Annotated in this window: 63 protein-coding genes and 3 tRNA genes (1 of these 66 cut by a window edge); 57 read left to right on the plus strand and 9 right to left on the minus strand. The window is 67.7% G+C overall.

Translation table 11 applies throughout. From position 1 onward, the window contains the following. The first annotated feature begins 114 nt into the window (after positions 1–114). A complete protein-coding gene (locus GTY58_RS25590) occupies positions 115–432 on the plus strand; it encodes a hypothetical protein (protein WP_137865193.1) in 318 nt (105 codons plus the stop codon). Positions 433–457: 25 nt separating this feature from the next. Here the strand turns inward: GTY58_RS25590 and GTY58_RS25595 are convergent, their stop codons facing one another. Then, positions 458–805: a hypothetical protein gene (locus tag GTY58_RS25595; protein WP_137865192.1), complete on the minus strand. Its 348-nt coding sequence runs from the start codon at positions 803–805 to the stop codon at positions 458–460. A gap of 116 nt (positions 806–921) precedes the next feature. Then, a complete protein-coding gene (locus GTY58_RS25600; RefSeq protein WP_010986317.1) occupies positions 922–2103 on the minus strand; it encodes a M20 family metallopeptidase in 1182 nt (393 codons plus the stop codon). 181 nt (positions 2104–2284) lie between these two features. Here GTY58_RS25600 and GTY58_RS25605 point away from each other — a divergent pair, with 181 nt between their 5' ends. After that, positions 2285–2497, plus strand: a complete 213-nt coding sequence (locus GTY58_RS25605; RefSeq protein WP_078234500.1) for a hypothetical protein — start codon at positions 2285–2287, stop codon at positions 2495–2497. 47 nt (positions 2498–2544) lie between these two features. Here the strand turns inward: GTY58_RS25605 and GTY58_RS25610 are convergent, their stop codons facing one another. Continuing rightward, the gene (locus tag GTY58_RS25610) at positions 2545–3201 is read right to left on the minus strand and encodes an SDR family oxidoreductase (RefSeq protein WP_010986318.1); all 657 of its coding nucleotides are present in this window, start codon (positions 3199–3201) and stop codon (positions 2545–2547) included. 241 nt (positions 3202–3442) lie between these two features. Further along, positions 3443–4684, minus strand: coding sequence for an amidohydrolase family protein (locus GTY58_RS25615; protein WP_010986319.1), 1242 nt, complete (start codon positions 4682–4684; stop codon positions 3443–3445). Positions 4685–5056: 372 nt separating this feature from the next. Between GTY58_RS25615 and GTY58_RS25620 the strand changes: the two genes are divergently transcribed. The 8 genes from GTY58_RS25620 to GTY58_RS25655 all read left to right on the plus strand — a co-directional run bounded on the left by GTY58_RS25620 (position 5057) and on the right by GTY58_RS25655 (position 10117). Continuing rightward, a tRNA-Thr gene (locus tag GTY58_RS25620) sits at positions 5057–5129 on the plus strand. A gap of 46 nt (positions 5130–5175) precedes the next feature. Beyond that, a tRNA-Met gene (locus tag GTY58_RS25625) sits at positions 5176–5248 on the plus strand. Between the two features lie 88 nt (positions 5249–5336). Continuing rightward, a complete protein-coding gene (rpmG, locus tag GTY58_RS25630) occupies positions 5337–5501 on the plus strand; it encodes a 50S ribosomal protein L33 (RefSeq protein WP_003948671.1) in 165 nt (54 codons plus the stop codon). A 155-nt stretch (positions 5502–5656) separates the two neighbouring features. Then, the gene (locus GTY58_RS25635; RefSeq protein ID WP_010986320.1) at positions 5657–6109 is read left to right on the plus strand and encodes a MaoC family dehydratase N-terminal domain-containing protein; all 453 of its coding nucleotides are present in this window, start codon (positions 5657–5659) and stop codon (positions 6107–6109) included. 2 nt (positions 6110–6111) lie between these two features. Further along, the gene (locus tag GTY58_RS25640; protein ID WP_010986321.1) at positions 6112–6540 is read left to right on the plus strand and encodes a MaoC family dehydratase; all 429 of its coding nucleotides are present in this window, start codon (positions 6112–6114) and stop codon (positions 6538–6540) included. A 224-nt stretch (positions 6541–6764) separates the two neighbouring features. Next, complete coding sequence (locus GTY58_RS25645; RefSeq protein WP_010986322.1) at positions 6765–7334, plus strand: TetR/AcrR family transcriptional regulator; 570 nt, start codon at positions 6765–6767, stop codon at positions 7332–7334. A gap of 113 nt (positions 7335–7447) precedes the next feature. Then, on the plus strand, positions 7448–8917 hold the full coding sequence (locus GTY58_RS25650; RefSeq protein WP_010986323.1) for a DHA2 family efflux MFS transporter permease subunit: 1470 nt from the start codon (positions 7448–7450) through the stop codon (positions 8915–8917). A 144-nt stretch (positions 8918–9061) separates the two neighbouring features. Continuing rightward, positions 9062–10117, plus strand: a complete 1056-nt coding sequence (locus tag GTY58_RS25655) for a UDP-N-acetylmuramate dehydrogenase (protein WP_037648033.1) — start codon at positions 9062–9064, stop codon at positions 10115–10117. Between the two features lie 197 nt (positions 10118–10314). Here GTY58_RS25655 and GTY58_RS25660 read toward each other — a convergent pair whose 3' ends face one another. Both GTY58_RS25660 and GTY58_RS25665 read right to left on the minus strand, forming a co-directional pair. Next, positions 10315–11343 carry an adenosine deaminase gene (locus GTY58_RS25660; protein WP_010986325.1) on the minus strand — a complete coding sequence of 343 codons (1029 nt, stop codon included), beginning with the start codon at positions 11341–11343 and terminating at the stop codon, positions 10315–10317. A gap of 167 nt (positions 11344–11510) precedes the next feature. Next, positions 11511–12737 (minus strand): pyridoxal phosphate-dependent aminotransferase, encoded by a 1227-nt coding sequence (locus tag GTY58_RS25665; protein WP_010986326.1) that lies wholly within the window; start codon positions 12735–12737, stop codon positions 11511–11513. Positions 12738–12986: 249 nt separating this feature from the next. On the opposite strand from GTY58_RS25665, the gene GTY58_RS25670 reads away from it, so the two are divergent. The 14 genes from GTY58_RS25670 to tuf all read left to right on the plus strand — a co-directional run bounded on the left by GTY58_RS25670 (position 12987) and on the right by tuf (position 30954). Continuing rightward, positions 12987–13059, plus strand: a tRNA-Trp gene (locus tag GTY58_RS25670). A gap of 107 nt (positions 13060–13166) precedes the next feature. Beyond that, the gene (secE, locus tag GTY58_RS25675; protein ID WP_010986327.1) at positions 13167–13454 is read left to right on the plus strand and encodes a preprotein translocase subunit SecE; all 288 of its coding nucleotides are present in this window, start codon (positions 13167–13169) and stop codon (positions 13452–13454) included. A 77-nt stretch (positions 13455–13531) separates the two neighbouring features. Beyond that, positions 13532–14395, plus strand: coding sequence for a transcription termination/antitermination protein NusG (nusG, locus tag GTY58_RS25680; protein ID WP_010986328.1), 864 nt, complete (start codon positions 13532–13534; stop codon positions 14393–14395). Positions 14396–14565: 170 nt separating this feature from the next. Further along, entirely contained in the window at positions 14566–15000 is a 435-nt protein-coding gene (gene rplK / locus GTY58_RS25685) for a 50S ribosomal protein L11 (RefSeq protein ID WP_010986329.1), read from the plus strand. 79 nt (positions 15001–15079) lie between these two features. Then, positions 15080–15805, plus strand: coding sequence for a 50S ribosomal protein L1 (gene rplA, locus GTY58_RS25690; protein WP_010986330.1), 726 nt, complete (start codon positions 15080–15082; stop codon positions 15803–15805). Between the two features lie 631 nt (positions 15806–16436). Continuing rightward, the gene (gene rplJ, locus GTY58_RS25695) at positions 16437–16967 is read left to right on the plus strand and encodes a 50S ribosomal protein L10 (protein ID WP_010986331.1); all 531 of its coding nucleotides are present in this window, start codon (positions 16437–16439) and stop codon (positions 16965–16967) included. Between the two features lie 109 nt (positions 16968–17076). Next, the gene (rplL, locus tag GTY58_RS25700) at positions 17077–17460 is read left to right on the plus strand and encodes a 50S ribosomal protein L7/L12 (protein WP_010986332.1); all 384 of its coding nucleotides are present in this window, start codon (positions 17077–17079) and stop codon (positions 17458–17460) included. A gap of 622 nt (positions 17461–18082) precedes the next feature. Further along, on the plus strand, positions 18083–21568 hold the full coding sequence (rpoB, locus tag GTY58_RS25705; RefSeq protein WP_037647936.1) for a DNA-directed RNA polymerase subunit beta: 3486 nt from the start codon (positions 18083–18085) through the stop codon (positions 21566–21568). A 110-nt stretch (positions 21569–21678) separates the two neighbouring features. Then, the gene (locus GTY58_RS25710; RefSeq protein WP_010986334.1) at positions 21679–25578 is read left to right on the plus strand and encodes a DNA-directed RNA polymerase subunit beta'; all 3900 of its coding nucleotides are present in this window, start codon (positions 21679–21681) and stop codon (positions 25576–25578) included. Between the two features lie 195 nt (positions 25579–25773). Continuing rightward, on the plus strand, positions 25774–26316 hold the full coding sequence (locus tag GTY58_RS25715; protein WP_037647931.1) for a DUF1707 and DUF4190 domain-containing protein: 543 nt from the start codon (positions 25774–25776) through the stop codon (positions 26314–26316). A gap of 287 nt (positions 26317–26603) precedes the next feature. Continuing rightward, positions 26604–26975, plus strand: a complete 372-nt coding sequence (rpsL, locus tag GTY58_RS25720) for a 30S ribosomal protein S12 (protein ID WP_003948652.1) — start codon at positions 26604–26606, stop codon at positions 26973–26975. 2 nt (positions 26976–26977) lie between these two features. After that, positions 26978–27448: a 30S ribosomal protein S7 gene (gene rpsG, locus GTY58_RS25725; protein WP_003992340.1), complete on the plus strand. Its 471-nt coding sequence runs from the start codon at positions 26978–26980 to the stop codon at positions 27446–27448. Between the two features lie 39 nt (positions 27449–27487). Then, positions 27488–29617, plus strand: a complete 2130-nt coding sequence (fusA, locus tag GTY58_RS25730; RefSeq protein ID WP_010986336.1) for an elongation factor G — start codon at positions 27488–27490, stop codon at positions 29615–29617. Positions 29618–29760: 143 nt separating this feature from the next. Continuing rightward, the gene (gene tuf, locus GTY58_RS25735) at positions 29761–30954 is read left to right on the plus strand and encodes an elongation factor Tu (RefSeq protein WP_010986337.1); all 1194 of its coding nucleotides are present in this window, start codon (positions 29761–29763) and stop codon (positions 30952–30954) included. 254 nt (positions 30955–31208) lie between these two features. Here tuf and GTY58_RS25740 read toward each other — a convergent pair whose 3' ends face one another. Next, complete coding sequence (locus tag GTY58_RS25740) at positions 31209–31814, minus strand: alpha/beta hydrolase (RefSeq protein ID WP_010986339.1); 606 nt, start codon at positions 31812–31814, stop codon at positions 31209–31211. A gap of 51 nt (positions 31815–31865) precedes the next feature. Here GTY58_RS25740 and GTY58_RS25745 point away from each other — a divergent pair, with 51 nt between their 5' ends. Continuing rightward, the gene (locus GTY58_RS25745) at positions 31866–32816 is read left to right on the plus strand and encodes a LysR family transcriptional regulator (RefSeq protein WP_010986340.1); all 951 of its coding nucleotides are present in this window, start codon (positions 31866–31868) and stop codon (positions 32814–32816) included. 8 nt (positions 32817–32824) lie between these two features. Here GTY58_RS25745 and GTY58_RS25750 read toward each other — a convergent pair whose 3' ends face one another. Continuing rightward, positions 32825–34939 (minus strand): PIG-L family deacetylase, encoded by a 2115-nt coding sequence (locus GTY58_RS25750; RefSeq protein WP_010986341.1) that lies wholly within the window; start codon positions 34937–34939, stop codon positions 32825–32827. 653 nt (positions 34940–35592) lie between these two features. Here GTY58_RS25750 and rpsJ point away from each other — a divergent pair. From rpsJ to truA, 31 genes are all read left to right on the plus strand, one after another. After that, positions 35593–35901, plus strand: coding sequence for a 30S ribosomal protein S10 (gene rpsJ / locus GTY58_RS25755; protein WP_003948644.1), 309 nt, complete (start codon positions 35593–35595; stop codon positions 35899–35901). A 17-nt stretch (positions 35902–35918) separates the two neighbouring features. Next, positions 35919–36563 carry a 50S ribosomal protein L3 gene (gene rplC, locus GTY58_RS25760; RefSeq protein ID WP_010986342.1) on the plus strand — a complete coding sequence of 215 codons (645 nt, stop codon included), beginning with the start codon at positions 35919–35921 and terminating at the stop codon, positions 36561–36563. 5 nt (positions 36564–36568) lie between these two features. Beyond that, positions 36569–37234 (plus strand): 50S ribosomal protein L4, encoded by a 666-nt coding sequence (gene rplD, locus GTY58_RS25765; protein ID WP_010986343.1) that lies wholly within the window; start codon positions 36569–36571, stop codon positions 37232–37234. Then, complete coding sequence (rplW, locus tag GTY58_RS25770; protein WP_010986344.1) at positions 37234–37650, plus strand: 50S ribosomal protein L23; 417 nt, start codon at positions 37234–37236, stop codon at positions 37648–37650. The genes rplD and rplW overlap by 1 nt, the downstream gene beginning before the upstream one ends. A gap of 39 nt (positions 37651–37689) precedes the next feature. Then, positions 37690–38526, plus strand: coding sequence for a 50S ribosomal protein L2 (rplB, locus tag GTY58_RS25775; RefSeq protein WP_010986345.1), 837 nt, complete (start codon positions 37690–37692; stop codon positions 38524–38526). A gap of 12 nt (positions 38527–38538) precedes the next feature. Continuing rightward, positions 38539–38820, plus strand: a complete 282-nt coding sequence (rpsS, locus tag GTY58_RS25780; protein ID WP_010986346.1) for a 30S ribosomal protein S19 — start codon at positions 38539–38541, stop codon at positions 38818–38820. Between the two features lie 42 nt (positions 38821–38862). Further along, positions 38863–39210, plus strand: coding sequence for a 50S ribosomal protein L22 (rplV, locus tag GTY58_RS25785; RefSeq protein WP_003974262.1), 348 nt, complete (start codon positions 38863–38865; stop codon positions 39208–39210). Then, on the plus strand, positions 39210–40037 hold the full coding sequence (gene rpsC, locus GTY58_RS25790) for a 30S ribosomal protein S3 (RefSeq protein WP_010986347.1): 828 nt from the start codon (positions 39210–39212) through the stop codon (positions 40035–40037). Before rplV ends, rpsC begins: the two co-directional genes overlap by 1 nt. A 6-nt stretch (positions 40038–40043) precedes the next feature. Beyond that, complete coding sequence (gene rplP, locus GTY58_RS25795; RefSeq protein WP_010986348.1) at positions 40044–40463, plus strand: 50S ribosomal protein L16; 420 nt, start codon at positions 40044–40046, stop codon at positions 40461–40463. Then, a complete protein-coding gene (rpmC, locus tag GTY58_RS25800; protein ID WP_003998824.1) occupies positions 40463–40687 on the plus strand; it encodes a 50S ribosomal protein L29 in 225 nt (74 codons plus the stop codon). The genes rplP and rpmC overlap by 1 nt, the downstream gene beginning before the upstream one ends. Then, the gene (gene rpsQ, locus GTY58_RS25805) at positions 40687–40971 is read left to right on the plus strand and encodes a 30S ribosomal protein S17 (RefSeq protein WP_010986349.1); all 285 of its coding nucleotides are present in this window, start codon (positions 40687–40689) and stop codon (positions 40969–40971) included. The genes rpmC and rpsQ overlap by 1 nt, the downstream gene beginning before the upstream one ends. Positions 40972–41074: 103 nt before the next feature. Further along, a complete protein-coding gene (gene rplN / locus GTY58_RS25810) occupies positions 41075–41443 on the plus strand; it encodes a 50S ribosomal protein L14 (RefSeq protein WP_003998823.1) in 369 nt (122 codons plus the stop codon). A gap of 2 nt (positions 41444–41445) precedes the next feature. Continuing rightward, the gene (rplX, locus tag GTY58_RS25815) at positions 41446–41769 is read left to right on the plus strand and encodes a 50S ribosomal protein L24 (RefSeq protein WP_010986350.1); all 324 of its coding nucleotides are present in this window, start codon (positions 41446–41448) and stop codon (positions 41767–41769) included. Continuing rightward, positions 41769–42326 (plus strand): 50S ribosomal protein L5, encoded by a 558-nt coding sequence (gene rplE / locus GTY58_RS25820; protein ID WP_010986351.1) that lies wholly within the window; start codon positions 41769–41771, stop codon positions 42324–42326. Before rplX ends, rplE begins: the two co-directional genes overlap by 1 nt. Positions 42327–42331: 5 nt before the next feature. Next, positions 42332–42517, plus strand: a complete 186-nt coding sequence (locus GTY58_RS25825; protein ID WP_003948630.1) for a type Z 30S ribosomal protein S14 — start codon at positions 42332–42334, stop codon at positions 42515–42517. Between the two features lie 211 nt (positions 42518–42728). Further along, positions 42729–43127 (plus strand): 30S ribosomal protein S8, encoded by a 399-nt coding sequence (gene rpsH / locus GTY58_RS25835; RefSeq protein WP_010986352.1) that lies wholly within the window; start codon positions 42729–42731, stop codon positions 43125–43127. A gap of 24 nt (positions 43128–43151) precedes the next feature. Then, on the plus strand, positions 43152–43691 hold the full coding sequence (rplF, locus tag GTY58_RS25840; RefSeq protein WP_010986353.1) for a 50S ribosomal protein L6: 540 nt from the start codon (positions 43152–43154) through the stop codon (positions 43689–43691). Positions 43692–43694: 3 nt separating this feature from the next. After that, positions 43695–44078 carry a 50S ribosomal protein L18 gene (rplR, locus tag GTY58_RS25845; protein ID WP_010986354.1) on the plus strand — a complete coding sequence of 128 codons (384 nt, stop codon included), beginning with the start codon at positions 43695–43697 and terminating at the stop codon, positions 44076–44078. 41 nt (positions 44079–44119) lie between these two features. Then, on the plus strand, positions 44120–44725 hold the full coding sequence (rpsE, locus tag GTY58_RS25850) for a 30S ribosomal protein S5 (RefSeq protein WP_006376045.1): 606 nt from the start codon (positions 44120–44122) through the stop codon (positions 44723–44725). Between the two features lie 2 nt (positions 44726–44727). Then, the gene (gene rpmD, locus GTY58_RS25855) at positions 44728–44910 is read left to right on the plus strand and encodes a 50S ribosomal protein L30 (RefSeq protein ID WP_005481207.1); all 183 of its coding nucleotides are present in this window, start codon (positions 44728–44730) and stop codon (positions 44908–44910) included. A 2-nt stretch (positions 44911–44912) separates the two neighbouring features. Further along, positions 44913–45368 carry a 50S ribosomal protein L15 gene (rplO, locus tag GTY58_RS25860; RefSeq protein WP_010986355.1) on the plus strand — a complete coding sequence of 152 codons (456 nt, stop codon included), beginning with the start codon at positions 44913–44915 and terminating at the stop codon, positions 45366–45368. 244 nt (positions 45369–45612) lie between these two features. After that, the gene (gene secY / locus GTY58_RS25865) at positions 45613–46929 is read left to right on the plus strand and encodes a preprotein translocase subunit SecY (protein ID WP_010986356.1); all 1317 of its coding nucleotides are present in this window, start codon (positions 45613–45615) and stop codon (positions 46927–46929) included. Next, complete coding sequence (locus tag GTY58_RS25870) at positions 46929–47591, plus strand: adenylate kinase (protein WP_010986357.1); 663 nt, start codon at positions 46929–46931, stop codon at positions 47589–47591. The genes secY and GTY58_RS25870 overlap by 1 nt, the downstream gene beginning before the upstream one ends. 146 nt (positions 47592–47737) lie before the next feature. Then, entirely contained in the window at positions 47738–48574 is an 837-nt protein-coding gene (gene map / locus GTY58_RS25875) for a type I methionyl aminopeptidase (RefSeq protein WP_010986358.1), read from the plus strand. A gap of 167 nt (positions 48575–48741) precedes the next feature. Beyond that, positions 48742–48963 carry a translation initiation factor IF-1 gene (gene infA / locus GTY58_RS25880; protein ID WP_003948620.1) on the plus strand — a complete coding sequence of 74 codons (222 nt, stop codon included), beginning with the start codon at positions 48742–48744 and terminating at the stop codon, positions 48961–48963. Positions 48964–49022: 59 nt separating this feature from the next. Further along, on the plus strand, positions 49023–49136 hold the full coding sequence (rpmJ, locus tag GTY58_RS25885) for a 50S ribosomal protein L36 (RefSeq protein ID WP_003974245.1): 114 nt from the start codon (positions 49023–49025) through the stop codon (positions 49134–49136). A gap of 203 nt (positions 49137–49339) precedes the next feature. Beyond that, positions 49340–49720, plus strand: coding sequence for a 30S ribosomal protein S13 (gene rpsM, locus GTY58_RS25890; protein ID WP_010986359.1), 381 nt, complete (start codon positions 49340–49342; stop codon positions 49718–49720). A 97-nt stretch (positions 49721–49817) separates the two neighbouring features. Beyond that, complete coding sequence (gene rpsK, locus GTY58_RS25895) at positions 49818–50222, plus strand: 30S ribosomal protein S11 (RefSeq protein WP_003956432.1); 405 nt, start codon at positions 49818–49820, stop codon at positions 50220–50222. A gap of 142 nt (positions 50223–50364) precedes the next feature. Next, a complete protein-coding gene (locus tag GTY58_RS25900; protein WP_003966937.1) occupies positions 50365–51387 on the plus strand; it encodes a DNA-directed RNA polymerase subunit alpha in 1023 nt (340 codons plus the stop codon). Between the two features lie 181 nt (positions 51388–51568). Then, positions 51569–52072: a 50S ribosomal protein L17 gene (gene rplQ / locus GTY58_RS25905; RefSeq protein ID WP_010986360.1), complete on the plus strand. Its 504-nt coding sequence runs from the start codon at positions 51569–51571 to the stop codon at positions 52070–52072. An 89-nt stretch (positions 52073–52161) separates the two neighbouring features. Beyond that, positions 52162–53019, plus strand: coding sequence for a tRNA pseudouridine(38-40) synthase TruA (truA, locus tag GTY58_RS25910; RefSeq protein WP_010986361.1), 858 nt, complete (start codon positions 52162–52164; stop codon positions 53017–53019). Between the two features lie 4 nt (positions 53020–53023). On the opposite strand, the gene GTY58_RS25915 is transcribed toward truA, so the two are convergent. Next, entirely contained in the window at positions 53024–53902 is an 879-nt protein-coding gene (locus GTY58_RS25915; protein ID WP_037647923.1) for a hypothetical protein, read from the minus strand. 381 nt (positions 53903–54283) lie between these two features. On the opposite strand from GTY58_RS25915, the gene rplM reads away from it, so the two are divergent. Further along, on the plus strand, positions 54284–54536 hold the 5' portion of the coding sequence (gene rplM, locus GTY58_RS25920; protein ID WP_010986363.1) for a 50S ribosomal protein L13. Its footprint extends 191 nt past the window's final position; only the first 253 of its 444 coding nucleotides appear in the window; it begins with the start codon at positions 54284–54286; its stop codon lies beyond the right edge, outside the window.

The raw sequence follows: 54536 nt of genomic DNA on the forward strand, positions 1-54536 counted from the left end.
GTTGGAAGCAGTTCCCACCAGGGCGAACCCGGGCAATAGGGAGCTGCGAATATCCCAGATTTCGACGAGGGGTGAATGGCACGCCCCCCCCGCAATACCGAATGGAGAATTCCGATGACCAAGCGCTCCTGGAACCGTCGTCTTGTGGTCGTCACGGCTTCCGTGGCGTTGGCCGGTGGCGGCTTGGCGCTGCCGGTGACTGCCATGGCTGCACCGGCAGCCCTACAGCATGGCCTGGTCGCTTTGGACGAAGACCCTGACGGCGTCAATGAAAGCGGCAGTACCGATTCCGGCGTGGACGACACCGGCGACTACGGAAGCGGCAGCACTGATTCTGGCGTCGACGAGACCGGCGGCGACGACGGAGCCGGCAGCACCGACCCGGGCGCCGACGAGACCGACATTGAGTTCCGCACCAAGGCCGGCTTCTAGTCTGGAACTACCGCGCGAGAGTGACCTACACGGGGACGTCCCGGCAGCGGCTCAGGGCCTCGGCGAGTGCGGCTTCCTGGGTGGGGTCGACAGAGAGCCCCCACTTGGTCTTGTCGGCCACCCAGTCGGTGGCGTACCGGCAGCGGTAGCCCTGCGCCGGCGGCTGCCGGCGCAGGGGTCCTGGTCCGCCTTGCTGCGGTCGCCGGCCGCGGATACGGCGAGCAGGGCGCGGGCGTCGCCGGACGACGACGCCAGCGGGACGGCTCGGCAGCCGGCCCCGGCTCTCCGCGCGGCCGGCCCTACGAGGAGTGGTACCGCGACCGTCACGCGGCCCGGCCGCGACCGCGCCCTCCAGGACGATGACGACCGACATGGGTGGGGCGCAGGTACGCGAGGTACGCGAGGTACGCGAGGTACGCGATGGAGGCGATGGAGGCGATGGAGGCGCGGGACGCGAGCGACGCCGGATGCCCGCTGTCCGTCGCAATCTCAGCGGCCCACGAACTCCGCCCGCGCCGCCTCCAACACCCCCGGATCCAGGACCAGGTCAGTGACCACCCGAGCCAGCCCCGCCGCCGCGACCTCGGCGCGGTCGTGGGCGAGAGGGGTCGCCGCGGCCTCCCGCATCGCGTCGGAGTGACTCGGCGTACCGAACTCGGCGATCTGGATGTACGGATGGATGACCGGCAGCAGCTGGGACAGGTTGCCGATGTCGGAGGAACCGGCGGGGCTGTCGGGGCCGGCGGCCGTGATGTCCAGGCCCAGCGCGCGCACCGTGTCCCCGAAGCGTTCGGCGAGCACCGTGTTGTCGCGGCGCTCCCCGTACAGCGGGCCTGTCTCGTGGACCTCCGCCGTGGTCTCGGTGGCGAGCGCCGCGCCCTCGGCCGCCCTGCGGACCCGCTCGACCAGCGCCTCGGCCGACGCCGCCGTACGGTCCCGTACGTACAGATCCACCGCGGCATGGGCCGGGATCACGTTCGGGGCCTGGCCGCCGTCCGAGACGATGCCGTGCAGTCGGGCGGTCGGCGGTACGAACTGACGCATCGCGTCGATCGCGTTGAGGAACAGCTGCGCGGCCGCCAGCGCGCTGCGCCCCTCCCACGGTGACCTCGCGGCATGCGCGCTCACCCCCGTGAAACCGACCCTCAGATGCGCCGCCGCCAACCCGTGCTGCGTGGTCAGCGAGCGGTCGCCCGGGTGGAACATAACCGCGGCGTCGACGCCCGCGAAGACCCCGGCGTCGGCCAGCCTGACCTTGCCCCCGCCGCCCATCTCCTCACCGGGGGTACCGATGACGGCGATCGTGCCCGGGTGGTGAGGCAGGGCGCGTACGGCGGTGATCGCGGCCGCCGCGCCACCGGCCGCGATGAGATTGTGGCCGCAGCCGTGCCCGACTCCGGGCAGCGCGTCGTACTCCGCGAGTACGGCGACGTACGGGCCCGGCTCGCTCCCCTCGTGCGCCGCCACGAACGCCGTATCGAGGCCGCCCGCTCCCGCCCGCACCGCGAAGCCCGCCTCGGCGAGCCAGCCGGTCAGCACCTCCACGGCATGGAACTCCGCGAACTTCAGCTCCGGCCGTGCATGGATGGCACGGCTCACCTCCTCCATCCGGGGGCGCAGCAAGGAGAGTTCGGCGGAGAGAGCTGCCAGCGGGGGCGCGGTGGCGGACATCGGGACTCCCGTCGTACGAGCGCGAGAAAGGCGGCCATGTTGACGTGTCGTCCCGTACGACGAGCCTGCGGCCCCGGCCCGGCGGATGCCCCCGGGTCACCGTGCCTCAGGCAACTCCCGTAGGGGCGCCCGGTCCGCGCCGCAGTCCCCGTGGCCTGGGTTCCTCCGTACGCTGAGCGGCATGTCGTCTCGTCGCAGGAGTTGTCCCGAGTGCCGTCGTGAGATCGCCGTCGTCGCCGGGCGGTTCGCGCGGCACGACCCGCCGGGGGCGCGGGAGAGCAGGGAACTCGTCTCGTGCCCCGGGTCACGCAAGCAGGCCGAACTCGGCGCGGCACAACCGACGTTGGACGGATACGTCATCCCGGACTTCCCGGGACAGATGCCTCTCTTCTGACTTCCCCTGAGGATCTGCTCGCTCCTCTGAGGCTCTGCTGAGGGGAGTCAGTTCCCCGCCACCGCCTTCACCGCCACCGTGATCGGCGTGGAGCCGCTGATCACTTCCAGTGTCAGGCCGGCCGTCGCGGGGGTGTCGACGAGTTCCGCGAGGGTCGCGGCCACGTCGTCGCGCGGGATCGGGCCGCGGCCCGTGTGCGCCTCCAGGCGTACGAGGCCCGTGCCGGCGTCGTTCGTCAGCATCCCCGGGCGCAGGATCGTCCAGTCCAGGGACGGACGGCTGCGTACGTACTCGTCCGCCTCGCCCTTGGCGCGCAGATAGACGTCGAACACCTCGTCGCCCGGGTGCGCCGGGTCCGCGCCCATCGAGGACACGACGACGTGGCGGCGTACGCCCGCCCGTTCCGCCGCGTCGGCGAACAGGATCGCCGCACCCTTGTCCACCGTCTCCTTGCGGGTGACGCCGCTGCCCGGGCCCGCGCCCGCCGCGAACACCGCCGCGTCCGCGCCCTGTAGATGAGCGGCGACCTCCTCGACGGAGGCCGACTCCAGATCGCAGAGCACCGGCTCGGCGCCGGCCGCCCGCAGATCGTCGCCCTGTTCGGCGCGGCGGATGATCCCCGCGACCTCGTCACCGCGCGCGGCGAGCAGCCGCTCCAGCCGCAGCGCGATCTGACCATGACCTCCAGCGATGACAATGCGCATGTTTCCGACCGTACGCCCGGATGGGCGCGTTCGCCGCACAACACGGGCCGAGGCCCAGCTTTCCCGGCCGACACGGCAGTCACGGCTCTCCCGACCTGGCGGCCACGGCCGTCACAACGGCTCTCCCGACCTGGCGGCCACGGCCGTCACAACGGCTCTCCCGACCCGGCGGCCACGGCCCTCACAACCCCTCCCTCTGCCCGGCGGCGAGTGCTGCGGTCACGGCCGTCCCGCGCGGAGTTCACGACGGCTCTCCCCGCCCCTGCCGAGGCAGGTCCAGCGCCACCGCGGCCGCCGAGTTGCAGTACTCCCGCACCGCGCTGGTCCGCGCCACGACCCGCCCCCGGTGTACGACGATCCGGCTGTACGCGAGCGACAGCGCCCCGGCCAGCCGGTCGCCCCGTACGGCGAGCAGTTCGGCCGGGAATCCCGCCTCCACGCGTACTTCGGGCAGGCCGAGAGCGGCCCGGGCTGCGGTGCTCACGGCGTCGTACGCGTCCTCGGGCCGCAGCCCGTAGCGCGAGGCCAGCAGATACGCGGCCTCCAGCGGATCCCCGCGGCCCACCGGGTTCGACACGTCCCTCAGAGCGCCGCTGCCGGCCGCGACCCGCACGCCGGCCGACCGCAGCAGCCGTACGGGCGCCGTACCGGGCCGGTCGGCGCCCCCGCAGCCACCCTGCGGCAGGCACACCACCGTCACCCCGGCCGCGGCGAGTTGGTCCGCGATGCGTGCGGCGACCTCGGCGGGCAGTCGGCGCAGCCCCCCGCAAGGGCCCAGCGTGACCCCGGGACGCAGCCCGCCGGCCATCGCCGCGAGCCGGGCGAGCCGGGCCGGATCGTCACCGTCCGTGTGCAGGTCGACGGGGCAGCCCTGCTCGGCGGCGAGTTCCAGAACCGTCTCCACGTACCCCGTCGGATCCGGGTCGGCGTCCGGACAGCCACCCACCACCGCGGCGCCCATCTTCAGCGCGTCGCGCAGCATCGCGACCCCGTCCGCCCCGGCGGCCCCGGTCAGCACCCGTGGCATCGCCACCGCCGACAACTCGGCGAGCCCGTGCAGTGACCGTCGTGCCTGAAGCACCGCCGTCAGTGCGTCCAGGCCCTGTACGTCACTCACGTGTACGTGGGCGCGCAGAGCCGTCGCCCCGTGTCCGAGTTGCAGCAACGCGGCCTCGGTCGCGCGGCGCTGGACCTCCGGAGCGCCGTACGACACAGGTCCCGCGCCGTCGGCCGACAGGGCCGTGTCCCCGTGGGCGTGCGGCTCGACGGGGGCCGGCAGGAGCAGATAGCCGGCGAGGTCCACGCGCGCGCCGACCGCGTCCGTCGCCAGACTCCCGGCGGTACCGACCGCCTCGATACGCCCGCCGCCCAGCCGCACGTCCACGGTCCGTCCGTCGGTGAGCCGCGCTCCGCACAGCAGGAGGCCGGCCGGGTCGGTCTGTCCCGACGACGAGTGGGGCGGCTGCGGTCGGCTGTCGGGCATCGAGCTCCTGGGTCTCGGGGCGGCTGCGCAGAAGTGGGCAAGATCACGCAGAGTGGGTCGAGCCTAGGGTGGCCGTCCGCCGGTGCCGGGGAGGAGGGCAATAGTCGTACCGGCGTGGTCAGCGCTCGGGCTGGTGTGGTCCACGGTCCTGCTGAGGCGGTTCGAGGCCGCTGTGAACAGAGGGACGGGCGGCAGGGCTGTCGCCTCCTGACGCTTCCTGTAACCCGCCGTGACCCCTGTCGTTCCTGGGCTCGCGAGAGGGCCTTGGAGCGTTCCGAGATCCACGGGAGAACGCCGGAGAACAGGCCTGGGAGGGTGGCGCGAAACGGATTTGGGCGATCGGCAGGCGACCGTGTAATGTCTTCATCGCTCGCCCCAATAGCTCAGTCGGCAGAGCGTCTCCATGGTAAGGAGAAGGTCTACGGTTCGATTCCGTATTGGGGCTCTGGTGTGAGAGGTCCCCGCCGCAAGGCGGGGCCCGATCTCATCAAAGCGGTGTAGCTCAGTCGGTAGAGCAAGCGGCTCATAATCGCTGTGTCACCGGTTCAAGTCCGGTCACCGCTACTGACAGTAGCCGATTGTGGGGTCGGTCCTTCGATCGGCTACTCTTTTATGCGTTCATCGTCCCATCCGTTCGTCAAGGAGCACTCCTGTGGCTGCCACCGACGTCCGCCCGAAGATCACGCTGGCCTGCGTGGAGTGCAAGGAGCGGAACTACATCACCAAGAAGAACCGGCGTAACAACCCGGACCGACTGGAGATGAAGAAGCACTGCCCGCGTTGCAACGCGCACACCGCGCACCGCGAAACGCGATAAATCAGGCTCGTACACGAGGCCGTCCCCTTCGCGGGGGGCGGCCTCGCGTCGTTGTGCGGCGCCCTTGCGGCGCGGTACGGCGTCCCGCCCGGACCGGGGACAGTGGGCCGGTACATCAGCGAAGACGACGAAGACAACCAGGAGGTGCCGAGCCCATGGCGCTCGACCAGTCCTTCGTGGGGCGGTCCTACCCGCCCACCGACCCCTATGAGGTCGGCCGGGAGAAGATCCGCGAGTTCGCGGAGGCCGTCGGGGACCCCAATCCGGTGTACACGGACCCGGAGGCCGCCAAGGCGCTCGGGTACGCCGATGTGATCGCCCCGCCCACCTTTGTGTTCGCCATTACGTTCAAGGCGGCCGGGCAGGTCGTCCAGGACCCCCAGCTGGGCCTCGACTACAGCCGCGTGGTGCACGGTGACCAGAAGTTCGCCTACACCCGGCCGGTCCGCGCCGGTGACCGGCTCACGGTCACCTCGACCATCGAGTCGATCAAGTCCCTCGCGGGCAACGACGTCGTGGACGTCCGGGGCGAGGTCCACGACGAGGCGGGCGAGCACGTCGTGACGGCCATCACCAAGCTGGTGGCCCGCGCGGCCGAGGAGGGCTGACGATGACCGCGAAGATCGCGTACGACGACATCGAGGTCGGAGCCGAACTGCCGGCGCAGACCTTCCCCGTGACGCGCGCCACGCTCGTGCAGTACGCGGGCGCCTCCGGGGACTTCAACCCGATCCACTGGAACGAGAAGTTCGCCAAGGAGGTCGGGCTGCCGGACGTCATCGCGCACGGCATGTTCACCATGGCCGAGGCGATCCGCGTCGTCACCGACTGGACCGGCGACCCGGGCGCGGTCGTCGAGTACGGCGTCCGCTTCACCAAGCCCGTCGTCGTCCCGAACGACGACCAGGGCGCGACCATCGAGGTCACCGGCAAGGTCGCGGCCAAGCTCGACGACAACACGGTCCGCGTCGACCTCACGGCGATGAGCGAGGGCAAGAAGGTGCTGGGCATGTCGCGGGCGGTTGTGCGGCTGGCCTGACGGCAGCACGGGTAAGGGGCGCTCGCAATTGCGGGCGCCCCTTACTCATTCGCGTCATCCACCCCATCCACCCTTCCATCCACCGGCCCAGCGGCCCAGCGGCCCACCGACCCACCCGCTCATCCCTCCACCCGCACCCGTCCGTCCATCCACCCGCACGCCCCTGCTGCTTACGCGCACGAGCCCACTTGACGTAGTTAGTGATTGAGCACTAACTTAGTCGCATGGTCAGGATGAGCGCAGAGGAGAGGCGCGAGAGCGTCATCCGCGCGGCGATGAGTGAGTTCGGCCGGGGCGGCTACTACGGCACGTCCACCGAGGCGATCGCCAAGCGTGTGGGTGTCTCGCAGCCTTATCTCTTCCGGCTCTTCCCGAGCAAGAAGGCGATCTTCCTCGCGGCGGCCGAGCGCTGCATGGAGGACACCCGGCGCACCTTCGAGGAAGCCGCCGAGGGGCTGCGGGGCGAGGAGGCTCTGCACTCCATGGCGAACGCGTACACCAGGGTCATCGCGGAGCGCCCGGAGCAGCTGCTGATGCAGATGCAGACGTACGTCGCCTCGGCGGCCGCCGAGGAGGCCGGGGACCACGAACTCGCTGAGGCGGTGCGGGCGGGCTGGATGCGCCTGTGGGACACCGTCCATCTGCCGCTCGGCGGCGACAAGGACGAGACGACGACCTTCATGGCGTACGGAATGCTCGTCAACTGCCTGGTGGCCATGGGTTTTCCGCCCGAGCACCGAGTCTGGGAAGGGCTCTATCCGTCGGCGCGGATCACGGGCCGGCTGGAGAAGTAGAACTCGGCTGCGGAAGCGGTACAGGGGAGGCGGATGTCGTCGCCTTTTCATGGGCACAAAAGTTAGTCATCAATAACTAACCATCCGGAGTGCATTCACTCTTTGGGGGAGCGATGTCACAGCAGACAGCACGTCGCGGGGGAGCCGCCTGGGCCCTCGTCATCACCAGCGTCGCCGGATTCATGGCGGCCCTCGACAATCTCGTCGTCACCACCGCACTGCCCTCCATCCGTAAGGACCTCGGAGGAGGGCTGGACGACCTGGAGTGGACCGTGAGCGCCTACACGCTCACCTTCGCCGTGCTGCTGATGTTCGGCGCGGCGCTCGGCGACCGGTTCGGCCGCCGTCGGCTCTTCCTCGCCGGGATCACGGTCTTCACCGGCGCCTCCGCAGCCGCGGCCATGGCACCCGGCATCGACTCGCTGATCGCCGCCCGCGCGGTCCAGGGTGTCGGCGCGGCCGTCATGATGCCGCTGACGCTCACCCTGCTGACCGCCGCCGTCCCGGCCGCCAAGCGCGGAATGGCCTACGGGATCTGGGGTGCCGTCAACGGACTCGCGGTCGCCTCCGGGCCCCTCATCGGCGGCAGCCTCACCGAACACGTGTCCTGGCACTGGATCTTCTGGCTGAACGTCCCGCTGGGCCTGGCACTCCTGCCGCTCGCCCGGCTGCGCCTCTCCGAGTCGCACGGCACCGGCGCACCGCTCGACATCCCCGGCACCCTGCTCGCCAGCGGCGGCCTCTTCGGGATCGTGTACGGCCTGGTCCGCGGGCCCGCCGACGGCTGGACCAGCCCGTTCGTCCTGACCGGCCTCTTCGCGGGTGCGGCCCTGCTCACCGCGTTCGTCCTGCACGGCATACGCGCCAAGAACCCGATGCTGCCGATGCGGCTCTTCCGCTCCCGTGCCTTCGCCGGGATCAACGCCGCGAGTCTGCTGATGTTCCTCGGAATGTTCGGCTCGATCTTCCTGCTCAGCCAGTACATGCAGGGCGTCCTCGGCTACTCGCCGACCGAGGCGGGCGTGCGGATGCTGCCCTGGACCGGCATGCCGATGCTCGTCGCGCCGATCGCCGGCTACCTCTCCGACCGGATCGGCGGCCGCCCGGTCGTCGCCGCCGGGCTCTTCCTCCAGGCCGCCGGGCTTGCGTACTACGCCGCCGTGGTCGCCGCCGACGCCACGTACACCGCCCAGCTGCCCGCGCTGATCATCAGCGGCATCGGGATGTCCCTGTACTTCGCCCCGGCCTCCGCCCTGGTCATGTCCAGCGTCCGGACGCAGGAGCAGGGCATCGCCTCCGGCGCCAACAACGCCCTGCGCGAGGTCGGCGGCGCGCTCGGCATCGCCGTGATGTCGTCGATCTTCTCGGCCCAGGGCGGCTACGAGACCCCGCAGCACTTCGTCGACGGCCTCCGGCCCGCGCTGGTGGTGGGCGCCTCCATGGTGGCCCTCGCGGGGATCGCGGCGCTGGCCATCCCGACCCGGCGCAGCGCGCAGGCGGCCGAGGCCACTGCTTCCGCGTCGGACACGGCCGCCGCCTCCGAGCCGGCCGAGAAGGCGGTCCTGGAGACGGCCGGCCACTGAGTCCGGAAAGCGAACCCTCGTCGCGTACGAACAGAGACGCGCCGCGCACAAGCCGCGTACAAAAGAGAAACGGCCCCGCCCGACCGGCGGGGCCGTTTCCCGTGCGTGCCAAAGCGGCCGACCCCGTCTCGTACTCTGGTGCACGTGCAGGAACTCCACGATGCCCCGCTCGCCCCGCTGACCACCTTCCGGCTCGGGGGTCCCGCGACCCGGCTGATCACCGCAACGACTGACGCCGAAGTGATCGCAGCCGTCCGCGAGGCCGACGACTCCGGTACGCCGCTGCTGCTCATCGGTGGCGGATCCAACCTGGTCATCGGCGACAAGGGCTTCGCCGGCACCGCCCTGCGGATCGCCACGACCGGCTTCGGACTCGACGGTACGAAGGTGGAGCTGGCCGCCGGTGAGGTGTGGACCGACGCGGTCGCCCGTACCGTCGAAGCCGGGCTCGCCGGGATCGAGTGCCTCGCCGGAATCCCTGGTTCAGCGGGCGCGACGCCGATCCAGAACGTCGGTGCGTACGGTCAGGAGGTGTCGTCGACGATCACCGAGGTGATCGCCTACGACCGGAAGACCCACGAGACGGTCACGATCCCGAACGCCGAGTGCGCGTTCTCGTACCGCCACAGCCGCTTCAAGGCCGACCCCGAGCGCTACGTCGTGCTGCGTGTCCGCTTCGAGCTGGAGGACGCGGACGGCCTGAGCGCCCCGGTCAAGTACGCCGAGACGGCCCGCGCGCTGGGCGTGGAGCCCGGCGACCGGGTGCCGCTCGCCGCCGCCCGCGAGACCGTTCTGGGGCTGCGCTCCGGCAAGGGCATGGTGCTCGACCCCGAGGACCACGACACCTGGTCGGCGGGGTCCTTCTTCACCAACCCGATCCTCACGGAGGCGGAGTGCGCCGCGTTCCATGCGCGCGTGCGGGAGCGGCTCGGCGCCGACGCCGTGCCGCCCGCGTACCCGGCGGGCGACGGGCGCACCAAGACGTCCGCGGCCTGGCTGATCGACAAGTCCGGCTTCACCAAGGGGTACGGCAGCGGACCCGCCCGTATCTCCACCAAGCACACCCTGGCCCTCACCAACCGCGGCGAGGCCACCACCGAGGACCTGCTCGCGCTGGCCCGCGAGGTCGTCGCCGGAGTACGCGACGCCTTCGGGATCACGCTGGTCAACGAGCCGGTGACCGTCGGAGTGGAGCTCTAGGACCTGTCCGGTCGATCACGGCGGAGACGCGGGGTGTGGCACGCACATCTGCGGCGTTGTCGTCGGTTGCCGACGCTCCGCGTCGACGCCCTCCTCCGCCTCGCAGCCGCACGCACCACACCCCGCTCACCGGCGCTGACAAGGCGCCGCTGCTTTCCTCCACCGTGATCGACCGGACAGGTCCTAGGTCTCCCCCTTCAGGCGGCCGGGCTCGTCAGCCAGTCGTCGATCCCGGACAGCAGCTTCCGGCTGACGTCCGCCGGCGCCGCCGAACCCCGCACCGACTGCCGGGCCAGCTCGGCCAGTTCGGCGTCCGTGAAGCCGTGGTGGCGGCGCGCGATGTCGTACTGGGCGGCGAGCCGCGAGCCGAACAGCAGCGGGTCGTCCGCGCCGAGCGCCATCGGCACCCCGGCTTCGAACAAAGTCCTCAGGGGTACGTCCTCGGGCTTCTCGTAGACCCCCAGGGCGACGTTGGAGGCCGGGCAGACCTCGCAGGTGATGCCCCGGTCCGCGAGCCGCTTCAGCAACCGCGGGTCCTCGGCCGCCCGCACTCCGTGCCCGATCCGCGAGGCGTCCAGGTCGTCCAGGCAGTCCCTGACCGACGCCGGGCCGGTCAGCTCGCCGCCGTGCGGAGCCGCGAGGAGGCCGCCCTCGCGCGCGATCGCGAAGGCCCGGTCGAAGTCCCGCGCCATGCCCCGCCGCTCGTCGTTGGAGAGCCCGAAGCCGACGATGCCGCGGTCCGCGTACCGCACGGCGAGGCGGGCCAGCGTGCGCGCGTCCAGTGGATGCTTCATGCGGTTCGCTGCCACCAGCACCCGCATGCCCAGACCGGTCTCCCGCGCCGCCGAGTCCACCGCGTCCAGGATGACCTCCATCGCGGGGATCAGGCCGCCCAGACGGGGCGCGTACGACGTCGGATCGACCTGGATCTCCAGCCACCCGGAGCCGTCCTTGATGTCCTCCTCGGCGGCCTCGCGCACGAGCCGCCGAATGTCCTCGGGCTCTCTGAGGCACGACCGCGCCGCGTCGTACAACCGCTGGAAGCGGAACCAGCCCCGCTCGTCGGTGGCCCGCAGCTTCGGCGGCTCTGCGCTGGTCAGCGCGTCGGGCAGCCGGACGCCGTACTTGTCGGCCAGCTCCAGCAGGGTGCTCGGCCGCATCGAGCCGGTGAAGTGCAGGTGCAGATGGGCCTTCGGCAACTCAGAGACATCACGTACGTGCTCCATTCCAGGATCTTGCCGTACGCGGGTGTCGTGCCGGTAGCGCTTTCCCTGTACGAGGGCTTGCCCGAACGAAGAAACGGGCCCGGGCCACTCGAAACCGAGTGGCCCGGGCCCGCACGCGCGCGTGGAGCGCGAAAACGACATCGCCGCCCTGAAGGCGTACGAAAACGTCAGTCCTTCGCCTCGGACAGCAGCTTCTGAATCCGGCTGACGCCCTCGACCAGATCCTCGTCACCCAGGGCGTACGACAGCCGCAGATAGCCCGGCGTGCCGAAGGCCTCGCCGGGGACGACCGCGACCTCGGCCTCCTCCAGGATCAGCGCGGCCAGCTCGACCGTGTCCTGCGGGCGCTTGCCGCGGATCTCCTTGCCGAGCAGCGCCTTCACCGAGGGGTACGCGTAGAACGCGCCCTCGGGCTCCGGGCACAGGACGCCGCCGATCTCGTTCAGCATCCGCACGATGGTCTTGCGGCGGCGGTCGAAGGCCTCGCGCATCTCGGCGACGGCCGTCAGATCGCCGGACACGGCGGCGAGCGCGGCGACCTGCGCCACGTTGGAGACGTTCGACGTGGCGTGCGACTGGAGGTTCGTCGCGGCCTTGATGACGTCCTTGGGACCGATGACCCAGCCCACGCGCCAGCCGGTCATCGCGTACGTCTTCGCGACACCGTTGACCACGATGCACTTGTCGGCCAGCTCGGGCACGACCACCGGCAGGGAGTGGAACTCGGCGTCCCCGTAGACGAGGTGCTCGTAGATCTCGTCGGTCAGGACCCACAGGCCCTTCTCGGCGGCCCAGCGGCCGATCTCCTCGATCTGCTCGCGGGTGTAGACCGCGCCCGTCGGGTTGGACGGGGAGACGAAGAGCAGCACCTTGGTGTTCTCGGTGCGGGCGGCCTCCAGCTGCTCGACCGAGACGCGGTAGCCGGTGGTCTCGTCGGCGACGACGTCGACGGGGACACCGCCGGCGAGACGGATCGACTCCGGGTAGGTGGTCCAGTACGGCGCGGGGACGATGACCTCGTCGCCCGGGTCGAGGATCGCGGCGAAGGCCTCGTAGATCGCCTGCTTGCCGCCGTTGGTGACCAGGACCTGCGAGGCGTCCACCTCGTAGCCCGAGTCGCGGAGCGTCTTCGCGGCGATGGCGGCCTTCAGCTCGGGCAGGCCGCCGGCCGGCGTGTAGCGGTGGTACTTCGGGTTCGAGCAGGCCTCGATGGCGGCCTGGACGATGTAGTCCGGGGTCGGGAAGTCGGGCTCACCGGCGCCGAAGCCGATCACCGGACGTCCGGCGGCCTTGAGGGCCTTGGCCTTGGCATCCACGGCGAGGGTGGCGGACTCGGAGATCGCGCCGACTCGGGCGGAGACCCGGCGCTCGGTGGGAGGGGTTGCAGCGCTCATGGGACCCATCGTTTCAGACCGGAAACGCCCCCGGCACACGGGTTTCACAGACTGAACAAACGGCCGTACACGGAGCGCACACGCGCCGCACACGGATCGAACAGTGGCGCACAATCCCCGTACGGACACTTTCTGTTCGACGACCGGCCGCGGACCACGTACACTCTCACCTCGTTGGCCTTCACCGGCCGCACTCACCCGGTGCACACCGAGCACTCGGGCGGATGCGGTACGTTGGGGACACAGCAAAGGGTCGTAGCTCAATTGGTAGAGCACTGGTCTCCAAAACCAGCGGTTGGGGGTTCAAGTCCCTCCGGCCCTGCTACACACTCCTTCGCCAGGATGTGTGCGCATGTACGTACAGCATTGCACCGCCGTGCGGCTCAACCGGGCGCGGCACGGCCACGACCCGGAATCAGGTGAGGACGAGTGACGGACGCCGTGGGCTCCATCGACATGCCTGATGCCCAGGATGAGGCGCCGGAGTCCAAGAAGAAGACCCGCAAGGGCGGTAAGCGTGCCAAGAAGGGCCCGCTCAAGCGCCTTGCCCTCTTCTACCGCCAGATTGTCGCGGAACTCCGCAAGGTCGTCTGGCCATCTCGAAACCAGCTGACGACGTACACGACAGTGGTGATTGTCTTCGTCGTCATCATGATCGCCCTGGTGACCGTGATTGACTATGGGCTCAACCACGCAGCCAAGTACGTCTTCGGCTGAGCCAGAAGCGAAGGGCGCCGTACCCGGCGCCCCTTTCGCGTGTTCCACCCCCATGTACCCAGGAAGAAGCAGCCACCGTGTCTGACCCGAACCTGAACGATGCCATCGAGTCGGTCGAGTCCGTTGACGACGAGCTCGACATCGTCGAGGGCGCGGACGTCGAGGACGAGTTTGAGGCTGCCGACGCCGATGCCGGCGAGCCCGCCGAAGAGGCGGCCGTGCACGTCGAGGACGAGTCCGGCACGGACCTCGAGGACGACGTGGACGCAGCGGACCTGGCCGTCTCCGACGAGGCCGAGGAGGCCGAGGAAGAGGCTGAGCCGGTCGACCCCGTCACCGCTCTGCGCGAGGAACTGCGCACCCTTCCCGGCGAGTGGTACGTGATCCACACGTACGCCGGTTACGAGAACCGCGTGAAGACCAACCTCGAACAGCGCGCCGTCTCGCTGAACGTCGAGGACTTCATCTTCCAGGCCGAGGTGCCGCAGGAAGAGGTCGCGCAGATCAAGAACGGCGAGCGCAAGACCATCCGCCAGAACAAGCTCCCCGGCTACGTGCTGGTGCGCATGGACCTGACGAACGAGTCCTGGGGCGTCGTCCGCAACACTCCCGGTGTCACCGGCTTCGTGGGCAACGCCTACGACCCGTACCCGCTGACCCTGGACGAGATCGTCAAGATGCTCGCCCCGGAGGCCGAGGAGAAGGCCGCCCGCGAGGCCGCCGAGGCCGAGGGCAAGCCCGCTCCGCAGCGCAAGGTCGAGGTCCAGGTGCTGGACTTCGAGGTCGGCGACTCGGTCACCGTCACCGACGGCCCGTTCGCGACGCTGCAGGCGACGATCAACGAGATCAACGCCGACTCGAAGAAGGTCAAGGGCCTCGTCGAGATCTTCGGCCGCGAGACCCCGGTCGAGCTCTCGTTCGACCAGATCCAGAAGAACTAACACCTTCTGGACGTACGTCTTCCGAACAGGTCAGACGGGCTCTCGCAGCCGGTCTGACCTGCTCGGTTTTTGGCCGCGCATAGATACCCGTTATCGTTGTGCGGTATGCCTCCATCCGGATGATCCGGACCGGACGGCTGAAAACTCTCACTAGGACCCGGAGAGAGCACATGCCTCCCAAGAAGAAGAAGGTCACGGGGCTTATCAAGCTCCAGATCCAGGCCGGCGCCGCCAACCCGGCTCCGCCGGTCGGCCCGGCGCTGGGTCAGCACGGCGTCAACATCATGGAGTTCTGCAAGGCCTACAACGCCGCGACCGAGTCGCAGCGTGGCTGGGTGATCCCGGTGGAGATCACGGTCTACGAGGACCGTTCCTTCACCTTCATCACCAAGACTCCGCCGGCCGCCAAGATGATCCTCAAGGCTGCGGGTGTGGAGAAGGGCTCCGGCGAGCCGCACAAGACCAAGGTCGCCAAGATCACCCAGGCGCAGGTCCGCGAGATCGCCACCACGAAGCTGCCCGACCTCAACGCCAACGACCTGGACGCCGCGTCGAAGATCATCGCCGGCACCGCCCGTTCCATGGGCATCACGGTCGAGGGCTGATCCCCACCTTCGTAGAACCACCGTGGCAGGGCCTGCTCGGCCCGTACCACGACTCCTTTCAGAACACACAGGAGCAGTTGTGAGCAAGCGCAGCAAGGCTCTCCGCGCTGCGGACGCCAAGATCGACCGGGAGAAGCTCTACGCCCCGCTCGAGGCCGTCCGTCTCGCCAAGGAGACCTCCACGTCCAAGTTCGACGGCACCGTCGAGGTCGCCTTCCGTCTGGGTGTCGACCCGCGCAAGGCCGACCAGATGGTCCGTGGCACCGTGAACCTCCCGCACGGCACCGGTAAGACCGCCCGGGTCCTGGTCTTCGCGACCGGTGACCGTGCCGAGGCCGCTCGTGCCGCGGGCGCCGACATCGTCGGCTCCGACGAGCTCATCGACGAGGTGTCGAAGGGCCGTCTGGACTTCGACGCCGTCGTCGCCACCCCGGACCTCATGGGCAAGGTCGGCCGCCTCGGCCGCGTGCTCGGTCCCCGTGGTCTCATGCCGAACCCCAAGACCGGCACCGTGACTCCGGACGTCGTCAAGGCCGTCAACGAGATCAAGGGCGGCAAGATCGAGTTCCGCGTCGACAAGCACTCGAACCTGCACTTCATCATCGGCAAGACGTCCTTCGACGACACGCAGCTGGTGGAGAACTACGGCGCGGCCCTCGACGAGATCCTTCGTCTGAAGCCGTCCGCCGCCAAGGGTCGCTACATCAAGAAGGCCGCGATCAGCACCACGATCGGCCCCGGCATTCCGATCGACTCGAACCGCACCCGCAACCTCCTCACCGAGGAGGACCCGGCCGCCGTCTGAGCCTCCCGCTCACCCCGGTAGCCGCGTCGCGAACGCGTCAAAAGTGCACGGGCCCCGCAACCTCTCGAGATGCGGGGCCCGTCCCTTTTCACGTACACCGGCGCCATGACGGCCGACACGATGCGCCAGGCCGGGGCCACGTCGATGTAAGTACGCGTACGGCTACCTGGCGAAGCTGTCCGGCGGCTCTGGCGCGTACCTCAAGGGCCAGAGGCAGAACACCACACCGAACCGGTCGGTGAAGCTCCTGCTCGCCTCCGGGGACGTGCGGAAGGCCGGAAGGCCGGCGCGGGGACAGCGCGCGGCGAGACCTTCGTCCTCGGCACGTCCTTCCAGGACGCCAAGGACTGCGCCGACCGAGCGGATTTGCCCGACGGCAACCCGTTCGCGTACTCTCCCAGAGAAGCCAAAGACCGCTGGTCGTTGCCACGTGCTCGGATGAGGGCGCGGTGACCGAAGGATCCGCTGAACGGCGGACGACCCGCGCAGGTGACTGTGGAATTGCTCCCGGACAGGCTCCGTAAAGGATCCCGACCGGTCGAGCGAAGCCCCGTGCGCCTGCGCCGGGGCGTTTCGTTTTCCTCAGCCCCTTCTGAGCGGTCCTCATCACCCGGAAGGAGGCCGACGCTCTATGGCAAGGCCCGACAAGGCTGCCGCGGTAGCCGAGCTCGCGGACCAGTTCCGCAGCTCGAACGCCGCTGTGCTGACCGAGTACCGGGGTCTCACTGTGGCGCAGCTCAAGACGCTGCGCCGTTCGCTCGGTGAAGACGCCCAGTACGCCGTGGTGAAGAACACGCTGACCAAGATTGCGGCCAACGAGGCCGGGATCAACACGCTCGACGACCTGTTCAACGGTCCGACGGCGGTCGCCTTCATCACCGGTGACCCGGTGGTGTCGGCGAAGGGTCTTCGTGACTTTGCCAAGGACAACCCGAACCTCGTCATCAAGGGCGGTGTCCTTGATGGCAAGGCGCTGTCCGCCGACGAGATCAAGAAGCTTGCGGACCTCGAGTCCCGCGAGGTTCTGCTCGCCAAGCTGGCGGGTGCCTTCAAGGGCAAGCAGTCCCAGGCTGCCTCGCTCTTCCAGGCGCTTCCCTCGAAGTTCGTCCGCACCGCGGAGGCGCTTCGTGCCAAGAAGGCCGAGCAGGGCGGTGCCGAGTAATTCGGCTCGCGCATTGACCGCCGCCTGAGGCGACGGTCGTAGCGGGCCGAACGTACGCCCGCCTCACCAGTACATCCGGCACCAGCCGAATAGTGGAAGGATCGCCCAAATGGCGACGAAGCTGTCCCAGGAAGAGCTGCTCGAGCAGTTCGAGTCCCTCACCCTCATCGAGCTCGCCGAGTTCGTGAAGGCGTTCGAGGAGAAGTTCGACGTCACCGCCGCCGCCGCGGTCGCCGCTGCCCCGGCCGGCCCCGTCGCCGCCGCTGAGGCCGCCGAGGAGCAGGACGAGTTCGACGTCATCCTCACGGGTGCCGGCGACAAGAAGATCCAGGTCATCAAGGTCGTGCGTGAGCTGACCTCCCTGGGTCTGAAGGAGGCCAAGGACCTCGTCGACGGCGCTCCGAAGCCCGTCCTCGAGAAGGTCGCCAAGGAGGCCGCCGAGAAGGCTGCCGAGTCCCTCAAGGGCGCCGGCGCCTCCGTCGAGGTCAAGTGACCCGACGAGTCCGCACGGACTCCTGCTGAGCTGATACAGCCTCTCCTGGAGAGGCTGTAACGCGAGCGCACCGAAGAGCGATCACCCAACTGGGTGGTCGCTCTTCGGCGTTCCAGGGGGTCGGAGGTCGGTTGCCTTGCACTGTCGGTCGCGACGAGTATGGTGATCTTCGTTGTGCCTCCGGCCGCCGGTGACAGGCAGCAAGACGGGCTGCACGTGACGAGGGCAGCACCCGGTTTGGGCATGGGGGGCCTTGACGAACTGCACGCAGCGCGCAATTCTCAGGACGCGTCGCCACAACGATCCGGATCCGAGGCATGGATCGGCGGCGAAGAGGGCAGTATCGATGTGCATTGAGGGCGTGGCTTGCAACAGGGGTTGAGAACGACGAGGGTCTCAAAAAACCCGCACTGGACATCAGTGTGCCTAGTGGCTACACTGACCCTTTGCGCTGCCTGTTAGCTGCCTCCTGCCCGTCACCAGGGGCATGCCCTCGCTTGAGCACCGATGACCGGATCTCCCTGACCTGGCCTTTTGGCCGAATCAGGAACGGCCTGTCCTGGTGCCCCAGTGGGGGGCCGGTACGCGCGTAGTGAGTCCGAGCCCTCGGAAGGACCCCCTCTTGGCCGCCTCGCGCACTGCCTCGACCGCGAATACGAACAACGGCGCCAGCACCGCCCCGCTGCGCATCTCCTTTGCAAAGATCAAGGAGCCCCTCGAGGTTCCGAACCTTCTTGCGCTGCAAACCGAGAGCTTCGACTGGCTGCTCGGCAACGACGCGTGGAAGGCTCGTGTCGAGGCGGCTCTGGACAGCGGACAGGACGTCCCCACCAAGTCCGGTCTGGAGGAGATCTTCGAGGAGATCTCTCCGATCGAGGACTTCTCCGGGTCGATGTCCCTGACGTTCCGCGACCACCGCTTCGAGCCCCCGAAGAACTCCATCGACGAGTGCAAGGACCGCGACTTCACGTACGCGGCCCCGCTCTTCGTCACCGCCGAGTTCACCAACAACGAGACCGGCGAGATCAAGTCCCAGACGGTCTTCATGGGCGACTTCCCGCTCATGACCAACAAGGGCACCTTCGTCATCAACGGCACCGAGCGTGTCGTGGTGTCGCAGCTCGTCCGCTCGCCGGGTGTCTACTTCGACTCCTCCATCGACAAGACGTCCGACAAGGACATCTTCTCCGCCAAGGTCATCCCCTCCCGGGGCGCCTGGCTGGAGATGGAGATCGACAAGCGCGACATGGTCGGTGTCCGCATCGACCGCAAGCGCAAGCAGTCCGTCACCGTTCTCCTGAAGGCTCTCGGTTGGACGACCGAGCAGATCCTCGAGGAGTTCGGCGAGTACGAGTCCATGCGCGCCACCCTGGAGAAGGACCACACCCAGGGCCAGGACGACGCGCTGCTCGACATCTACCGCAAGCTGCGTCCGGGCGAGCCCCCGACCCGCGAGGCCGCGCAGACGCTTCTTGAGAACCTCTACTTCAACCCGAAGCGCTACGACCTCGCGAAGGTCGGCCGCTACAAGGTCAACAAGAAGCTGGGCGGCGAGGCGCCGCTGGACGCCGGGATCCTGACCGTCGAGGACATCATCTCGTCGATCAAGTACCTGGTGAAGCTGCACGCCGGTGAGACCGAGACCGTTGGCGACAACGGCACCTCGATCGTCGTCGAGACCGACGACATCGACCACTTCGGCAACCGTCGTCTGCGCAACGTCGGCGAGCTCATCCAGAACCAGGTCCGCACGGGTCTGGCTCGTATGGAGCGCGTCGTCCGCGAGCGCATGACGACTCAGGACGTCGAGGCGATCACGCCGCAGACCCTGATCAACATCCGGCCGGTCGTCGCCTCCATCAAGGAGTTCTTCGGCACCAGCCAGCTGTCGCAGTTCATGGACCAGAACAACCCGCTGTCGGGTCTCACTCACAAGCGCCGTCTGTCGGCTCTTGGCCCGGGTGGTCTCTCCCGTGAGCGGGCCGGCTTCGAGGTCCGTGACGTGCACCCGTCGCACTACGGCCGCATGTGCCCGATCGAGACCCCCGAAGGCCCGAACATCGGTCTGATCGGCTCGCTCGCCTCTTACGGCCGCGTCAACGCGTTCGGTTTCGTCGAGACGCCGTACCGCCGGGTCACCGACGGTGTCGTCACCGACGAGGTCGACTACCTGACGGCCGACGAAGAGGACCGATTCGTCATCGCGCAGGCCAACGCGCCGCTCGGCGACGACTTCCGGTTCGAGGAGACCCGCGTCCTGGTCCGCCGTCGTGGCGGAGAGGTCGACTACGTCCCCGGTGACGACGTCGACTACATGGACGTCTCGCCGCGCCAGATGGTGTCGGTCGCGACCGCCATGATCCCGTTCCTCGAGCACGACGACGCCAACCGTGCCCTCATGGGCGCGAACATGATGCGTCAGGCCGTGCCGCTGATCAAGTCCGAGGCGCCGCTCGTCGGCACCGGCATGGAGTACCGCTGCGCCGTCGACGCCGGCGACGTGCTCAAGTCGGAGAAGGACGGTGTGGTCCAGGAGGTCTCCGCGGACTACGTCACCACCGCCAACGACGACGGCACGTACACCACGTACCGCCTGCACAAGTTCTCCCGCTCCAACCAGGGCACGTCCGTCAACCAGAAGGTTGTCGTGGACGAGGGCGCCCGGGTCATCGCCGGCCAGGTTCTGGCCGACGGCCCGGCGACCGAGAACGGCGAGATGGCGCTCGGCAAGAACCTGCTCGTGGCGTTCATGCCGTGGGAGGGTCACAACTACGAGGACGCGATCATCCTGTCGCAGCGCCTCGTGCAGGACGACGTCCTCTCCTCGATCCACATCGAGGAGCACGAGGTCGACGCCCGTGACACCAAGCTCGGCCCCGAGGAGATCACCCGGGACATCCCGAACGTCTCCGAGGAGGTCCTCGCCGACCTCGACGAGCGCGGCATCATCCGTATCGGTGCCGAGGTCGTCGCCGGCGACATCCTGGTCGGCAAGGTCACGCCCAAGGGTGAGACCGAGCTGACCCCGGAGGAGCGCCTGCTCCGCGCGATCTTCGGTGAGAAGGCGCGCGAGGTGCGCGACACCTCGCTGAAGGTGCCGCACGGCGAGATCGGCAAGGTCATCGGCGTCCGCGTCTTCGACCGTGAAGAGGGCGACGAGCTGCCGCCGGGCGTGAACCAGCTGGTTCGTGTCTACGTGGCGCAGAAGCGCAAGATCACGGACGGTGACAAGCTCGCCGGCCGCCACGGCAACAAGGGTGTCATCTCGAAGATCCTGCCGATCGAGGACATGCCGTTCCTGGAGGACGGCACCCCGGTCGACATCATCCTCAACCCCCTCGGTGTCCCGTCCCGAATGAACCCGGGACAGGTCCTGGAGATCCACCTCGGCTGGCTCGCCAGCCGCGGCTGGGACGTCTCCGGACTCGCCGACGACTGGGCGCAGCGCCTGCAGGCCATCGAGGCCGACCAGGTCGCCCCGGGCACCAACGTCGCCACCCCCGTCTTCGACGGTGCGCGTGAGGACGAGCTCGCGGGTCTGCTGCAGCACACGATCCCGAACCGCGACGGAGAGCGCATGGTGCTCCCGACCGGCAAGGCGCCGCTGTTCGACGGCCGCTCCGGCGAGCCGTTCCCGGAGCCGATCTCGGTCGGCTACATGTACATCCTGAAGCTGCACCACCTGGTCGACGACAAGCTGCACGCCCGCTCGACCGGTCCGTACTCGATGATCACCCAGCAGCCGCTGGGTGGTAAGGCCCAGTTCGGTGGCCAGCGCTTCGGTGAGATGGAGGTGTGGGCGCTTGAGGCTTATGGCGCCGCTTACGCCCTCCAGGAGCTGCTGACCATCAAGTCCGACGACGTCACCGGCCGCGTGAAGGTCTACGAGGCCATCGTCAAGGGCGAGAACATTCCCGAGCCCGGCATCCCTGAGTCCTTCAAGGTGCTCATCAAGGAGATGCAGTCCCTGTGCCTCAACGTGGAGGTGCTGTCCTCGGACGGCATGTCCATCGAGATGCGCGACACCGACGAGGACGTCTTCCGCGCGGCGGAGGAGCTTGGCATCGACCTGTCCCGGCGCGAGCCGAGCAGCGTCGAAGAGGTCTGACGGGAGTCCGGTCCGGAGGCTCAGCGATGAAGATCCCTGAGCCTCCGGCCGGCCCCAGGACCCCCGTATCAGACCCCATGACTTACAACCCTGAGAGGGATTGACGCATAGTGCTCGACGTCAACTTCTTCGATGAGCTCCGGATCGGTCTGGCCACCGCTGACGACATCCGTCAGTGGAGCCACGGCGAGGTCAAGAAGCCCGAGACCATCAACTACCGCACCCTCAAGCCCGAAAAGGACGGACTCTTCTGCGAGAAGATCTTCGGTCCGACCCGGGACTGGGAGTGCTACTGCGGTAAGTACAAGCGTGTCCGCTTCAAGGGCATCATCTGCGAGCGCTGCGGCGTCGAGGTCACTCGCGCCAAGGTGCGTCGTGAGCGGATGGGCCACATCGAACTGGCCGCTCCCGTCACCCACATCTGGTACTTCAAGGGCGTCCCGTCGCGCCTCGGCTACCTGCTCGACCTCGCCCCGAAGGACCTCGAGAAGGTCATCTACTTCGCGGCGTACATGATCACGTACGTCGACGACGAGCGTCGCACCCGCGACCTGCCCTCGCTGGAGGCGCACGTCTCCGTCGAGCGTCAGCAGATCGAGAACCGCCGCGACTCCGACCTCGAGGCCCGCGCCAAGAAGCTCGAGACCGACCTGGCCGAGCTGGAGGCCGAGGGCGCCAAGGCCGACGTGCGCCGCAAGGTGCGCGAGGGTGCCGAGCGTGAGATGAAGCAGCTGCGCGACCGTGCGCAGCGCGAGATCGACCGTCTCGACGAGGTGTGGACCCGCTTCAAGAACCTCAAGGTCCAGGACCTCGAGGGCGACGAGCTCCTCTACCGCGAGCTGCGTGACCGCTTCGGCACGTACTTCGACGGTTCGATGGGTGCCGCGGCGCTGCAGAAGCGTCTGGAGTCCTTCGACCTCGACGAGGAGGCCGAGCGCCTCCGCGAGATCATCCGTACCGGCAAGGGCCAGAAGAAGACCCGTGCGCTCAAGCGCCTCAAGGTCGTCTCCGCGTTCCTGCAGACCAGCAACAGCCCCAAGGGCATGGTGCTCGACTGCGTGCCGGTCATCCCGCCGGACCTGCGTCCGATGGTGCAGCTGGACGGTGGCCGCTTCGCGACCTCCGACCTGAACGACCTGTACCGCCGCGTGATCAACCGCAACAACCGCCTGAAGCGGCTTCTCGACCTCGGCGCGCCCGAGATCATCGTGAACAACGAGAAGCGCATGCTCCAGGAGGCGGTCGACGCCCTCTTCGACAACGGCCGTCGTGGTCGCCCGGTCACGGGCCCCGGCAACCGTCCGCTGAAGTCCCTCAGCGACATGCTGAAGGGTAAGCAGGGTCGTTTCCGTCAGAACCTGCTCGGTAAGCGTGTGGACTACTCCGCGCGTTCCGTGATCGTCGTCGGTCCGCAGCTGAAGCTGCACCAGTGTGGTCTGCCCAAGGCCATGGCGCTGGAGCTCTTCAAGCCGTTCGTGATGAAGCGCCTGGTCGACCTGAACCACGCGCAGAACATCAAGTCGGCGAAGCGGATGGTCGAGCGCGGCCGCACGGTCGTGTACGACGTCCTGGAAGAGGTCATCGCGGAGCACCCGGTTCTGCTGAACCGTGCGCCCACGCTGCACCGCCTCGGCATCCAGGCCTTCGAGCCGCAGCTGGTCGAGGGCAAGGCCATCCAGATCCACCCGCTCGTCTGCACCGCGTTCAACGCGGACTTCGACGGTGACCAGATGGCCGTGCACCTGCCGCTCTCCGCGGAGGCGCAGGCCGAGGCCCGCATCCTGATGCTGTCCTCGAACAACATCCTCAAGCCGGCCGACGGCCGCCCGGTCACGATGCCGACCCAGGACATGGTCCTCGGTCTGTTCTTCCTGACCACCGACGGTGCGCTGCGCAACGTCAAGGGCGAGGAGCGCTCCTTCGCGTCCGTCGCCGAGGCGATCATGGCGTTCGACGCCGGCGAGCTCTCGCTGCAGTCCCGCGTGGACATCCGCTTCCCGGTGGGCACCATCCCGCCGCGCGGCTGGACCCCGCCGGCCCGCGAGGAGGGCGAGCCGGAGTGGCAGCAGGGTGACACCTTCCGCCTGCGGACGACCCTGGGCCGCGCGCTCTTCAACGAGCTGCTGCCCGAGGACTACCCGTTCGTCGACTACGAGGTCGGCAAGAAGCAGCTCTCCGAGATCGTCAACGACCTCGCCGAGCGCTACCCCAAGGTCATCGTGGCGGCGACGCTCGACAACCTGAAGGCGGCCGGCTTCTACTGGGCGACCCGCTCCGGCGTCACCGTGGCCATCTCCGACATCGTCGTTCCCGAGGCGAAGAAGGAGATCGTCAAGGGCTACGAGGCGCAGGACGAGAAGGTCCAGAAGCAGTACGAGCGCGGTCTGATCACCAAGGACGAGCGCACGCAGGAACTCATCGCGATCTGGACCAAGGCGACCAACGAGGTTGCCGAGGCGATGAACGCGAACTTCCCGAAGACGAACCCCATCTTCATGATGGTTGACTCGGGTGCCCGAGGAAACATGATGCAGATGCGTCAGATCGCCGGTATGCGTGGTCTGGTGTCGAACGCCAAGAACGAGACGATTCCCCGTCCCATCAAGGCGTCGTTCCGTGAGGGTCTGTCCGTGCTGGAGTACTTCATCTCCACGCACGGTGCCCGTAAGGGTCTGGCGGACACCGCCCTGCGTACCGCCGACTCGGGTTACCTGACCCGTCGTCTGGTGGACGTCTCGCAGGACGTCATCATCCGCGAGGAGGACTGCGGCACCGAGCGCGGTCTGAAGCTGAAGATCGCCGAGCGCGGCGCCGACGGCGTGCTGCGCAAGACGGACGACGTCGAGACCAGCGTCTACGCCCGCATGCTCGCCGAGGACGTCGTCATCGACGGCAAGGTGATCGCGCCGGCCAACGTGGACCTCGGCGACGTGCTCATCGACCAGCTGGTGCACCACGGTGTCGAGGAGGTCAAGACCCGTTCGATCCTGACCTGTGAGTCCCAGGTCGGCACCTGCGCCATGTGCTACGGCCGTTCGCTGGCCACCGGCAAGCTGGTCGACATCGGTGAGGCGGTCGGCATCATCGCCGCCCAGTCCATCGGTGAGCCCGGTACCCAGCTGACGATGCGTACCTTCCACACCGGTGGTGTGGCCGGTGACGACATCACCCAGGGTCTGCCCCGTGTCGTCGAGCTCTTCGAAGCCCGTACGCCGAAGGGTGTCGCCCCGATCTCCGAGGCCTCCGGCCGCGTGCGGATCGAGGAGACCGAGAAGACCAAGAAGATCGTCGTCACCCCGGACGACGGCAGCGACGAGACGGCGTTCCCGATCTCGAAGCGCGCCCGTGTCCTGGTGACCGAGGGCGAGCACGTCGAGGTGGGCCAGAAGCTCACCGTGGGTGCCACCAACCCGCACGACGTGCTGCGCATCCTGGGTCAGCGTGCCGTCCAGGTCCACCTGGTCGGCGAGGTCCAGAAGGTCTACAACTCGCAGGGTGTGTCGATCCACGACAAGCACATCGAGATCATCATCCGGCAGATGCTGCGCCGGGTGACGATCATCGAGTCGGGCGACGCGGAGCTGCTGCCCGGCGAGCTGGTCGAGCGCTCGAAGTTCGAGACCGAGAACCGTCGTGTGGTCCAGGAAGGCGGCCACCCGGCCTCCGGCCGTCCGCAGCTGATGGGTATCACCAAGGCCTCGCTGGCGACCGAGTCGTGGCTGTCGGCGGCGTCCTTCCAGGAGACGACCAGGGTTCTGACGGACGCGGCGATCAACGCCAAGTCCGACTCCCTGATCGGCCTCAAGGAGAACGTCATCATCGGTAAGCTCATCCCGGCCGGTACGGGTCTGTCCCGCTACCGCAACATCCGGGTCGAGCCGACCGAGGAGGCCAAGGCCGCGATGTACTCGGCCGTCGGCTACGACGACATCGACTACTCGCCGTTCGGCACGGGCTCCGGCCAGGCCGTTCCGCTGGAGGACTACGACTACGGTCCGTACAACCAGTAAGGCGTACGTCTGACTGACGGGCGGTCACCCTTCGGGGTGGCCGCCCGTCGGCGTTCCCGGGGGGCCGCGGACCGCCGTGCCCACACCGCCTGTACGGGGCTGTGGGGGCCCTGCAGGGACTGGTCGGGAACCTGTGCCGGAAATGCCTCGTTGGAGCATGATGGAGGGATCCAGCCGTCCGGGGGAGGTGTGCCCGTGTCGTACCCGACGCCATGGCAGCCGTGGCAGGGGCAGAACGGTCCGCAGCCGTGGCAGGGGCAAGGCGCGCCGGCGATGCTCGCCTCGCATGCCGACCGTGAGCGTGCCGTGGATGTGCTCCGGGCGGGCTTCGGGGAGGGACGCCTGGAGCAGGCCGAGTTCGAGAAGCGGGTCGCACGGGCGTACGCGGCCCGTACGGTGGGTGAGCTGGCCGTGCTGGTGGGAGACCTCCCGCAGGGCCCCGTACCCCTGTCGGCGGCCTCCGGGCCGGTGCCGCGGACGTTCCTGCCCGCCCCGCCCCCGGCGACGAACGGCAAGGCGGTCGCCGCCATGGTCTGCGGTGTCCTCACCCTGATGACGGCCGGCGTCACGGGCGTCCCCGCCGTGATCCTGGGCCATACGGCGCGCTCCGAGATGCGTCGCACCGGCGAGGGCGGCGAGGGTTTCGCGATGGCCGGTCTCGTGCTGGGCTGGCTGTCGGTCGCGGGCTGGGCCCTGCTCCTGACGGTCCTGATAGCCGCGGCGCTGGCGTCCGGATGAAGATCCCCAAGGGCTCAGGGCCTTGGCATGATCCGCTCAGTGATGCTAGTGCGGTCCATTTGTTTTGACCGCAGCGTATGAGGTAGGTACGCTCAGACCTTGTGCCTGGGGTGTGCCCTGGCTCTCGTGCGTGCCTTCAACCGCACAAGGGGAGCCGTCACCGGCCACCGTAATCTGCGCCCTTTTGCTTCACGGCGAGAGTCTGCAGCATTCGACACACCCGACCGCGTGGGTCGGCAATGTTCCAGGTTAGCTTCACCATTCGGCACACAGAAACCGGAGAAGTAGTGCCTACGATCCAGCAGCTGGTCCGGAAGGGCCGGCAGGACAAGGTCGAGAAGAACAAGACGCCCGCACTTGAGGGTTCTCCTCAGCGTCGGGGCGTCTGCACGCGTGTGTTCACGACCACCCCGAAGAAGCCGAACTCGGCCCTGCGTAAGGTCGCGCGTGTGCGTCTGACCAGCGGGATCGAGGTCACTGCTTACATTCCGGGTGAGGGACACAACCTGCAGGAGCACTCCATCGTGCTCGTGCGCGGCGGCCGTGTGAAGGACCTGCCGGGTGTTCGCTACAAGATCATCCGTGGTTCGCTCGACACCCAGGGTGTCAAGAACCGCAAGCAGGCCCGCAGCCGCTACGGCGCCAAGAAGGAGAAGTAAGAATGCCTCGTAAGGGCCCCGCCCCGAAGCGCCCGGTCATCATCGACCCGGTCTACGGTTCTCCTCTTGTCACGTCGCTCATCAACAAGGTGCTGCTGAACGGCAAGCGCTCCACCGCCGAGCGCATCGTCTACGGCGCCATGGAGGGTCTGCGTGAGAAGACGGGCAACGACCCGATCATCACGCTGAAGCGCGCGCTGGAGAACATCAAGCCGACCCTCGAGGTCAAGTCCCGCCGTGTCGGTGGCGCGACGTACCAGGTTCCGATCGAGGTCAAGCCCGGTCGTGCCAACACGCTCGCCCTGCGCTGGCTCGTCGGTTACTCCCGCGCCCGTCGCGAGAAGACCATGACCGAGCGTCTGCTCAACGAGCTTCTCGACGCCTCCAACGGCCTTGGTGCCGCTGTGAAGAAGCGCGAGGACACCCACAAGATGGCCGAGTCCAACAAGGCCTTCGCGCACTACCGCTGGTAGTCGCAACCCACATCGAGACCGAGAGAAGACTGAAGCCTTATGGCTACCACTTCACTTGACCTGGCCAAGGTCCGCAACATCGGGATCATGGCCCACATCGACGCGGGTAAGACGACCACCACCGAGCGGATCCTCTTCTACACCGGCGTCAGCTACAAGATCGGTGAGGTCCACGACGGCGCTGCCACCATGGACTGGATGGAGCAGGAGCAGGAGCGTGGCATCACGATCACCTCTGCTGCCACCACCTGTCACTGGCCGCTCGAGGACAACGACTACACGATCAACATCATCGACACCCCGGGGCACGTCGACTTCACGGTCGAGGTGGAGCGCTCGCTGCGCGTCCTCGACGGTGCCGTCACGGTGTTCGACGGTGTCGCCGGTGTTGAGCCGCAGTCCGAGACGGTGTGGCGTCAGGCCGACCGTTACGGCGTGCCGCGCATCTGCTTCGTGAACAAGCTGGACCGTACCGGCGCCGAGTTCCACCGCTGTGTGGACATGATCAAGGACCGGCTCGGTGCCGTTCCGATCATCATGCAGCTGCCGATCGGTGCCGAGATGGACTTCAAGGGCGTTGTGGACCTGGTCCGCATGAAGGCGCTCGTGTGGTCCGCCGAGGCGGCGAAGGGCGAGATGTACGACGTCGTCGACATCCCCGCCACGCACGCCGAGGCTGCCGAGGAGTACCGCGGCAAGCTGGTCGAGACCGTCGCGGAGAACGACGACGAGATCATGGAGCTGTTCCTGGAGGGCCAGGAGCCCACCGAGGAGCAGCTGTACGCCGCGATCCGTCGCATCACCATCGCGTCCGGCAAGGGTGACGGCGTCACGGTCACCCCGGTGTTCTGTGGCACCGCGTTCAAGAACAAGGGCGTTCAGCCCCTGCTCGACGCGGTCGTGCGCTACCTCCCGACCCCGCTTGACGTCGAGGCCATCGAGGGCCACGACGTCAAGGACCCCGAGGTCGTGGTCAAGCGCAAGCCGTCCGAGGACGAGCCGCTGTCCGCCCTCGCGTTCAAGATCATGAGCGACCCGCACCTCGGCAAGCTCACCTTCGTCCGGGTCTACTCGGGCCGCCTGGAGTCCGGCACTGCCGTGCTGAACTCCGTCAAGGGCAAGAAGGAGCGCATCGGCAAGATCTACCGCATGCACGCGAACAAGCGTGAGGAGATCGAGGCGGTGGGCGCCGGCGACATCGTCGCCGTGATGGGCCTGAAGCAGACCACCACGGGTGAGACGCTTTCGGACGACAAGAACCCGGTCATCCTGGAGTCCATGGACTTCCCGGCGCCGGTCATTCAGGTCGCCATCGAGCCCAAGTCCAAGGGTGACCAGGAGAAGCTGGGTGTCGCCATCCAGCGTCTCGCGGAGGAGGACCCCTCCTTCCAGGTTCACTCGGACGAGGAGACCGGCCAGACCATCATCGGTGGTATGGGCGAGCTGCACCTCGAGGTGCTGGTCGACCGTATGCGCCGTGAGTTCAAGGTCGAGGCCAACGTCGGTAAGCCGCAGGTCGCCTACCGTGAGACGATCCGCAAGACCGTCGAGCGCGTGGACTACACCCACAAGAAGCAGACCGGTGGTACCGGTCAGTTCGCCAAGGTGCAGATCGCGATCGAGCCCATCACCGAGACCGATGGTCCGGCGTACGAGTTCGTGAACAAGGTCACCGGTGGCCGTATCCCGCGGGAGTACATCCCGTCGGTGGACGCCGGTGCGCAGGAGGCCATGCAGTTCGGCATCCTCGCGGGCTACGAGATGACGGGCGTCCGCGTCACGCTTCTCGACGGTGCCTACCACGAGGTCGACTCCTCCGAGCTCGCGTTCAAGATCGCCGGTTCGCAGGCCTTCAAGGAGGCCGCGCGTAAGGCCAGCCCCGTGCTGCTCGAGCCGATGATGGCCGTCGAGGTCACCACGCCCGAGGAGTCGATGGGTGATGTCATCGGCGACCTCAACTCCCGCCGTGGCCAGATCCAGGCCATGGAGGAGCGCAGCGGCGCCCGCGTCGTGAAGGGCCTCGTGCCCCTCTCGGAGATGTTCGGCTACGTCGGCGACCTCCGCAGCAAGACCTCGGGTCGCGCAAGCTACTCGATGCAGTTCGACTCCTACGCCGAGGTTCCCCGGAACGTCGCCGAGGAGATCATCGCGAAGGCCAAGGGCGAGTAACACACCCCGTTTACACGCTTTAGGCTTGACACCGACCGCCGGGGCTCACCCGGCAGGGGAAAACCCCGGCGGGCGGCATCCCAGCAAAGATCACCTGGCGCCGATGAGTAAGGCGTACCAGAACCACTCCACAGGAGGACCCAGTGGCGAAGGCGAAGTTCGAGCGGACTAAGCCGCACGTCAACATCGGCACCATCGGTCACATTGACCACGGTAAGACGACCCTCACGGCCGCCATTACCAAGGTGCTGCACGACGCGTACCCCGACCTGAACGAGGCCTCGGCCTTCGACCAGATCGACAAGGCTCCTGAGGAGCGCCAGCGCGGTATCACGATCTCCATCGCGCACGTCGAGTACCAGACGGAGACGCGTCACTACGCCCACGTCGACTGCCCCGGTCACGCGGACTACATCAAGAACATGATCACGGGTGCGGCGCAGATGGACGGCGCCATCCTCGTGGTCGCGGCCACCGACGGCCCGATGCCGCAGACCAAGGAGCACGTGCTCCTGGCCCGCCAGGTCGGCGTCCCCTACATCGTTGTCGCCCTGAACAAGGCCGACATGGTGGACGACGAGGAGATCCTGGAGCTCGTCGAGCTCGAGGTTCGTGAGCTGCTCTCCGAGTACGAGTTCCCGGGCGACGACCTTCCGGTCGTCAAGGTCTCGGCGCTCAAGGCCCTTGAGGGCGACAAGGAGTGGGGCCAGTCCGTCCTCGACCTGATGAAGGCCGTCGACGAGAACATCCCGCAGCCCGAGCGTGACGTCGACAAGCCGTTCCTGATGCCGATCGAGGACGTCTTCACGATCACCGGTCGTGGCACGGTCGTCACCGGTCGTATCGAGCGTGGTGTCCTCAAGGTCAACGAGACCGTCGACATCGTCGGTATCAAGACCGAGAAGACCACCACCACGGTCACCGGCATCGAGATGTTCCGCAAGCTGCTCGACGAGGGCCAGGCCGGTGAGAACGTCGGTCTGCTCCTCCGTGGCATCAAGCGCGAGGACGTCGAGCGCGGCCAGGTCATCATCAAGCCCGGTTCGGTCACGCCGCACACCGAGTTCGAGGCCCAGGCCTACATCCTGTCCAAGGACGAGGGTGGCCGCCACACGCCGTTCTTCAACAACTACCGTCCGCAGTTCTACTTCCGTACGACTGACGTGACCGGTGTTGTGACCCTCCCCGAGGGCACGGAGATGGTCATGCCCGGCGACAACACTGAGATGACCGTTGAGCTCATCCAGCCCGTCGCCATGGAGGAGGGCCTGAAGTTCGCCATCCGTGAGGGTGGCCGGACCGTGGGCGCCGGCCAGGTCACCAAGATCAACAAGTAGTTCTTGTCGGTCTGACCTGGTAGCTCCTCGCGAGCTCATTGATAGGGGTCCGTAATGATTTCGGTCGTACGGGCCCCTTTGCCGTGTCCGACATGACGACGCCGGCCGACGACGCGACGTGCCGGGCGACGACCGGGCGCGAGTTCAGCTCGGTGACCGCGGAGAACGTCATGAAGTGGGAGGTGACTACAGCGTGGAGGGCGTGAACGCGAAATCCACCGCGTACCACGAGCTCGCGCGCACCCTGCGGGCGGTCAGCGGGGCGTGACGGGCGTGCTGTTCGACGGGTCGAGGCACCAGTCGAGGAGCGAGGGCCAGGAGCCGTAGCCCGCGTCCAGGTCGAGGTGGGCCTCGCCGGGCAGGACGTCGACGGGCAGGCCGAGGGGTTCGGCGTACACGGCCGCGGCGCCGTCCGGGCAGTAGGGGTCGTTGTCGGCGGCGACGAGACGGGTGTACGTGGCCGCGGCGGCGAGGTGCGCGGGCGTCACGGGAGGGGGAGCGAAGGCCGCGACCTCCGCGTACCCCTTGAGCACGCTGCCGGACGGCGGGGCGACGAGCAGCACCCGGTCCACGGGGGCGGGGACGAGACCGCGGGCGGCCGCGTGCAGCCACAGCAGGCAGGCGAGGCTGTGGCAGACGACGGTGCGGGGCCGCGAGGCGGTGAGGTGGGTGCGGAGTTCGCCCAGCCAGGTGTCCAGGTCGGGGTCGTCGGGCTCGGGGAGCTGGGGGTGGGTGACCGCGTGGCCCCGGGCGGTGAGGCGGTCGGCGAGCCAGCTCTGCCAGTGGGCGGCGGGGCGGCGGTTCTGCCAGCCGTGGAGGAGCAGGAAGCCGTGCTCGCCGGTGATCGGGGGTGTGCTCATGGCCTCGATGATGGGCCGGAGCGATCATGCAGGTCCAGTTAATGTCTCTGGATGGAACCGGTAAGGAACTCCTTCACGGTCGATCTGCGACGGCTCGGTGTGCTGCGGGAACTGGAGCGGCGCGGGAGCCTGGCCCGTACCGCCGAGGCGCTGCATCTGACGCCCTCCGCCGTGTCGCAGCAGCTGGCGGCGCTGGCCCGGGAGGTGGGGGTCCCGCTGATCGTCAGGCAGGGGCGCGGGGCGCGGCTGACCGGGCAGGCGCGGGTGCTGCTGGAGCACGCCGAGGTGATGGCCGCGCAGTGGGAGCGGGCCCGTGCCGATCTCGCCGCGTGGGAGGAGGGGCGCCGTGGGGCGGTGACGGTCGGGGCGTTCTCCAGCGCCGTCAGCGGGCTGCTGCCAAACGCGCTGGGCCGGTTGGCCGAGCATCATCCGCGGGTGCGGGTCGCGGTGGTCGAGGCCGAACCCCCGGACCTGTTCACCCGGCTCGACGCCGGCGAGGTCGACATCGCGGTGGCGGTGGACTTCGCGGCCGCGCCGCCCCACACGGACCGCCGCTACGCGCGCACCGACCTGTCGACCGACGTCCTGGACCTGGCGCTGCCCCGGGACCACCCCTGTGCGGGCCGGCCGGAGGTGGGGCTGCGGGAGCTGGCGGGCGACGCCTGGATCGTCGGGGACGCCCGCAGCTGCTGCGGGGCGATCACCAGGTCGGTGTGCGCGGCGAACGGCTTCACGCCGGACATCCGGCACGCCGTCAACGACTGGCAGTCGCTCGCCGCGCTCGTCGAGGCGGGTCTGGGTGTCGCGCTGGTCCCGCGCCTCGCGCAGCCACTGCACCGGCCGGGTCTGGTCCTGCGCACCCCGGCCGGGCCGTCGCCCACGCGGCACGTCTTCGCGGCGGTACGGGCGGGATCGGACGACGATCCGGTGCTGACTGCGGTACTGGCGAGCCTGCGGGCGGCGGCAGCGGCGGCAGCGGCGGGCCAAGCCGACAGGCCCTAGGGGGCGGCTCAGACCTTCTGAGCGGAGGATCCGGCGCCCGTGCCCGTGCCCGAGCGGCGGGCCCGCCACAGCCAGGGCCGGGCGTCCGGGGACAGGCCCGCCGCGGCCGGGCCGCGGCGGGTGAGGCGGAGGGCGGGGCCGTCCAGGGTGGTCCGCGCCGGCACCGCCCGGGTGGCCCGGCCGTCGTGCAGGAGCCGGAGCGCGCCGTCGACGCCGCGGCCGAGGAGGTAGGAGCCGGCGGCACTCACCGGACCGTAGCCGGGGAAGACGACGGTGGGACCGTCCGTGGCTATCAGGGACGTCGAGGCGGGCGGCCGGTAGTAGAGGCGGTCGCCGGACACGGCTATCGCGTCGGCCGGCGCGGGCAGGGACCCGGTCCCCGAGGTGCCGGGCGTCACCGGCCCGTCCGGGGTCCACTGGTGGACGGTGTCGCGCCCGGGCGCGTACACACGCACCTCGCCGTCCGAGCCGACGACGGCGGTCAGCCCGTCCTGTATCTGCCCGCCGCCGAGGTCCCGCCACGGCGACCAGCGGCCGTCCCGCCCGCGCACCCGCGTGCTGACGCCGTGATCGGCGTTGCGTACGAAGAGGTGGACGCGTCCGTCGCGGCCGGTGACGGCGACGGGTGTCCCGATACGACGACCGCGGTCGTCGTCGCCTTCGGGGTTCCCGAGCCCGGTCCACGCCCGGAAACCGCCGCCCCGGGCGGCCTGTTCGAGCAGCACGATCTCGCGGACGTCCGGCCCGCCCCGCCCCTCGACAGCGGCCAGCCGCAGCCCGAACAGGAGCTGCCGTCCGTCGTCGAGGGCGGCGGCACCGAGCACGGGCGCGAGCGGCCCGCCGCCCAGGTCGACGGCGTCGCCGAAGGTGCCCTCGGGGGTCTCGCGCCAGCGCACCGCGCGCATCCCGAGCACGCCGTACGCGGTCAGCCGGCCGTCCGCCTCCTCGGCCAGCGCGAGCCGCGGGCCGGGATAGCGGTAGTGGGTGGAGCGCACCCAGCCCTTGCGGTTGCGCAGCGGCCGCTCGCCGCCCACGTTGTAGTCACCGCAGCCGGCCGGGTTCCCGCACTCCCAGTGCGGGGCGGCGCCGTAGGGGACCAGGTGGGCGGCCTTGGGGCGCAGGACGGCCGGGGGGAGGTTGTCGGGCCAGTGGTGGTTGTAGTAGCCGCGGAAGGCGACGGTGGCGAACGGCGGCGGGCCGCCGGCGGAGGTCCGGGCCCAGCGGGCCATCGCGGCCCAGGTGAAGGAGGCGACGGCGGTGTGGTCGGCGTGGTCGGAGTAGCCGGGCTGCTCGCTGTCGTGGATCCGGGTGACGGGGTCGCTGTGCTGGATGTCCGGGTCGGGGTCGAGCGTGTGCACGAGCGTGGGGCGGTACCGCTCGAAGAGGCCGACGAGGACGTCGAGGAGGCCGTCGTGGTCGTACGACTGGACCGTGCTCAGCGGTGAACCGTCGGCGACGACCGTGCCGAGCGCGAGGCCCCGCTCCCGCCAGAGCGCCGGTACGCCCATGTGCCCGAAGGGCGTGTGCATGGCCAGGTTGAGATGGACCAGGTCGACGCGACGCCCTTCGTTCTCAAGGGAGTTGACCTCGGCGAGGTGCCCGCCGGGCAGTGCGGCGACGGACTTGTTCCACGGGGTGAAGAGGGGGAGCCCGAGCTGTGCGGCATAGCTCTGCCGCAGGCCTTGGTGGCGCGCTGAGGAGTAGGCGGCCTTGTCGGCGGGCGGATGCGGCTGCCCGGGGATCTTGTTGACGCCGTCGGCCTCACCGGCGGTGACGTACACGCAGACGAGGGGGACGCCCGCGGCGACGGCGTACTGGGTGTCCGGGTTCATGAAGTACAGGTCGTCGTCGGGGTGCGCGAGGACCTGCATGAGCAGGGCGTGCCGGCCCTGGACGGCGGGCTTTCCGGAGGCGGGGGAGGGCGCGGCGGTGGCTGCCCCGGAGGACCGCGAGGGCCCGCACCCGACCGCCGCGGCAACCGCGGCGACGGCACCGCCGAGCAGTACGGCACGCCGAGTCGTCCTGCGCAGGGGGCCGGGCGGCCCTGGCTCGGTGTCGGCCGTCCCGCCCTTGGGGTCGGTCGTCCTGTGTATGGGGTGGCCCGGGACAGCCCTGAATCGCACGCCGTACTCCGTCCGCTGTTCGCAGCGGTCGGGGGCGCTGCTGTGCTCACTCGTTCCGGTTTTTCACCTGAGGAGAGGGTCGTCAGCGATGTCGGGTTCCATGCACGGACATGTTCTGTTCACCCGGAAGGGGGCTGCCGGGATGAGCACATGTGCTCACGTTCCCGGCCGGCCGGTGGCACCGGGGTCGGACGCGTGTGCCCCGGGCGGATCGGTGTGCGACCCTTGCTGAGTGCCCGGGGTTTGACCTGCGTCACCCTCGGGGTACGATCCTCGGCCCGATTGGCCAGGCCCGTGCCCCGTATGGCAGACTGTCGGAGTTGCTCGGTCGAGTGCCGATGCTGTGCGCCTCCCGCCGGGAGGACTGGAAGCGAGTCCCACAGTACTCGTCGCCCGATCTGTCGAAAGGCAGCGCTGGGGCGGACGTACGGGAATCTTCCGGGAAGTTTCAGCGGGGTGCCGACCAGGCGCCCGGTGGGTGTTGTGCCCCCGGTCCTGCGGTTTTTTTCGGGCCGTGTCCCTCGGTAGGGAAATCCATATCGGATATCTCTGTCAGCAAGAGCGCGACACACCCGACCGCGTGGGTCGGAGGTCAGGACGCGAACCCCCGGGCTCCAGAGCGTTTTATCGAGACGAAGGACTACTGAGTAGCCATGGCGGGACAGAAGATCCGCATCCGGCTCAAGGCCTACGACCACGAGGTCATCGATTCCTCGGCGAAGAAGATCGTCGAGACGGTGACGCGTACTGGTGCGTCGGTCGCGGGCCCGGTGCCGCTGCCCACTGAGAAGAACGTGTACTGCGTCATCAAGTCGCCGCACAAGTACAAGGACTCGCGCGAGCACTTCGAGATGCGCACGCACAAGCGCCTGATCGACATCCTCGACCCGACCCCCAAGACCGTTGACTCTCTGATGCGACTCGACCTCCCGGCCGGTGTCGACATCGAGATCAAGCTCTGAAGGCCGGTGATCTGAAGATGGCTAAGCAGATCAAGGGCATCCTGGGCGAGAAGCTCGGCATGACGCAGGTGTGGGACGAGAACAACCGTGTTGTTCCGGTCACCGTCGTCAAGGCCGGTCCGAACGTCGTGACCCAGGTCCGTACGAATGACTCCGACGGCTACGAGTCGGTCCAGATCGCCTTCGGCGAGATCGACCCGCGCAAGGTGAACAAGCCCCTCAAGGGCCACTTCGCCAAGGCCGACGTCACCCCCCGCCGCCACCTCGTCGAGATCCGTACCGCTGACGCCAGCGAGTACACCCTCGGCCAGGAGATCACCGCCGAGACCTTCGAGGCCGGCGTCAAGGTGGACGTGACCGGCAAGAGCAAGGGCAAGGGCTTCGCCGGTGTCATGAAGCGTCACAACTTCAAGGGCCTCGGCGCCGGTCACGGCACCCAGCGCAAGCACCGCTCTCCCGGCTCCATCGGTGGCTGCGCCACCCCGGGCCGTGTGTTCAAGGGCCTCCGCATGGCGGGTCGCATGGGCAACGAGCGGGTCACCACCCAGAACCTGACCGTTCACGCCGTTGACGCGGAGAAGGGCCTGCTCCTCATCAAGGGCGCGGTTCCTGGTCCGAACGGCGGCCTCGTCCTGGTCCGCACTGCGGCCAAGGGGGCCTGAGGACTATGAGCACCATTGACATTCTGTCGCCCTCCGGCGACAACGCCGGGACCGTTGAGCTCCCGGCCGAGATCTTCGACGTAGAGAAGATCAGCATCCCGCTGCTTCACCAGGTCGTCGTTGCGCAGCTGGCCGCTGCCCGTCAGGGCACGCACAAGGTCAAGCGTCGTGGCGAGGTCCGCGGTGGTGGTAAGAAGCCTTACCGCCAGAAGGGCACCGGCCGCGCGCGCCAGGGTTCGACCCGTGCGCCGCAGTTCGCCGGCGGTGGCGTCGTCCACGGCCCCACGCCGCGTGACTACTCGCAGCGGACCCCGAAGAAGATGAAGGCCGCGGCCCTGCGCCACGCCCTCACCGACCGGGCCCGCAACGCTCGCATCCACGTCATCACCGGCGTGATCGAGGGCGAGACCCCCTCCACCAAGGCCGCGAAGAGCTTCCTCGGCAAGGTCAGCGAGCGCAAGAACGTGCTCCTGGTCATCGAGCGCTCCGACGAGGCCGCGCTGCTTTCCGCGCGCAACCTGCCCCAGGTCCACATCCTGGAGCCGGGCCAGCTGAACACGTACGACGTTCTCGTCTCGGACGACGTGGTCTTCACCCAGGCCGCTTTCGAGTCCTTCGTGTCTGGCGCGCCGCAGTCGTCGGCTGCTGACACCGAAGGGAGCGAAGCCTGATGGCTACGCGTCACCCGAGCATTGCCTCGAAGGCCGCCAAGGCCGCCAAGGCCGCGCGCGTCGCCAAGGCGAAGCGCCACGAGGCCGAAGGCAAGAACACCGTCGAGACGCCGCTGAGCAAGAGCTTCACGGACCCCCGTGACGTCCTCGTCAAGCCGGTCGTCTCCGAGAAGAGTTACGCGCTCCTCGACGAGGGCAAGTACACCTTCATCGTCGCGCCTGGCGCCAACAAGACCCAGATCAAGCAGGCCGTCCAGGCGGTCTTCTCGGTCAAGGTCACCGGGGTCAACACGATCAACCGCCAGGGCAAGCGCAAGCGCACCAAGAGCGGTTTCGGTAAGCGCGCTGACACCAAGCGCGCGATCGTGACCCTCGCTGAGGGCGACCGTATCGACATCTTCGGCCAGGCCTCCTAACGGAGCGCCCTGGTCCGAATATCGGACGAGGACTGAGAAATGGGAATCCGCAAGTACAAGCCGACTACGCCGGGCCGTCGTGGCTCCAGCGTCGCCGACTTCGTCGAGGTCACGCGGTCCACGCCGGAGAAGTCGCTGGTCCGCCCGCTGCACAGCAAGGGCGGCCGTAACAACGCCGGTCGTGTGACCGTTCGCCACCAGGGTGGCGGACACAAGCGCGCCTACCGAGTGATCGACTTCCGTCGTCACGACAAGGACGGCGTGCCGGCGAAGGTCGCGCACATCGAGTACGACCCCAACCGCACCGCGCGCATCGCGCTGCTGCACTACGCCGACGGCGAGAAGCGCTACATCCTCGCCCCGCGCAACCTGCAGCAGGGTGACCGCGTCGAGAACGGTCCTGGGGCCGACATCAAGCCGGGCAACAACCTGGCGCTCCGCAACATCCCGGTCGGTACCACGGTCCACGCGATCGAGCTCCGCCCCGGTGGCGGTGCCAAGTTCGCCCGCTCCGCAGGTGCCTCCGTGCAGCTGCTGGCGCGTGAGGGTGCCATGGCGACGCTCCGTATGCCGTCCGGCGAGATCCGCATGGTGGACGCGCGCTGCCGCGCCACCGTCGGTGAGGTCGGCAACGCCGAGCAGTCGAACATCAACTGGGGCAAGGCCGGCCGTAAGCGCTGGCTGGGCGTCCGCCCGACCGTTCGCGGTGTGGCGATGAACCCGGTTGACCACCCGCACGGTGGTGGTGAGGGCAAGACCTCCGGTGGTCGCCACCCGGTCTCCCCGTGGGGTCAGAAGGAGGGTCGTACTCGCTCGCCGAAGAAGGCTTCGAGCAAGTACATCGTCCGCCGCCGCAAGACGAACAAGAAGCGCTAGGAGCGGGTTTAGATGCCGCGCAGTCTCAAGAAGGGGCCCTTCGTCGACGACCACCTGATCAAGAAGGTGGACGCCCAGAACGAAGCTGGTTCCAAGAACGTCATCAAGACCTGGTCCCGTCGCTCGATGATCATCCCGGCCATGCTCGGCCACACGATCGCGGTGCACAACGGCAAGACCCACATTCCGGTGTTTGTCACCGAGTCGATGGTCGGCCACAAGCTCGGCGAGTTCTCGCCGACGCGCACCTTCCGGGGTCACGTGAAGGACGACCGGAAGTCGAAGCGCCGCTAACAGCGGGGTGGATTGACCATGACAGACACTGGAAGGACAACCATGGAAGCCAGGGCCCAGGCGCGGTACATCCGCGTCACGCCCATGAAGGCCCGCCGCGTGGTGGACCTTATCCGTGGCATGGATGCCACGGAGGCTCAGGCGGTCCTGCGTTTCGCCCCGCAGGCCGCGAGCGTGCCGGTCGGCAAGGTGCTTGACAGCGCCATTGCCAACGCCGCGCACAACTACGACCACACCGACGCCGACAGCCTCTTCATCTCCGAGGCGTACGTCGACGAGGGTCCGACCCTGAAGCGGTTCCGGCCGCGCGCCCAGGGCCGTGCCTACCGGATCCGCAAGCGGACCAGCCACATCACTGTGGTCGTCAGCAGCAAGGAAGGAACCCGGTAATGGGCCAGAAGGTTAACCCGCATGGGTTCCGGCTCGGCATCACCACGGACTTCAAGTCCCGTTGGTACGCCGACAAGCTGTACAAGGACTACGTCAAGGAAGACGTCGCCATCCGTCGGATGATGACGTCCGGCATGGAGCGCGCCGGCATCTCGAAGGTTGAGATCGAGCGCACCCGTGACCGCGTGCGGGTGGACATCCACACCGCGCGTCCCGGCATCGTCATCGGCCGCCGTGGCGCCGAGGCCGACCGCATCCGCGGTGACCTCGAGAAGCTCACGGGCAAGCAGGTCCAGCTGAACATCCTCGAGGTCAAGAACCCCGAGACCGACGCTCAGCTGGTTGCTCAGGCCGTTGCCGAGCAGCTGTCCTCCCGCGTCTCCTTCCGCCGTGCCATGCGTAAGAGCATGCAGTCGGCGATGAAGGCGGGCGCCAAGGGCATCAAGATCCAGTGTGGTGGCCGTCTCGGCGGCGCCGAGATGTCCCGCTCGGAGTTCTACCGCGAGGGTCGTGTGCCCCTGCACACGCTTCGTGCGAACGTCGACTACGGCTTCTTCGAGGCCAAGACGACCTTCGGCCGCATCGGTGTGAAGGTCTGGATCTACAAGGGCGACGTCAAGAACATCGCCGAGGTCCGCGCCGAGAACGCCGCTGCCCGCGCCGGCAACCGCCCGGCCCGTGGTGGCGCTGACCGCCCGGCCCGTGGTGGCCGCGGTGGCGAGCGTGGCGGTCGCGGTCGTAAGCCGCAGCAGGCTCCCGCTGCCGAGGCCCCCAAGGCCGAGGCTCCGGCTGCCGCTCCGGCTGAGAGCACCGGAACGGAGGCCTGACCGATCATGCTGATCCCCCGTAGGGTCAAGCACCGCAAGCAGCACCACCCGAAGCGCCGCGGTCAGGCCAAGGGCGGTACGCAGGTTTCGTTCGGCGAGTACGGCATTCAGGCCCTCACGCCGGCGTACGTGACGAACCGCCAGATCGAGGCCGCCCGTATCGCGATGACCCGCCACATCAAGCGTGGCGGCAAGGTCTGGATCAACATCTACCCGGACCGCCCGCTCACGAAGAAGCCTGCCGAGACCCGCATGGGTTCCGGTAAGGGTTCGCCGGAGTGGTGGATCGCGAACGTGCACCCGGGCCGGGTCATGTTCGAACTGTCCTACCCCAACGAGAAGATCGCCCGTGAGGCCCTCACTCGCGCAGCCCACAAGCTGCCGATGAAGTGCCGGATCGTCAAGCGCGAGGCAGGTGAAGCGTGATGTCGGCCGGTACCAAGGCGTCCGAGCTGCGCGAACTGGGTGACGAGGAGCTTCTCGCGAAGCTTCGCGAAGCCAAGGAAGAGCTGTTCAACCTCCGCTTCCAGGCGGCGACCGGTCAGCTCGAGAACCACGGTCGGCTCAAGGCCGTCCGCAAGGACATCGCGCGGATCTACACCCTGATGCGTGAGCGCGAGCTGGGCATCGAGACGGTGGAGAGCGCCTGATGAGCGAGAGCAACGTGACTGAGACCAACGAGCAGCGCGGTTTCCGCAAGACCCGTGAGGGTCTGGTCGTCAGCGACAAGATGGACAAGACCGTCGTCGTCGCTGTCGAGGACCGCGTCAAGCACGCGCTGTACGGCAAGGTCATCCGCCGTACGAACAAGCTCAAGGCCCACGACGAGCAGAACGCCGCCGGCGTCGGCGACCGTGTCCTCCTCATGGAGACCCGGCCGCTGTCTGCGACGAAGCGCTGGCGCGTCGTCGAGATCCTCGAGAAGGCCAAGTAATTACCTGAGGGGTATCCCTCAGGTTCGTTCCGCCAGGCTCGGGGCGGGACCGTCCTAGAAGACGGTCCCGCCCCGGGAACCGGCAGACAATCAGGAGATAGACGTGATCCAGCAGGAGTCGCGACTGCGTGTCGCCGACAACACTGGTGCGAAGGAGATCCTTTGCATCCGTGTGCTCGGTGGCTCCGGTCGCCGCTACGCGGGCATCGGTGACGTCATCGTCGCCACCGTCAAGGACGCGATCCCGGGCGGCAACGTGAAGAAGGGTGACGTCGTCAAGGCTGTCATCGTTCGCACCGTCAAGGAGCGCCGCCGTCCGGACGGCTCGTACATCCGCTTCGACGAGAACGCCGCCGTCATTCTGAAGAACGACGGCGACCCTCGCGGCACCCGTATCTTCGGCCCTGTCGGCCGTGAGCTGCGCGAGAAGAAGTTCATGAAGATCATCTCGCTCGCGCCGGAGGTGCTGTAAGCATGAAGATCAAGAAGGGTGACACGGTTCAGGTCATCACCGGCAAGGACAAGGGCAAGCAGGGCAAGGTCATTGCCGCTTACCCGCGCGACGAGCGCGTCCTGGTCGAGGGTGTCAACCGGGTCAAGAAGCACACGAAGGCCGGCCCCACCGCCGGCGGTTCGCAGGCCGGCGGCATCGTGACCACCGAAGCCCCCATTCACGTGAGCAACGTTCAGCTCGTCGTGGAGAAGGACGGCAACAAGGTCGTCACGCGCGTCGGTTACCGCTTCGACGACGAGGGCAACAAGATCCGCGTTGCCAAGCGGACGGGTGAGGACATCTGATGGCTACCACCACCACTCCGCGTCTCAAGACGAAGTACCGCGAGGAGATCGCGGGCAAGCTGCAGGAAGAGTTCTCGTACGAGAACGTCATGCAGACCCCGGGCCTCGTCAAGATCGTGGTCAACATGGGTGTGGGCGACGCCGCCCGCGACTCCAAGCTGATCGATGGCGCGATTCGCGACCTCACCACGATCACCGGTCAGAAGCCGGCCGTCACCAAGGCCCGCAAGTCCATCGCGCAGTTCAAGCTGCGTGAGGGTCAGCCGATCGGTGCCCACGTCACGCTCCGTGGCGACCGCATGTGGGAGTTCCTGGACCGCACCCTGTCGCTCGCGCTCCCGCGCATCCGCGACTTCCGTGGTCTGTCCCCCAAGCAGTTCGACGGCCGTGGCAACTACACCTTCGGTCTCACGGAGCAGGTCATGTTCCACGAGATCGACCAGGACAAGATCGACCGCGTCCGGGGTATGGACATCACCGTGGTGACCACGGCGACCAACGACGCTGAGGGCCGTGCCCTTCTCCGTCACCTCGGCTTCCCCTTCAAGGAGGCGTAAGCGAGATGGCGAAGAAGGCTCTGATTGCCAAGGCTGCTCGTAAGCCCAAGTTCGGTGTGCGTGGCTACACGCGCTGCCAGCGCTGCGGTCGTCCGCACTCCGTGTACCGCAAGTTCGGCCTGTGCCGCGTCTGCCTTCGTGAGATGGCTCACCGTGGCGAGCTGCCGGGCGTGACCAAGAGCTCCTGGTAGTCCCCGCAATTCAGGGATTCCAGGGCTCTCGGTAAGCAAAGGGCTCTGTCAGGTGCCCACCTCTCCATGGCTTAGGCTAGGAGGGTTGGGCGCCTGACGCCCGTACGACTTACTACGCCGTAGGTCCCCGCACCGCACCCGTCCCGCCCATGAGTGGGGAGAGGGATGGCGCATACAGGAAACCCCGGCGAGAGAGGCCGAAGGCCAATTCATGACCATGACTGATCCGATCGCAGACATGCTTACGCGTCTGCGTAACGCGAACTCGGCGTACCACGACACCGTGGGTATGCCGCACAGCAAGATCAAGTCGCACATCGCGGAGATCCTCCAGCAGGAGGGCTTCATCACGGGCTGGAAGGTCGAGGACGCCGAGGTCGGCAAGAACCTCGTCCTCGAGCTGAAGTTCGGCCCGAACCGTGAGCGCTCCATCGCGGGCATCAAGCGGATCTCCAAGCCCGGTCTCCGGGTGTACGCGAAGTCCACCAACCTGCCCAAGGTGCTGGGCGGCCTCGGCGTGGCGATCATCTCCACGTCGCACGGGCTCCTCACCGACAAGCAGGCCGGCAAGAAGGGCGTAGGCGGAGAAGTTCTCGCCTACGTCTGGTAACGGAAGGGAACGGAGGAAACAGCTATGTCGCGTATTGGCAAGCTCCCCATCACGGTTCCCGCCGGCGTGGACGTCACCATCGACGGCCGTACGGTCCAGGTGAAGGGCCCCAAGGGCTCTCTCTCCCACACCATTGCGGCGCCGATCGAGATCGCTAAGGGCGAGGACGGCGTTCTGAACGTCACCCGCCCGAACGACGAGCGTCAGAACAAGGCCCTCCACGGCCTGTCCCGCACGCTGGTGGCGAACATGATCACCGGCGTGACCCAGGGTTACGTGAAGAAGCTCGAGATCAGCGGTGTCGGTTACCGCGTCCTGGCGAAGGGCTCCAACCTGGAGTTCTCGCTCGGCTACAGCCACTCGATCACCGTCGAGGCCCCCGAGGGCATCACCTTCAAGGTGGAGGCCCCCACTCGTTTCTCGGTCGAGGGCATCGACAAGCAGAAGGTCGGCGAGGTTGCGGCCAACATCCGCAAGCTGCGCAAGCCCGACCCGTACAAGGCCAAGGGCGTCAAGTACGAAGGCGAAGTCATCCGCCGCAAGGTCGGAAAGGCGGGTAAGTAAGCCATGGCATACGGTGTCAAGATTGCTAAGGGCGACGCTTACAAGCGTGCTGCCATCAAGCGTCGTCACATCCGGATCCGTAAGCACATCTCGGGTACGGCTGAGCGTCCTCGCCTGGTCGTGACGCGCTCCAACCGCCACATCGTGGCCCAGGTCATCGACGACGTTAAGGGTCACACCCTCGCGTCGGCGTCGACCCTGGACACGACGATCCGCGGCGGCGAGAGCGACAAGTCGGCGCAGGCCAAGTCGGTCGGCGCCCTGGTCGCCGAGCGTGCCAAGGCCGCCGGTGTCGAGGCTGTCGTATTCGACCGTGGTGGAAACCAGTACGCCGGGCGCATTGCCGCTCTGGCGGACGCCGCCCGCGAAGCCGGACTCAAGTTCTGAGTCGGTTCCGTAGCTAGCGGAAACAGAGAGAGGTAATTCCAATGGCTGGACCCCAGCGCCGCGGAAGCGGTGCCGGTGGCGGCGAGCGGCGGGACCGGAAGGGCCGTGACGGCGGCGCTGCTGCCGCCGAGAAGACCGCGTACGTTGAGCGCGTCGTCGCGATCAACCGCGTCGCCAAGGTTGTGAAGGGTGGTCGTCGCTTCAGCTTCACCGCGCTGGTCGTGGTGGGCGACGGTGACGGCACCGTAGGTGTCGGTTACGGCAAGGCCAAGGAGGTGCCGGCCGCCATCGCCAAGGGTGTTGAGGAGGCCAAGAAGCACTTCTTCAAGGTCCCCCGTATCCAGGGCACCATCCCGCACCCGATCACGGGCGAGAAGGCCGCGGGCGTCGTCCTGCTCAAGCCTGCTTCCCCCGGTACCGGCGTTATCGCCGGTGGCCCGGTGCGTGCGGTTCTCGAGTGCGCCGGCGTGCACGACATCCTGTCGAAGTCGCTCGGCTCGTCCAACGCGATCAACATCGTGCACGCGACCGTGGCGGCCCTCAAGGGTCTGCAGCGTCCCGAGGAGATCGCGGCTCGCCGTGGTCTGCCCCTCGAGGACGTCGCCCCCGCGGCTCTCCTGCGTGCACGTGCGGGAGCGGGTGCGTAATCATGGCTCAGCTCAAGATCACGCAGACGAAGTCGTACATCGGCAGCAAGCAGAACCACCGCGACACCCTGCGTTCCCTTGGTCTCAAGGGCATCAACACGCAGGTCGTCAAGGAGGACCGCCCTGAGTTCCGCGGCATGGTGCACACCGTCCGCCACCTCGTGACGGTTGAGGAGGTCGACTGATCATGGCGGAGAACAACCCGCTCAAGATCCACAACCTCCGTCCCGCCCCGGGCGCCAAGACCGCGAAGACCCGTGTGGGCCGTGGTGAGGCGTCGAAGGGTAAGACGGCCGGTCGTGGTACCAAGGGCACGAAGGCCCGTTACCAGGTTCCGGAGCGCTTCGAGGGTGGGCAGATGCCCCTCCACATGCGCCTCCCGAAGCTGAAGGGCTTCAAGAACCCGTTCAGGACCGAGTACCAGGTCGTGAACCTCGACAAGCTGACGGCGCTGTACCCGGAGGGTGGCGAGGTCACCGTCGAGGGTCTCGTCGCCAAGGGTGCCGTTCGCAAGAACAGCCTCGTCAAGGTCCTCGGCCAGGGCGAGATCTCCGTGGCGCTGCAGGTGACGGTCGACGCCGTCTCCGGCTCCGCCAAGGAGAAGATCACCGCCGCCGGCGGTACCGTCACCGAGCTCGTCTGAGTCCTTCAGGCGCCTCGATGACTTGAGCGATCCCGACCGGGGATACCCACAAAAGGGGTATCCCCGGTTGGTCGTTCCTAGGGGGCGGTCTCGCCGGTAAGGTGGCTTGCACTGCCAACTTTCACTGCATGTTTCCAATCGGGGGCACGCAGAGCGCCAGTTGACCGTTACGTATTCGTCTGTATCCGTCGAACCTCAAGACCGTCACCCTTGACGCAGTAGCGCGGGGGTCGCAGGAGGCACCGTGCTCACCGCGTTCGCCCGGGCGTTCAGGACGCCCGACCTGCGCAAGAAGCTGCTCTTCACGCTCGCGATCATCGTCGTGTACCGCCTCGGTACGCACATTCCGATCCCGGGCGTCGACTACAAGAACGTCCAGACCTGCATCGACTCAGCGTCGAAGGGCAACCAGGGCCTGTTCGGTCTGGTCAACATGTTCAGTGGTGGCGCGCTGCTGCAGATCACGATCTTCGCGCTCGGCATCATGCCGTACATCACGGCGAGCATCATTCTGCAGCTGCTGACCGTGGTGATCCCGCGTCTCGAAGCCCTCAAGAAGGAGGGACAGGCGGGAACCGCGAAGATCACGCAGTACACCCGTTATCTGACGGTCGCCCTGGCCATCCTTCAGGGCACCGGCCTGGTGGCGACCGCTCGCAGCGGGGCGCTGTTCGGCACCTGCCCGGTGGGCAACCAGATCGTCCCCGACCAGGGGATCTTCACCACCATCACGATGGTCATCTGCATGACCGCCGGTACGGCTGTCGTGATGTGGCTCGGTGAGCTCATCACCGACCGCGGTATCGGCAACGGCATGTCGATCCTGATGTTCATCTCGATCGCCGCGAGCTTCCCGTCCGCGCTGTGGGCGATCAAGCAGCAGGGCTCGCTGGCCGACGGCTGGATCGAGTTCGGCACCGTCATCGCGGTCGGCCTGGTCATGGTCGGTCTGGTGGTCTTCGTCGAGCAGGCCCAGCGCCGTATCCCGGTGCAGTACGCGAAGCGCATGATCGGCCGCCGGTCCTACGGCGGTACGTCCACCTACATCCCGTTGAAGGTGAACCAGGCAGGTGTGATTCCTGTCATCTTCGCGTCGTCGCTGCTCTACATTCCCGCCCTGATCGCGCAGTTCTCCAAGGACACCTCCGGCTGGAAGAGCTGGATCGAACAGAACCTGACCAAGGGCGACCACCCGATTTACATCACGGCTTACTTCCTGCTGATCGTTTTCTTCGCGTTCTTCTACGTGGCGATCTCGTTCAACCCCGAGGAAGTCGCGGACAACATGAAGAAGTATGGTGGCTTCATCCCGGGCATCCGGGCTGGCCGACCGACCGCTGAGTACCTCAGCTACGTGCTCAACCGGATCACCTGGCCGGGTTCGCTGTATCTGGGTCTGATCGCTCTCGTACCGACGATGGCGTTGGTTGGCTTCGGGGCAAGCCAGAACTTCCCGTTCGGTGGTACCAGCATCCTGATCATCGTGGGTGTGGGCCTCGAGACGGTGAAGCAGATTGAGAGCCAGCTTCAGCAGCGCAATTACGAAGGGTTCCTCCGCTGATGCGAATCGTCCTCGTCGGGCCGCCGGGTGCAGGGAAGGGAACGCAGGCCGCGTTCCTCGCCAAGAACCTGGGAATCCCGCACATCTCCACGGGCGACCTCTTCCGGGCCAACATCAGCCAGCAGACCGAGCTCGGCAAGCTGGCCAAGTCCTACATGGACGAGGGCAACCTGGTGCCGGACGAGGTCACCATCGCGATGGCCAAGGACCGCATGGAGCAGCCCGACGCGGTGAACGGCTTCCTCCTCGACGGCTTCCCGCGCAACGTCAAGCAGGCCGAGGCGCTGGACGAGATGCTGAAGTCCGAGGGCATGAAGCTGGACGCCGTGCTGGACCTGGAGGTCCCCGAGGACGAGGTGGTCAAGCGCATCGCCGGCCGCCGCATCTGCCGCAACGACTCGGCGCACGTCTTCCACGTCTCGTACAAGCCGCCGAAGCAGGAAGGCGTCTGCGACGTCTGTGGCGGCGAGCTGTACCAGCGTGACGACGACTCCGAGGAGACCGTCCGCCGGCGGCTGGAGGTCTACCACACGCAGACCGAGCCGATCATCGACTACTACCGGGCGCAGGGCCTGGTCGTGACGATCTCGGCGCTCGGTCCGGTGGAAGAGGTCACCCAGCGCGCGATGGACGCACTCAAGCGCGAGGACGCCAGCAAGTAGGCGTCACACCTGTTCGGCCGCGGTGCCCGTAGGGGTGCCGCGGCCGTACTGTTGTGTAGGCAGAGCGACGGCATGACGTGGCCGCCGGCGGCGAGGTGCGCGGCCGACGGGTCAGAAGACCGAGAAGACGGAGAGCGCAGGACCTCATGGTGCAGATCAAGACCCCCGAGCAGATCGCCAAGATGCGTGAGGCGGGGCTGGTCGTGGCCGCCGTCCATGCGGCCACCAGTGAGGCGGCCGTGCCCGGCGCCACCACGAAGGACCTGGACGAGGTCGCCCGCAAGGTGCTCGCGGAGCACGGTGCCAAGTCGAACTTCCTCGGCTACGGCGGCTTCCCCGCCACGATCTGCACCTCGGTCAACGAGGTCGTCGTCCATGGCATCCCGGACGACAAGACCGTCCTGAAGGACGGCGACGTCATCTCCATCGACGCGGGCGCGATCATCGACGGCTGGCACGGCGACGCCGCCTACACCGCCTTCGTGGGTTCCGGCCACGCTCCGGAGCTGGTCGAGCTCTCCCGGGTGGCGGAGGAGTCGATGTGGGCGGGCATCGCGGCGATGAAGCAGGGCAACCGCCTGGTCGACGTCTCCCGTGCCATCGAGACGTACATCCGCCGCCAGCCGAAGCCGGGCGGCGGCAAGTACGGGATCGTCGAGGACTACGGCGGCCACGGCATCGGCACCGAGATGCACATGGACCCGCACCTGCTGAACTATGTGGAGCGCCGGCGCGGCAAGGGTCCGAAGCTGGTGCCCGGCTTCTGCCTGGCGATCGAGCCGATGGTGTCCCTCGGCACACCGAAGACCGAGGTGCTCGAGGACGACTGGACCGTCATCACCACCGACGGCACGTGGTCCTCGCACTGGGAGCACTCGGTGGCGCTGACGGAGGAGGGCCCGCTGGTCCTCACCGCCCCCGACGGCGGCAAGGCCAAGCTCGCGGAGTACGGGATCACGGCGGCGCCGGACCCGCTCGCATAGGTACGCCTAGGGGCGCTCTCGGTTAATGATCTCCGTAGCTGGGCATTCTCCCTCGATTCGTCTTTCGGAGTGCGCTGACGTAGACTGACTCGTCGGCTCTCGTGCACCCGCATGCCTGCATGCGCTCGTACGAAGTCGATCAAGGTAGTCGATTCGAAAGGCGAAGCGTGGCCAAGAAGCAAGGTGCCATCGAGATCGAGGGCACTGTCGTTGAGTCTCTGCCGAACGCCATGTTCAAGGTTGAGCTCCAGAACGGCCACCAGGTTCTGGCACACATCAGCGGCAAGATGCGTATGCACTACATCCGCATCCTCCCTGACGACCGGGTCGTGGTGGAGCTGTCTCCGTACGACCTGACGCGTGGCCGGATCGTCTACCGGTACAAGTAGATCTTGCCTGTGCCCCGCTTCTGGCGGGGTGGTGGCACTGACCCGGAGAACCTCACCCAATGAAGGTCAAGCCGAGCGTCAAGAAGATCTGCGACAAGTGCAGGGTGATCCGCCGTCACGGCCGGGTCATGGTCATCTGCGACAACCCGCGCCACAAGCAGCGCCAGGGCTGACGCACGACCGCACCCTCTGCATCCGCAGAACTTCGCGCGACGCAAGTAGTACATGTTCATACGCAGATCCCGGACCTGGGCGTTCATTGAGAACACTCGCGTCCGATACCCCCGGTCGGAGGCCGGGGACCCGGTTCGTACCTAGTACGGCGGCCGGGAGCCGGTTCTGTGGAAGACCTCCGAACGACAACTGGAGCCATTGAATGGCACGCGTTTCCGGTGTTGACATCCCGCGTGAAAAGCGCGTGGAGGTTGCCCTCACCTACGTGTTCGGCATCGGCCGGACCCTCTCGCAGAAGACGCTGGCCGAGACCGGCGTCAACCCGAACACCCGCGTCCGTGACCTCTCCGAGGAGGAGCTGGTCCGGATCCGCGAGTACGTGGACAACAACTTCAAGACCGAGGGTGACCTCCGTCGCGAGGTTCAGGCCGACATCCGCCGCAAGGTGGAGATCGGTTGCTACCAGGGTCTGCGTCACCGCCGTGGCCTGCCCGTTCACGGTCAGCGCACCAGCACGAACGCGCGTACCCGCAAGGGCCCGCGTCGCGCCATCGCCGGTAAGAAGAAGCCGGGCAAGAAGTAGTCCTCAGCGGACGCTGCGGAATTCGGGGCTCGCCCCGGAGTGCCGCGAACCAGCGGTCTTCGCTGTAGGACCGACCACCTCCCCGTAGGAGTTATAGATGCCCCCCAAGGGTCGTCAGGGCGCTGCCAAGAAGGTGCGCCGCAAGGAAAAGAAGAACGTCGCTCACGGCCACGCGCACATCAAGAGCACGTTCAACAACACGATCGTCTCGATCACGGACCCCTCGGGCAACGTGATCTCCTGGGCCTCCGCCGGCCACGTCGGCTTCAAGGGCTCGCGCAAGTCCACCCCCTTCGCCGCGCAGATGGCCGCCGAGTCGGCCGCCCGCCGCGCGCAGGAGCACGGCATGCGCAAGGTTGACGTCTTCGTCAAGGGTCCGGGCTCCGGCCGCGAGACCGCGATCCGTTCCCTCCAGGCCACTGGCCTCGAGGTCGGCTCCATCCAGGACGTCACCCCCACCCCGCACAACGGTTGCCGTCCGCCCAAGCGCCGCCGCGTCTGAGGCTCGGTTGTCTTGAGGTTCCGGGCGGTACGGCTCTTCGGAGCGGTGCCGCCCGTACCCTTGCAATACCCGCACCGTGCATCGTGCGGTTCCGTCGGGCGTCAAATAGCGGGCGTCCACGAAAGAAGGATCTGATTCACACATGCTGATCGCTCAGCGTCCCTCGTTGACCGAAGAGGTCGTCGACGAATTCCGCTCCCGGTTCGTGATCGAGCCGCTGGAGCCGGGCTTCGGTTACACCCTCGGCAACTCCCTGCGTCGTACGCTCCTCTCCTCGATCCCGGGTGCGGCGGTCACGTCCATCCGCATCGACGGCGTTCTGCACGAGTTCACCACCGTGCCGGGTGTCAAGGAGGACGTCACCGACCTCATCCTCAACATCAAGCAGCTGGTCGTCTCCTCGGAGCACGACGAGCCGGTCGTGATGTACCTGCGCAAGCAGGGTCCGGGTCTGGTCACCGCCGCCGACATCGCGCCCCCGGCCGGTGTCGAGGTGCACAACCCCGACCTCGTCCTCGCCACGCTCAACGGCAAGGGCAAGCTGGAGATGGAGCTGACCGTCGAGCGCGGTCGCGGCTACGTCTCCGCCGTTCAGAACAAGCAGGTCGGTCAGGAGATCGGGCGCATCCCGGTCGACTCGATCTACTCGCCGGTGCTGAAGGTCACGTACAAGGTCGAGGCGACCCGTGTCGAGCAGCGCACCGACTTCGACAAGCTGATCGTCGACGTCGAGACCAAGCAGGCCATGCGTCCCCGTGACGCCATGGCGTCGGCCGGTAAGACCCTGGTCGAGCTGTTCGGTCTGGCCCGCGAGCTCAACATCGACGCCGAGGGCATCGACATGGGCCCGTCCCCGACGGACGCCGCCCTCGCCGCCGATCTGGCGCTGCCGATCGAGGAGCTGGAGCTCACCGTTCGGTCGTACAACTGCCTCAAGCGTGAGGGCATCCACTCCGTGGGTGAGCTCGTCGCCCGCTCCGAGGCCGACCTCCTGGACATCCGCAACTTCGGTGCGAAGTCCATCGACGAGGTCAAGGCGAAGCTGGCCGGCATGGGCCTGGCCCTCAAGGACAGCCCGCCCGGATTCGACCCGACCGCCGCCGCCGACGCCTTTGGCGCTGACGACGACGCGGACGCCGGGTTCGTCGAGACCGAGCAGTACTAAGAGCTCGGGACCGGCTGCCGGTTCTCGGGTGCGGGTGCGCTGTGGCTTGTCGCGCAGTTCCCCGCGCCCCTTCCGGGGGCGCCTCTACGAGGCTGCCCCCGGATCTCCGACGGGCAATCGCCCGCTCGGACACTGACCTCGGTACCTGATACGGCCGGGGCAGACACCTAGGAGAAACACCATGCCGAAGCCCACCAAGGGTGCCCGTCTGGGCGGCAGCGCCGCGCACGAGAAGCTGCTCCTCGCGAACCTCGCGAAGTCGCTCTTCGAGCACGGCCGCATCACCACCACCGAGGCGAAGGCCCGCCGCCTGCGCCCGTACGCCGAGCGTCTGGTCACCAAGGCGAAGAAGGGTGACCTTCACAACCGCCGCCAGGTGCTCCAGGTGATCACGGACAAGAGCGTCGTGCACACGCTCTTCACCGAGATCGGCCCGCGCTACGAGAACCGTCCCGGTGGCTACACCCGCATCACCAAGATCGGTAACCGCCGTGGCGACAACGCGCCCATGGCTGTCATCGAGCTGGTCGAGGCGCTGACGGTCGCTCAGCAGGCCACGGGTGAGGCCGAGGCCGCCACCAAGCGTTCCGCCAAGGACGCCGAGGCCAAGACCGAGGCTCCCGCCGAGGTCGTCGAGGACACCAAGCCGGCCGACGAGGCCGCCGAGGAGTCGAAGGACGCCTGAGGCTCTGCCTTGCGTTGAGCGGGTCCGCCCTTCGGGGCGGGCCCGCTTTCCCGTTGTGGAGACGTTCTGGCCCTGAGAAGGATCTACGTGTGAGTGATGAAGTACAGCCCGGGTTCGTACGGGTGCGGCTGGACCTGTCGTACGACGGGACCGAGTTCTCGGGGTGGGCCAAGCAGGCCGCGGGGCGCCGGACCGTACAGGGCGAGATCGAGGATGCGCTGCGGACGGTGACGCGGTCGGGCGAGACCACGTACGAGCTGACCGTCGCCGGACGCACCGACGCCGGTGTGCACGCGCGGGGGCAGGTGGCGCATGTCGATCTGCCCGGGGAGCTGTGGGCCGAGCATCAGGAGAAGCTGCTCAAGCGGCTCGCGGGGCGACTGCCCAAGGATGTGCGGGTGTGGTCGCTGACCGAGGCGCCCAGCGGGTTCAACGCGCGGTTCTCGGCCATCTGGCGGCGCTACGCCTACCGCGTCACCGACAACACCGGCGGCGTCGACCCCCTTCTGCGCAGTCACGTCCTCTGGCACGACTGGCCGCTCGACGTCGACGCCATGAACGAGGCCGCCCGACGGCTCGTCGGGGAGCACGACTTCGCCGCCTACTGCAAGAAGCGCGAGGGCGCGACCACCATCCGTACGCTCCAGGAGCTGAGCCTCGTGCGCGGCGACGACGGGGTCATCACCGCCACCGTGTGCGCCGACGCGTTCTGCCACAACATGGTGCGCTCGCTGATCGGGGCGCTGCTGTTCGTGGGGGACGGGCACCGCGGGCCCGACTGGCCGGGGAAGGTGCTCGCCGTGGGTGTGCGCGACTCGGCCGTGCATGTCGTACGGCCGCACGGGCTGACGCTCGAAGAAGTCGGCTACCCCGCCGACGAGCTGCTGGCCGCGCGCAACAAAGAGGCACGGAACAAGCGGACACTGCCCGCGGCGGGGTGCTGCTGAGGTTCTACTTGTTGGCGGCCGCCGAGGCCTGGGCCTCGCCGCGCTGGCGGATCTGGCGGAACGTGTACTCGGCGAGGTCGTCGCCGGTCGTGAAGACCGCGGCGTCCTTCTCCGTCACGTCCTTGCCGTTCGTGAAGCCGGCCAGCGTGAAGTAGGCGTAGCGGCCGTAGGCATTGGTGGTCGAGCGGCAGACCGCCGTACGGCAGAAGGCGGCGACGCCCTGGCCGGGCAGCGAGGTGATGATGCTCTTGTTGTCCGCCGCGGTCTTCGCCTTGCTCGCCTTGGCCTCGGTGTCGAAGACGGCCACGCCCACCGTCACCGCCACGCCGCCCTTGCCGGAGTAGGTGACGCGCATGACGCGGGTGCAGCCGTTGCTGGTGAGGGCCTGCGGAAGCGTGCCCTGCACGGCCGACGCGCAGTTCGTCGTGGAGGCCGTGGCGCCCTTCTGGTAGGCGCGGCCGCCGATCGTCAGCTCGGTGCTCGGGAAGAGGATGTCCGGGCTGAGCGGGGCCGTGTCCTTCTTGGCGCTGGAGATGAAGTCCTTCGGATCCAGCGGGGGTGGGGCCGTCGTCGGGTCGAACGACGGGGCCGGAGCGGTGCTGCTGCTCGGGATGTCCGCCGTGGCCGGCAGGTTGGCGGGCTTGTTCGAGGCCTCGGTGCCGTCATTGGCGGACACCACGGCCACCGCCACGGCGGCACCGATCGCGACCGTGGCGAAGGCACCGCCGACGATCAGCAGCAGTCGACGGCGTTTGTTGCGCGACTCGGACGCTTCGGCGAGCGCCGCCCAGTCCGGAGTCTGATCGGTCTGGTTGCCCCACTGTGGTTGCTGGGAACCCGGTTTCCAGGGATCCCACGGGGGCTCCCCCTGCCCATAGCTCATGGGCCGCATCTTAGACGGGGCTCGGGGGATGCCGTTCCGCTTCGGAAGGCACGTGATTCCCTGGCCTGACCTGACTGCACACGGGCAAAAAAGACATCTCCGGGTGGTTGGTGCAACGGGAAGCGGGCCAGGTACCCTGATAAGCGACATGCGCCTCCTGCTGTCCCCCGTTTTGACCCATCCGGGGCACCGCAGGTATCCTGCATGTTCGTTATGTGTATTGGCTTGCTCATTCTCACGTGAGGGGCCCTTACACCGGTCCACCGGGCCGATGACCAGCGGCAGGACTCGGTTGCGTCACCGAGGTCCGCCAGGGCTGTCGTACATCGTCCGTGGTGGCCATGTCAGGACCCACTCACTGAAGAAGCGAAGGCTACGACCGTGCGTACGTACAGCCCCAAGCCCGGCGACATTACTCGCCAGTGGTACGTCATCGACGCCCAGGATGTCGTCCTGGGCCGTCTGGCGACCACTGCCGCGAACATTCTGCGGGGCAAGCACAAGCCGATCTATGCGCCGCACGTCGACGCTGGTGACTTCGTCATCATCATCAACGCGGACAAGGTCCACCTCTCCGGCAACAAGAAGACCCAGAAGCTGGCGTACCGCCACTCCGGTTACCCGGGTGGTCTGC

It is taken from the genome of Streptomyces sp. SID5469, assembly GCF_009862865.1.
In the GTDB taxonomy this organism is placed as follows: Bacteria; Actinomycetota; Actinomycetes; order Streptomycetales; family Streptomycetaceae; genus Streptomyces; species Streptomyces avermitilis.

What these genes read in the sequence shown, in the direction of transcription:
- GTY58_RS25915 (WP_037647923.1), bottom strand. Translation starts at nt 53,902, where the DNA reads ATGAGCTATGGGCAGGGGGAGCCCCCGTGGGATCCCTGGAAACCGGGT.
- GTY58_RS25660 (WP_010986325.1), bottom strand. Translation starts at nt 11,343, where the DNA reads ATGGAGCACGTACGTGATGTCTCTGAGTTGCCGAAGGCCCATCTGCAC.
- GTY58_RS25825 (WP_003948630.1), top strand. Translation starts at nt 42,332, where the DNA reads ATGGCGAAGAAGGCTCTGATTGCCAAGGCTGCTCGTAAGCCCAAGTTC.
- GTY58_RS25605 (WP_078234500.1), top strand. Translation starts at nt 2,285, where the DNA reads ATGTCGTCTCGTCGCAGGAGTTGTCCCGAGTGCCGTCGTGAGATCGCC.
- rplV (WP_003974262.1), top strand. Translation starts at nt 38,863, where the DNA reads ATGGAAGCCAGGGCCCAGGCGCGGTACATCCGCGTCACGCCCATGAAG.
- rpmC (WP_003998824.1), top strand. Translation starts at nt 40,463, where the DNA reads ATGTCGGCCGGTACCAAGGCGTCCGAGCTGCGCGAACTGGGTGACGAG.
- GTY58_RS25635 (WP_010986320.1), top strand. Translation starts at nt 5,657, where the DNA reads ATGGCGCTCGACCAGTCCTTCGTGGGGCGGTCCTACCCGCCCACCGAC.
- rplX (WP_010986350.1), top strand. Translation starts at nt 41,446, where the DNA reads ATGAAGATCAAGAAGGGTGACACGGTTCAGGTCATCACCGGCAAGGAC.
- GTY58_RS25600 (WP_010986317.1), bottom strand. Translation starts at nt 2,103, where the DNA reads ATGTCCGCCACCGCGCCCCCGCTGGCAGCTCTCTCCGCCGAACTCTCC.
- rplP (WP_010986348.1), top strand. Translation starts at nt 40,044, where the DNA reads ATGCTGATCCCCCGTAGGGTCAAGCACCGCAAGCAGCACCACCCGAAG.
- rpsK (WP_003956432.1), top strand. Translation starts at nt 49,818, where the DNA reads ATGCCCCCCAAGGGTCGTCAGGGCGCTGCCAAGAAGGTGCGCCGCAAG.
- GTY58_RS25665 (WP_010986326.1), bottom strand. Translation starts at nt 12,737, where the DNA reads ATGAGCGCTGCAACCCCTCCCACCGAGCGCCGGGTCTCCGCCCGAGTC.
- GTY58_RS25610 (WP_010986318.1), bottom strand. Translation starts at nt 3,201, where the DNA reads ATGCGCATTGTCATCGCTGGAGGTCATGGTCAGATCGCGCTGCGGCTG.
- GTY58_RS25745 (WP_010986340.1), top strand. Translation starts at nt 31,866, where the DNA reads ATGGAACCGGTAAGGAACTCCTTCACGGTCGATCTGCGACGGCTCGGT.
- rpsG (WP_003992340.1), top strand. Translation starts at nt 26,978, where the DNA reads ATGCCTCGTAAGGGCCCCGCCCCGAAGCGCCCGGTCATCATCGACCCG.
- rplD (WP_010986343.1), top strand. Translation starts at nt 36,569, where the DNA reads ATGAGCACCATTGACATTCTGTCGCCCTCCGGCGACAACGCCGGGACC.
- GTY58_RS25650 (WP_010986323.1), top strand. Translation starts at nt 7,448, where the DNA reads ATGTCACAGCAGACAGCACGTCGCGGGGGAGCCGCCTGGGCCCTCGTC.
- rplL (WP_010986332.1), top strand. Translation starts at nt 17,077, where the DNA reads ATGGCGACGAAGCTGTCCCAGGAAGAGCTGCTCGAGCAGTTCGAGTCC.
- rpsC (WP_010986347.1), top strand. Translation starts at nt 39,210, where the DNA reads ATGGGCCAGAAGGTTAACCCGCATGGGTTCCGGCTCGGCATCACCACG.
- GTY58_RS25900 (WP_003966937.1), top strand. Translation starts at nt 50,365, where the DNA reads ATGCTGATCGCTCAGCGTCCCTCGTTGACCGAAGAGGTCGTCGACGAA.
- rplF (WP_010986353.1), top strand. Translation starts at nt 43,152, where the DNA reads ATGTCGCGTATTGGCAAGCTCCCCATCACGGTTCCCGCCGGCGTGGAC.
- rplO (WP_010986355.1), top strand. Translation starts at nt 44,913, where the DNA reads ATGGCGGAGAACAACCCGCTCAAGATCCACAACCTCCGTCCCGCCCCG.
- rpmJ (WP_003974245.1), top strand. Translation starts at nt 49,023, where the DNA reads ATGAAGGTCAAGCCGAGCGTCAAGAAGATCTGCGACAAGTGCAGGGTG.
- rpsE (WP_006376045.1), top strand. Translation starts at nt 44,120, where the DNA reads ATGGCTGGACCCCAGCGCCGCGGAAGCGGTGCCGGTGGCGGCGAGCGG.
- GTY58_RS25740 (WP_010986339.1), bottom strand. Translation starts at nt 31,814, where the DNA reads ATGAGCACACCCCCGATCACCGGCGAGCACGGCTTCCTGCTCCTCCAC.
- GTY58_RS25870 (WP_010986357.1), top strand. Translation starts at nt 46,929, where the DNA reads ATGCGAATCGTCCTCGTCGGGCCGCCGGGTGCAGGGAAGGGAACGCAG.
- rplK (WP_010986329.1), top strand. Translation starts at nt 14,566, where the DNA reads ATGCCTCCCAAGAAGAAGAAGGTCACGGGGCTTATCAAGCTCCAGATC.
- rpsJ (WP_003948644.1), top strand. Translation starts at nt 35,593, where the DNA reads ATGGCGGGACAGAAGATCCGCATCCGGCTCAAGGCCTACGACCACGAG.
- rplB (WP_010986345.1), top strand. Translation starts at nt 37,690, where the DNA reads ATGGGAATCCGCAAGTACAAGCCGACTACGCCGGGCCGTCGTGGCTCC.
- rpsQ (WP_010986349.1), top strand. Translation starts at nt 40,687, where the DNA reads ATGAGCGAGAGCAACGTGACTGAGACCAACGAGCAGCGCGGTTTCCGC.
- rpsM (WP_010986359.1), top strand. Translation starts at nt 49,340, where the DNA reads ATGGCACGCGTTTCCGGTGTTGACATCCCGCGTGAAAAGCGCGTGGAG.
- GTY58_RS25615 (WP_010986319.1), bottom strand. Translation starts at nt 4,684, where the DNA reads ATGCCCGACAGCCGACCGCAGCCGCCCCACTCGTCGTCGGGACAGACC.
- rplJ (WP_010986331.1), top strand. Translation starts at nt 16,437, where the DNA reads ATGGCAAGGCCCGACAAGGCTGCCGCGGTAGCCGAGCTCGCGGACCAG.
- rpmD (WP_005481207.1), top strand. Translation starts at nt 44,728, where the DNA reads ATGGCTCAGCTCAAGATCACGCAGACGAAGTCGTACATCGGCAGCAAG.
- rpsS (WP_010986346.1), top strand. Translation starts at nt 38,539, where the DNA reads ATGCCGCGCAGTCTCAAGAAGGGGCCCTTCGTCGACGACCACCTGATC.
- map (WP_010986358.1), top strand. Translation starts at nt 47,738, where the DNA reads ATGGTGCAGATCAAGACCCCCGAGCAGATCGCCAAGATGCGTGAGGCG.
- rplC (WP_010986342.1), top strand. Translation starts at nt 35,919, where the DNA reads ATGGCTAAGCAGATCAAGGGCATCCTGGGCGAGAAGCTCGGCATGACG.
- rpsH (WP_010986352.1), top strand. Translation starts at nt 42,729, where the DNA reads ATGACCATGACTGATCCGATCGCAGACATGCTTACGCGTCTGCGTAAC.
- GTY58_RS25640 (WP_010986321.1), top strand. Translation starts at nt 6,112, where the DNA reads ATGACCGCGAAGATCGCGTACGACGACATCGAGGTCGGAGCCGAACTG.
- GTY58_RS25590 (WP_137865193.1), top strand. Translation starts at nt 115, where the DNA reads ATGACCAAGCGCTCCTGGAACCGTCGTCTTGTGGTCGTCACGGCTTCC.
- rplQ (WP_010986360.1), top strand. Translation starts at nt 51,569, where the DNA reads ATGCCGAAGCCCACCAAGGGTGCCCGTCTGGGCGGCAGCGCCGCGCAC.
- GTY58_RS25645 (WP_010986322.1), top strand. Translation starts at nt 6,765, where the DNA reads ATGGTCAGGATGAGCGCAGAGGAGAGGCGCGAGAGCGTCATCCGCGCG.
- rplE (WP_010986351.1), top strand. Translation starts at nt 41,769, where the DNA reads ATGGCTACCACCACCACTCCGCGTCTCAAGACGAAGTACCGCGAGGAG.
- rplW (WP_010986344.1), top strand. Translation starts at nt 37,234, where the DNA reads ATGGCTACGCGTCACCCGAGCATTGCCTCGAAGGCCGCCAAGGCCGCC.
- rplR (WP_010986354.1), top strand. Translation starts at nt 43,695, where the DNA reads ATGGCATACGGTGTCAAGATTGCTAAGGGCGACGCTTACAAGCGTGCT.
- fusA (WP_010986336.1), top strand. Translation starts at nt 27,488, where the DNA reads ATGGCTACCACTTCACTTGACCTGGCCAAGGTCCGCAACATCGGGATC.
- GTY58_RS25595 (WP_137865192.1), bottom strand. Translation starts at nt 805, where the DNA reads ATGTCGGTCGTCATCGTCCTGGAGGGCGCGGTCGCGGCCGGGCCGCGT.